53 protein-coding genes and 1 pseudogene (1 of these 54 only partly in view) are annotated in these 57,264 nt (G+C 61.7%); 20 read left to right on the top strand and 34 right to left on the bottom strand.

The window, feature by feature from the left end; translation table 11 throughout:
* A protein-coding gene (pyrF, locus tag DCO57_RS08805) for an orotidine-5'-phosphate decarboxylase (RefSeq protein ID WP_116698518.1) crosses the window boundary here: on the bottom strand, positions 1 to 334 show its beginning. Its footprint begins 407 nt before the window's first position; the window shows 334 of its 741 coding nt (coding positions 1-334); it begins with the start codon at positions 332 to 334; its stop codon lies beyond the left edge, outside the window.
* 273 nt (positions 335 to 607) lie between these two features.
* Here pyrF and hisB point away from each other — a divergent pair, with 273 nt between their 5' ends.
* The 8 genes from hisB to coaA are packed head-to-tail and all read left to right on the top strand — an operon-like array spanning position 608 to position 5,560.
* Positions 608 to 1,201 carry an imidazoleglycerol-phosphate dehydratase HisB gene (gene hisB / locus DCO57_RS08800; RefSeq protein ID WP_116698517.1) on the top strand — a complete coding sequence of 198 codons (594 nt, stop codon included), beginning with the start codon at positions 608 to 610 and terminating at the stop codon, positions 1,199 to 1,201.
* 15 nt (positions 1,202 to 1,216) lie between these two features.
* On the top strand, positions 1,217 to 1,723 hold the full coding sequence (locus DCO57_RS08795) for a DUF2628 domain-containing protein (protein WP_116698516.1): 507 nt from the start codon (positions 1,217 to 1,219) through the stop codon (positions 1,721 to 1,723).
* Positions 1,720 to 2,373: an imidazole glycerol phosphate synthase subunit HisH gene (hisH, locus tag DCO57_RS08790; RefSeq protein ID WP_116698515.1), complete on the top strand. Its 654-nt coding sequence runs from the start codon at positions 1,720 to 1,722 to the stop codon at positions 2,371 to 2,373. The genes DCO57_RS08795 and hisH overlap by 4 nt, the downstream gene beginning before the upstream one ends.
* Positions 2,374 to 2,394: 21 nt before the next feature.
* Positions 2,395 to 2,682, top strand: coding sequence for a DUF1330 domain-containing protein (locus tag DCO57_RS08785; RefSeq protein ID WP_116698514.1), 288 nt, complete (start codon positions 2,395 to 2,397; stop codon positions 2,680 to 2,682).
* Positions 2,683 to 2,688: 6 nt separating this feature from the next.
* Positions 2,689 to 3,429, top strand: a complete 741-nt coding sequence (gene hisA, locus DCO57_RS08780) for a 1-(5-phosphoribosyl)-5-[(5-phosphoribosylamino)methylideneamino]imidazole-4-carboxamide isomerase (RefSeq protein ID WP_116698513.1) — start codon at positions 2,689 to 2,691, stop codon at positions 3,427 to 3,429.
* Complete coding sequence (gene hisF, locus DCO57_RS08775) at positions 3,429 to 4,208, top strand: imidazole glycerol phosphate synthase subunit HisF (protein WP_116698512.1); 780 nt, start codon at positions 3,429 to 3,431, stop codon at positions 4,206 to 4,208. Before hisA ends, hisF begins: the two co-directional genes overlap by 1 nt.
* A 17-nt stretch (positions 4,209 to 4,225) precedes the next feature.
* Positions 4,226 to 4,549: a phosphoribosyl-ATP diphosphatase gene (locus tag DCO57_RS08770; protein WP_116698511.1), complete on the top strand. Its 324-nt coding sequence runs from the start codon at positions 4,226 to 4,228 to the stop codon at positions 4,547 to 4,549.
* Between the two features lie 45 nt (positions 4,550 to 4,594).
* Positions 4,595 to 5,560, top strand: coding sequence for a type I pantothenate kinase (coaA, locus tag DCO57_RS08765; protein WP_116698510.1), 966 nt, complete (start codon positions 4,595 to 4,597; stop codon positions 5,558 to 5,560).
* 70 nt (positions 5,561 to 5,630) lie between these two features.
* Here the strand turns inward: coaA and DCO57_RS08760 are convergent, their stop codons facing one another.
* The 4 genes from DCO57_RS08760 to DCO57_RS08745 form a co-directional block, all read right to left on the bottom strand.
* Positions 5,631 to 7,319, bottom strand: coding sequence for a cache domain-containing protein (locus DCO57_RS08760; protein WP_116698509.1), 1,689 nt, complete (start codon positions 7,317 to 7,319; stop codon positions 5,631 to 5,633).
* A gap of 177 nt (positions 7,320 to 7,496) precedes the next feature.
* Entirely contained in the window at positions 7,497 to 9,332 is a 1,836-nt protein-coding gene (locus DCO57_RS08755) for a hypothetical protein (RefSeq protein WP_116698508.1), read from the bottom strand.
* Positions 9,333 to 9,558: 226 nt separating this feature from the next.
* Positions 9,559 to 10,116 carry an ActR/PrrA/RegA family redox response regulator transcription factor gene (locus tag DCO57_RS08750; protein WP_116698507.1) on the bottom strand — a complete coding sequence of 186 codons (558 nt, stop codon included), beginning with the start codon at positions 10,114 to 10,116 and terminating at the stop codon, positions 9,559 to 9,561.
* A 73-nt stretch (positions 10,117 to 10,189) separates the two neighbouring features.
* Entirely contained in the window at positions 10,190 to 11,536 is a 1,347-nt protein-coding gene (locus DCO57_RS08745; protein ID WP_116698506.1) for an ActS/PrrB/RegB family redox-sensitive histidine kinase, read from the bottom strand.
* Between the two features lie 175 nt (positions 11,537 to 11,711).
* On the opposite strand from DCO57_RS08745, the gene secB reads away from it, so the two are divergent.
* Positions 11,712 to 12,212, top strand: a complete 501-nt coding sequence (gene secB, locus DCO57_RS08740; protein WP_116698505.1) for a protein-export chaperone SecB — start codon at positions 11,712 to 11,714, stop codon at positions 12,210 to 12,212.
* 111 nt (positions 12,213 to 12,323) lie between these two features.
* Here secB and DCO57_RS08735 read toward each other — a convergent pair whose 3' ends face one another.
* Together DCO57_RS08735 and hrcA are read right to left on the bottom strand one after the other, a co-directional pair.
* Positions 12,324 to 13,127, bottom strand: a complete 804-nt coding sequence (locus tag DCO57_RS08735; protein WP_116698504.1) for a molybdopterin-synthase adenylyltransferase MoeB — start codon at positions 13,125 to 13,127, stop codon at positions 12,324 to 12,326.
* Positions 13,128 to 13,195: 68 nt separating this feature from the next.
* Complete coding sequence (gene hrcA / locus DCO57_RS08730; protein WP_116698503.1) at positions 13,196 to 14,284, bottom strand: heat-inducible transcriptional repressor HrcA; 1,089 nt, start codon at positions 14,282 to 14,284, stop codon at positions 13,196 to 13,198.
* A 145-nt stretch (positions 14,285 to 14,429) separates the two neighbouring features.
* On the opposite strand from hrcA, the gene rph reads away from it, so the two are divergent.
* The 8 genes from rph (at position 14,430) to DCO57_RS08690 (ending at position 21,663) form a co-directional block, all read left to right on the top strand.
* Entirely contained in the window at positions 14,430 to 15,143 is a 714-nt protein-coding gene (gene rph, locus DCO57_RS08725; protein ID WP_116698502.1) for a ribonuclease PH, read from the top strand.
* 12 nt (positions 15,144 to 15,155) lie between these two features.
* Positions 15,156 to 15,794, top strand: a complete 639-nt coding sequence (gene rdgB, locus DCO57_RS08720; protein WP_116698501.1) for an RdgB/HAM1 family non-canonical purine NTP pyrophosphatase — start codon at positions 15,156 to 15,158, stop codon at positions 15,792 to 15,794.
* Positions 15,795 to 15,799: 5 nt separating this feature from the next.
* Positions 15,800 to 16,963 carry a radical SAM family heme chaperone HemW gene (gene hemW / locus DCO57_RS08715; RefSeq protein WP_244287911.1) on the top strand — a complete coding sequence of 388 codons (1,164 nt, stop codon included), beginning with the start codon at positions 15,800 to 15,802 and terminating at the stop codon, positions 16,961 to 16,963.
* 222 nt (positions 16,964 to 17,185) lie between these two features.
* Positions 17,186 to 18,856 carry a polyhydroxyalkanoate depolymerase gene (gene phaZ / locus DCO57_RS08710; protein ID WP_116698500.1) on the top strand — a complete coding sequence of 557 codons (1,671 nt, stop codon included), beginning with the start codon at positions 17,186 to 17,188 and terminating at the stop codon, positions 18,854 to 18,856.
* 150 nt (positions 18,857 to 19,006) lie between these two features.
* Positions 19,007 to 19,699: a glycosyltransferase gene (locus DCO57_RS08705; protein WP_116698499.1), complete on the top strand. Its 693-nt coding sequence runs from the start codon at positions 19,007 to 19,009 to the stop codon at positions 19,697 to 19,699.
* A 162-nt stretch (positions 19,700 to 19,861) separates the two neighbouring features.
* A complete protein-coding gene (locus DCO57_RS08700; RefSeq protein WP_116698498.1) occupies positions 19,862 to 20,290 on the top strand; it encodes a DUF2852 domain-containing protein in 429 nt (142 codons plus the stop codon).
* A 174-nt stretch (positions 20,291 to 20,464) separates the two neighbouring features.
* Positions 20,465 to 21,175 (top strand): SprT family zinc-dependent metalloprotease, encoded by a 711-nt coding sequence (locus DCO57_RS08695; RefSeq protein ID WP_208977859.1) that lies wholly within the window; start codon positions 20,465 to 20,467, stop codon positions 21,173 to 21,175.
* 59 nt (positions 21,176 to 21,234) lie between these two features.
* Positions 21,235 to 21,663, top strand: a complete 429-nt coding sequence (locus tag DCO57_RS08690) for a hypothetical protein (protein WP_116698496.1) — start codon at positions 21,235 to 21,237, stop codon at positions 21,661 to 21,663.
* 154 nt (positions 21,664 to 21,817) lie between these two features.
* Here DCO57_RS08690 and DCO57_RS08685 read toward each other — a convergent pair whose 3' ends face one another.
* The 26 genes and pseudogenes from DCO57_RS08685 to DCO57_RS08560 form a co-directional block, all read right to left on the bottom strand.
* Positions 21,818 to 23,095: a TRAP transporter large permease gene (locus DCO57_RS08685; protein WP_116698495.1), complete on the bottom strand. Its 1,278-nt coding sequence runs from the start codon at positions 23,093 to 23,095 to the stop codon at positions 21,818 to 21,820.
* Positions 23,088 to 23,603 carry a TRAP transporter small permease gene (locus DCO57_RS08680; protein WP_165814691.1) on the bottom strand — a complete coding sequence of 172 codons (516 nt, stop codon included), beginning with the start codon at positions 23,601 to 23,603 and terminating at the stop codon, positions 23,088 to 23,090. Before DCO57_RS08680 ends, DCO57_RS08685 begins: the two co-directional genes overlap by 8 nt.
* 116 nt (positions 23,604 to 23,719) lie before the next feature.
* Positions 23,720 to 24,718, bottom strand: a complete 999-nt coding sequence (locus DCO57_RS08675) for a TRAP transporter substrate-binding protein (RefSeq protein ID WP_116698493.1) — start codon at positions 24,716 to 24,718, stop codon at positions 23,720 to 23,722.
* Between the two features lie 185 nt (positions 24,719 to 24,903).
* On the bottom strand, positions 24,904 to 25,803 hold the full coding sequence (locus DCO57_RS08670; protein WP_116698492.1) for a LysR family transcriptional regulator: 900 nt from the start codon (positions 25,801 to 25,803) through the stop codon (positions 24,904 to 24,906).
* Positions 25,804 to 26,063: 260 nt separating this feature from the next.
* Complete coding sequence (locus DCO57_RS08665; RefSeq protein WP_116698491.1) at positions 26,064 to 28,331, bottom strand: PBP1A family penicillin-binding protein; 2,268 nt, start codon at positions 28,329 to 28,331, stop codon at positions 26,064 to 26,066.
* A 277-nt stretch (positions 28,332 to 28,608) separates the two neighbouring features.
* A complete protein-coding gene (locus tag DCO57_RS08660) occupies positions 28,609 to 29,505 on the bottom strand; it encodes a flagellin (RefSeq protein ID WP_116698490.1) in 897 nt (298 codons plus the stop codon).
* A gap of 10 nt (positions 29,506 to 29,515) precedes the next feature.
* Positions 29,516 to 30,859 (bottom strand): flagellar hook-associated protein FlgK, encoded by a 1,344-nt coding sequence (gene flgK / locus DCO57_RS08655; protein WP_116698489.1) that lies wholly within the window; start codon positions 30,857 to 30,859, stop codon positions 29,516 to 29,518.
* Between the two features lie 28 nt (positions 30,860 to 30,887).
* Positions 30,888 to 31,373, bottom strand: coding sequence for a flagellar export chaperone FlgN (flgN, locus tag DCO57_RS08650; RefSeq protein WP_116698488.1), 486 nt, complete (start codon positions 31,371 to 31,373; stop codon positions 30,888 to 30,890).
* 2 nt (positions 31,374 to 31,375) lie between these two features.
* Positions 31,376 to 31,633, bottom strand: a complete 258-nt coding sequence (locus DCO57_RS08645; RefSeq protein ID WP_116698487.1) for a hypothetical protein — start codon at positions 31,631 to 31,633, stop codon at positions 31,376 to 31,378.
* Positions 31,634 to 31,638: 5 nt separating this feature from the next.
* Positions 31,639 to 32,895, bottom strand: a complete 1,257-nt coding sequence (gene flgE / locus DCO57_RS08640) for a flagellar hook protein FlgE (protein WP_116698486.1) — start codon at positions 32,893 to 32,895, stop codon at positions 31,639 to 31,641.
* Between the two features lie 11 nt (positions 32,896 to 32,906).
* Positions 32,907 to 33,581: a FlgD immunoglobulin-like domain containing protein gene (locus tag DCO57_RS08635; RefSeq protein WP_116698485.1), complete on the bottom strand. Its 675-nt coding sequence runs from the start codon at positions 33,579 to 33,581 to the stop codon at positions 32,907 to 32,909.
* 391 nt (positions 33,582 to 33,972) lie between these two features.
* The gene (locus DCO57_RS08630; protein WP_133192645.1) at positions 33,973 to 34,287 is read right to left on the bottom strand and encodes a hypothetical protein; all 315 of its coding nucleotides are present in this window, start codon (positions 34,285 to 34,287) and stop codon (positions 33,973 to 33,975) included.
* A 3-nt stretch (positions 34,288 to 34,290) separates the two neighbouring features.
* A complete protein-coding gene (locus DCO57_RS08625) occupies positions 34,291 to 34,734 on the bottom strand; it encodes a flagellar protein FliS (protein WP_116698483.1) in 444 nt (147 codons plus the stop codon).
* A 3-nt stretch (positions 34,735 to 34,737) separates the two neighbouring features.
* Positions 34,738 to 36,441, bottom strand: a complete 1,704-nt coding sequence (gene fliD, locus DCO57_RS08620) for a flagellar filament capping protein FliD (RefSeq protein ID WP_116698482.1) — start codon at positions 36,439 to 36,441, stop codon at positions 34,738 to 34,740.
* 207 nt (positions 36,442 to 36,648) lie between these two features.
* Positions 36,649 to 36,897, bottom strand: coding sequence for a flagellin (locus DCO57_RS24140; protein WP_347876552.1), 249 nt, complete (start codon positions 36,895 to 36,897; stop codon positions 36,649 to 36,651).
* Between the two features lie 492 nt (positions 36,898 to 37,389).
* A pseudogene (locus DCO57_RS24135) lies at positions 37,390 to 37,821 on the bottom strand (flagellin); the annotation flags it as partial.
* 130 nt (positions 37,822 to 37,951) lie between these two features.
* Positions 37,952 to 38,614 (bottom strand): RNA polymerase sigma factor, encoded by a 663-nt coding sequence (locus DCO57_RS08605; protein WP_244287909.1) that lies wholly within the window; start codon positions 38,612 to 38,614, stop codon positions 37,952 to 37,954.
* Positions 38,615 to 39,121: 507 nt separating this feature from the next.
* Positions 39,122 to 39,988 (bottom strand): GNAT family N-acetyltransferase, encoded by an 867-nt coding sequence (locus DCO57_RS08600; protein ID WP_244287908.1) that lies wholly within the window; start codon positions 39,986 to 39,988, stop codon positions 39,122 to 39,124.
* A gap of 359 nt (positions 39,989 to 40,347) precedes the next feature.
* The gene (locus DCO57_RS08595) at positions 40,348 to 42,792 is read right to left on the bottom strand and encodes a PAS domain-containing hybrid sensor histidine kinase/response regulator (RefSeq protein ID WP_116698646.1); all 2,445 of its coding nucleotides are present in this window, start codon (positions 42,790 to 42,792) and stop codon (positions 40,348 to 40,350) included.
* Between the two features lie 157 nt (positions 42,793 to 42,949).
* A complete protein-coding gene (gene trpS, locus DCO57_RS08590; protein WP_116698480.1) occupies positions 42,950 to 44,029 on the bottom strand; it encodes a tryptophan--tRNA ligase in 1,080 nt (359 codons plus the stop codon).
* 121 nt (positions 44,030 to 44,150) lie between these two features.
* On the bottom strand, positions 44,151 to 45,713 hold the full coding sequence (gene murJ / locus DCO57_RS08585; protein WP_116698479.1) for a murein biosynthesis integral membrane protein MurJ: 1,563 nt from the start codon (positions 45,711 to 45,713) through the stop codon (positions 44,151 to 44,153).
* Positions 45,714 to 45,844: 131 nt separating this feature from the next.
* Positions 45,845 to 48,679 (bottom strand): [protein-PII] uridylyltransferase, encoded by a 2,835-nt coding sequence (locus DCO57_RS08580; protein WP_116698478.1) that lies wholly within the window; start codon positions 48,677 to 48,679, stop codon positions 45,845 to 45,847.
* A 158-nt stretch (positions 48,680 to 48,837) separates the two neighbouring features.
* Positions 48,838 to 49,209, bottom strand: a complete 372-nt coding sequence (locus DCO57_RS08575; protein ID WP_116698477.1) for a helix-turn-helix transcriptional regulator — start codon at positions 49,207 to 49,209, stop codon at positions 48,838 to 48,840.
* 4 nt (positions 49,210 to 49,213) lie between these two features.
* Positions 49,214 to 49,783: a Smr/MutS family protein gene (locus tag DCO57_RS08570; RefSeq protein ID WP_116698476.1), complete on the bottom strand. Its 570-nt coding sequence runs from the start codon at positions 49,781 to 49,783 to the stop codon at positions 49,214 to 49,216.
* Between the two features lie 3 nt (positions 49,784 to 49,786).
* Complete coding sequence (locus DCO57_RS08565) at positions 49,787 to 51,016, bottom strand: MltA domain-containing protein (protein WP_208977857.1); 1,230 nt, start codon at positions 51,014 to 51,016, stop codon at positions 49,787 to 49,789.
* A 2-nt stretch (positions 51,017 to 51,018) separates the two neighbouring features.
* Entirely contained in the window at positions 51,019 to 51,741 is a 723-nt protein-coding gene (locus DCO57_RS08560) for a Tim44/TimA family putative adaptor protein (RefSeq protein WP_116698475.1), read from the bottom strand.
* 234 nt (positions 51,742 to 51,975) lie between these two features.
* Between DCO57_RS08560 and DCO57_RS08555 the strand changes: the two genes are divergently transcribed.
* The 3 genes from DCO57_RS08555 to polA all read left to right on the top strand — a co-directional run bounded on the left by DCO57_RS08555 (position 51,976) and on the right by polA (position 56,721).
* On the top strand, positions 51,976 to 52,497 hold the full coding sequence (locus DCO57_RS08555; protein WP_116698474.1) for an FxsA family protein: 522 nt from the start codon (positions 51,976 to 51,978) through the stop codon (positions 52,495 to 52,497).
* A gap of 133 nt (positions 52,498 to 52,630) precedes the next feature.
* A complete protein-coding gene (locus tag DCO57_RS08550; protein WP_116698473.1) occupies positions 52,631 to 53,668 on the top strand; it encodes an acyltransferase family protein in 1,038 nt (345 codons plus the stop codon).
* Between the two features lie 56 nt (positions 53,669 to 53,724).
* A complete protein-coding gene (gene polA / locus DCO57_RS08545; RefSeq protein ID WP_116698472.1) occupies positions 53,725 to 56,721 on the top strand; it encodes a DNA polymerase I in 2,997 nt (998 codons plus the stop codon).
* Positions 56,722 to 56,871: 150 nt separating this feature from the next.
* On the opposite strand, the gene DCO57_RS23675 is transcribed toward polA, so the two are convergent.
* Positions 56,872 to 57,264 (bottom strand): hypothetical protein (locus DCO57_RS23675; RefSeq protein WP_205756114.1); only part of this gene is annotated, 393 nt, incomplete at its 5' end.

The raw sequence follows: 57,264 nt of genomic DNA, 5'->3' as shown, positions 1-57,264 counted from the left end.
GTGCCAGCCCTTCCACCGCCGCCCGCATGGTCTTGGGATAGGCATGCACCGTGACGAAGGTCATGCCCATTTTCGCGACGTTGCGCACCGCCTTGGTAATGGTGTTGTCGATGTCGTGCAGCTTGACGTCGAGGAAAATCTTCCGGCCTTCCGCTGCCAGATCGCGCGCGAATTCCAGCCCGCCGGCGAATTGCAGCTCCATGCCGATCTTGTAGACGCCGACCTTGCCGTCCGTCTGCTTCACGAGGGCTTCCGCCTCACGGACCGTCGGAACATCCAGGGCGAACACCAGGCGCTCGCGCGCGCTTGTGGGTGCGAAGCGGCTTTTCGGCATGAAGGGATCTCCTGACTGCGCTGGGGAATGATCCGTTCTTATCATTTCGGCGCCTCCGGCGCCAGATCCGCCCCCCGGGTTCCGGCAGTCGCGCCGAACGTCTCCCTGTCGTTCGCATGCTGCAGGTCGGCGTGAATGATCCCTGTTGCATCCGGCGCCGAAGAGGGGTGCTCCGGCACCTGCCGGACCATCGCACCGAAGTCTCTATTTCATTAGACGGTTCAGGCTGCTACAACACCGCCGGTTCGTCACCCTGAACGAGGACAACAGCCCATGCGCACGGCGAGTGTATCGCGCGATACGAAAGAAACCCGCATTTCGGTGGAAATCAACCTGGACGGCACGGGTGCCTATGACGTTCAGACCGGCATCGGGTTCTTCGATCATATGCTGGAGCAGCTTTCGCGGCATTCGCTGATGGACATCACGGTCCGCGCCGACGGTGACATGCACATCGATTTTCACCACACGGTCGAGGACACCGGCATTGCACTGGGCCAGGCGATTCGTGAGGCGCTGGGCGATATGGCCGGCATAAACCGGTATGCGGACACGCATCTTGCCATGGACGAGGCCCTCACCCGCTGCGCCCTCGACGTGTCGGGCCGGCCCTTCCTCGTCTGGGACGTGACCTTTGACCGGGACAAGATCGGTGAATTCGATACGGAACTGTTCGAGGAATTCTTTCGCGCCTTCGCCATGAATGCCGGCATCACCCTTCATGTCGCCAACCTTTACGGGTCCAATTGCCACCACATCGCGGAAACCTGCTTCAAGGCCGTTGCCCGTACGTTGCGCAAGGCGGTTGAAATCGATCCCCGGCAGGCGGATCGTGTCCCGACCACCAAGGGCCGGCTTGGCAGCTAACCAACGGATTGGCGAATGAGCACCTATATCGTTATGGCGCCGCCGGAATATGAGAATCTGGCTGGCGATCCCCGCCAGAGCGACCGGCTTGCCTTCGTGCCGGACGGCTTTTCCTTCCTTGCGTTCCTGTTCCCGCCCGTCTGGCTGCTTGTTCACCGCATGTGGCTGATCCTGCTCGGATATCTTGCGGTGACGCTTCTCATCGAAGTTCTGGCGCAGACCGTCGGCGCCGCCGCCATGGGGCTTGCCGCCCTGATCGTCTCGATTCTGTTTGCGCTGGAAGCGCAGGCGTTGCGCCGCTGGTCGCTGGAACGCAAGGGCTGGCGTGTGGTCGGCCTTGTCGAAGGCGACGGCAAGGCCGAAGCCGAATTGCGATTTCTACACAAGGCCGGCGCAGCCGTGACCGTCCCGGAACAAGGACAGGAACGGGAGCGCGGGCGTCCCGCTCCGATGCCGATTGTTCCGAGGGTCGGCAGCGAGCAGGTCGTCGGCCTGACGCTCGGTCCGGAGACCCGTCAATGACAATAGCGATTATCGATTACGGGTCGGGCAATCTGCGCTCGGCGGAAAAGGCGTTCGAGCGCGCTGCCCGCGCGCATGCCCATATGCCGGATGTGATCGTCACTGCCGATCCGGAACGGGTCTTGAAGGCCGATCACGTGGTCCTGCCCGGCGTCGGCGCCTTCGCCGACTGCAAGCGCGGCCTCTGGGCGGTCGACGGCATGCCGGAAGCGCTGGAAGAATGCGTCCGTGTCCGGGGCAAGCCGTTTTTCGGCATCTGCGTCGGCATGCAGCTCATGGCCGGTCGCGGGCTCGAATTCGAAACCGTTGAAGGACTCGGCTGGGTCGAGGGCGACGTGACGGCGATGAAACCCTCCGATCCGTCCCTGAAGATCCCGCATATGGGCTGGAACACCATCGATCTCCGGCCGGAAGGCCACCCGGTGTTCAAGGGCATCGAAACGGGGCCGGACGGCCTGCACGCCTATTTTGTTCATTCCTATCATCTTCAATGCGCCCGCGAGACCGACCGGCTGGCGACTTTCGACTATGCCGGAACGTTTACCGCCATGGTGGCGAGCGACAACATGATCGGAACCCAGTTCCACCCGGAAAAAAGCCAGCGGCTCGGCCTGGAGCTGATCGCGAATTTTCTGGACTGGACGCCGTAAAACTCAATTCGGGAGACAGACATGACGAAGGCCTACTGGATCGCACGGGTGGACGTGAACGATCAGGACGGATATCCGCAATATGTCGAAACGGCGAAACCGGCCTTCGAGAGGTTCGGAGCGGTCTTTCTGGCGCGCGGTGGCAAGACCAATGCCATCGAGGGGCCGGGACGGGCCCGCAACGTCATTATCGAGTTTCCCAGCTTTCAGCACGCCGTCGATTGCTATAACTCGCCGGAATATCAGCAGGCGGTGAAAATCCGTCAGAAAGTTGCCGATGGCGAAATCGTCATCGTTGAAGGAATTTAAGACAACATGATCCTCTTTCCCGCCATCGATCTGAAGGATGGCCAGTGCGTGCGCCTGAAGCTTGGCGACATGGACCAGGCGACCGTCTTCAACGACAATCCCGGAGCCCAGGCGAAAGCCTTCGAGGACCAGGGCTTCGACTGGTTGCATGTGGTCGATCTGAACGGGGCCTTCGCCGGTGAAAGCGTCAATGGCGCGGCGGTTGACGCCATTCTCTCGGCGACGAAGAACCCGGTTCAGCTCGGCGGCGGGATCAGGACCATCGATCATATCGCCGGCTGGCTGGAAAAGGGCATCACCCGGGTGATTCTCGGAACGGTGGCGGTGCGCGATCCGGATCTGGTGAAGGCGGCGTGCCGCAGGTTCCCCGGCAGGATCGCTGTCGGCATCGACGCCAGGGGCGGCCGTGTCGCCGTGGAAGGCTGGGCGGAAACCTCCGAACTCACGGCGGTGGATCTTGCCAGGCGCTTCGAGGACGCGGGTGTCTCGGCCATCGTCTACACCGATATCGACCGCGACGGCGTGCTCAAGGGACTCAACATTCCCTCCACGCTCGATCTGGCCCGGTCGGTCTCCATTCCGGTGATCGCCTCCGGCGGTCTTGCCTCCATCGACGACATCCACCGTCTTCTGGAGCCGGACTGTGCCATCCTGGAAGGGGCCATTTCCGGCCGCGCGCTCTATGACGGGCGTCTGGATCCGAAAGAGGCGATGGCGCTGATCGCCGCTGAGCGGAGCAAAGCCTGATGACCTTGAAAGCCCGTGTCATTCCCTGTCTCGACGTCAAGGACGGCCGCGTCGTCAAGGGCGTCAACTTTGTCGATCTGATCGATGCCGGCGACCCGGTGGAGGCGGCCAAGGCCTATGATGCCGCCGGGGCCGACGAATTGTGCTTTCTCGACATCACCGCCAGCCACGAGGGCCGCGACACGATCTACGACGTGGTCCGCCGCACCGCAGAAGCCTGTTTCATGCCGGTGACGGTCGGTGGCGGCGTGCGTTCGGTCGAGGATATCCGCAAGCTCCTGATCGCCGGCGCGGACAAGGTCTCCATCAACACCGCCGCGGTGACCAATCCCGACTTCGTGCGCGCGGCAGCCGAGAAGTTCGGCGCGCAATGCATCGTGGTGTCCATCGACGCCAAGCAGGTCAACGCTCCGGGCGAGCCTGAAAAATTCGAGATCTTCACGCACGGCGGCCGCAATGCGACCGGTATCGACGCGGTGGAATTCGCCAGAAAGGTCGTCGCACTCGGTGCTGGCGAGCTTCTGGTCACCTCCATGGACAGGGACGGCACCAAATCCGGCTACAATATCGCGCTGACACGGGCGATTGCCGACGCGGTGCCGGTGCCGGTCATCGCCTCCGGTGGCGTCGGGACGCTGGACCACCTGGTGGAAGGCATCCGCGACGGCCATGCCACCGCGGTTCTGGCGGCGTCCATCTTTCATTTCGGCGAATTCACCATCCAGGAAGCCAAACGGCATATGGACACCGCCGGTGTGCCGATGCGTCTCGATGCCTGACCCGAGGACCTAGCCTAATGACCAAGTTCACTCTCGACGATCTGGACGCCATAGTGGCAGCCCGCGCGCAAAGCAGCGACGAGATGTCCTATACGCGCAAGCTTGTCGGCAAGGGCGTGGCCAAATGCGCCCAGAAACTGGGAGAGGAAGCGGTGGAAGCGGCCATTGCCGCGGTTCGGGAAGACCGGGAAGAATTGACGGCCGAAGCCGCTGATGTGCTTTATCATTTACTGGTGGTCCTGAACGTCTCCAATGTTCCTCTGGGGGATGTCATGACAGAACTCGGCAGACGTACGGCCCAGACCGGTCTTGAGGAAAAGGCCTCCCGGCCGCAGGAATAACGACGGTTTCCGCGGTCAGCCGCAGCAGCAGGGACTGCGATAGAGATGGATCAGACAGTCGCCACGGCCCTGGACATGGATTTGTCCCCCTATCGGGTGTTCACCGAACGCCAGTGGGCCCGCTTGCGGGCCGACACGCCGATGACCCTGTCCGCCCAGGAGGTCGCCCAGCTGCAGGGCCTGAACGCGCCCATGTCCATCGAGCAGGTGGAGACGATCTATCTGCCCCTGTCCCGCTTGCTCGCCTTTTATGCGGAAGCCGCGGTGACCATCTACCAGGCCACCCAGAACTTTCTCCAGACGCGCGACGGCAAGACCCCCTTCATCATCGGCGTCGCCGGGTCGGTGTCCGTGGGAAAGTCCACCACCTCCCGCGTTCTGCGCGAACTTTTGGCCCGCTGGCCGGCAAGTCCCAAGGTGGACCTGATCACCACCGACGGGTTTCTTTACCCGAACGCGATTCTGGAAGCCGAGGGCCTGATGTCCAAGAAGGGCTTTCCGGAGAGTTTCGACCGGCCCCGGCTGCTGAAATTCCTGTCGGACATCAAGGCCGGCAAGCGCCAGGTCAGGGCGCCGGTCTATTCGCATTTCTATTACGACGTCATGCCGGGCCATACGGTGACCGTCGACAGGCCGGATATTCTGATCGTCGAGGGTCTGAACGTGTTGCAGACACGGGAACTGCCCAAGGACGGCCGCGCCGTGCCGTTCGTTTCGGACTTCTTCGACTTCTCGGTCTATATCGACGCGGACGAGAAACTGCTGCGCAAATGGTATGTTGATCGGTTCATGCGGCTGAGAGAGACGGCCTTCCGTGATCCCGGCTCCTACTTCCACAAGTATTCCCGCATTTCGGACGAGGAGGCTCAGGAGACTGCCCACCGGATCTGGAACGAGATCAATCTGGTGAACCTGCGCGAGAACATCCTGCCGACCCGGCCGCGGGCCGACCTGATCCTGTCGAAAAACGCCAGCCACCGGATTTCCAAGGTCGCGCTGCGCAAGATCTGACCTCCCCTGAACGAAAAACGCCCGCGGCTTTTCCGGCCGCGGGCGTTGTCTATCCGGTACGGGTTTTCCGTCAGGCGGCGGAGCGCTTGCGGACTTCCTCCAGGAAGGTGGCAACCTGGTTGCGCAGCATGGAGGCGTTATCCTTCAGCTGCTGGGCGGAGGAATCCACCTTCTCTGCAGTGTCGCGGGTGTTTTCCGCTGCTGTCGAAACGGACTCGATATTTGTCGTCACCTCGACCGTGCTGCGCGAGGCTTCGGTCGCGTTGCTTGCGATTTCCTGCGTTGCGACCCCCTGCTCCTCGACAGAGGAAGCGATGGAAGAGGCGATTTCGTTCATGTTGTTGATGATCTCGGTCACCGAGGAGATCGCGCTTGCGGCATGGCCGGTCTCTTCCTGGATCGCGGTGATCTGGCTGGAGATGTCTTCGGTCGCCTTGGATGTCTGCGTCGCAAGTTCCTTCACTTCGGAAGCCACGACCGCAAAGCCCCTGCCGGCCTCGCCGGCGCGGGCGGCCTCGATGGTCGCGTTGAGCGCAAGCAGGTTGGTCTGTTCGGCGATGGCCTGAATCAGGGTCACGACTTCACCGATCCGGGTGGCAGCCTCGGACAGGCCGTTCATGCGCTGGTTCGTCGACTGGGCTTCGCCGGCGGCGCGGGCTGCGATTTCGCTGGAAGCCTGGACCTGTCTGCGGATCTCGTTGACCGATGCGGACAGTTCTTCCGCGGCGGCGGCAACGGTTTCCACGTTGTGAGAGGCCTGGGACGAGGCGTTGGACACGAGGCCGCTCTGCTCGGTTGTCTGGGCCGCAACGCCGGTCATGTCGCTCGAGGCCGCCTGCAGGTTCTGCACCGAGCTGTCGATGATGCCCATCATTTCGGTGATCTGACGGTCGAACTCGCTGCTGAGATGCTGGATTTCCGCACCTCTGCGGGCGGCGTCCTCCTGGGCATTGTTCTGCTGGTCTTCCAGCTCGCGTCTTGCGGATTCGTTGCGGACGAAGACTTCCATGGCTGCCGCCATCTGACCGATTTCGTCGCCGCGGTCGGTGCCGTCAATCACGATGTTCGTATTGCCTTCCGCCAGCGTGCTCATGTTTGCGGTAAGGGCGCGCAGGGGCCGCACCGTGTTGCGAACGGTAACGACGGCAATGGCGACCGCGATCAGCGCGCCGACGACCGCAAGGGCGATGATCGTTGTGGCGGAGCTCCAGTAGGCCGAATCCAGGTCGTCCACATAGACGCCGGTGCCGACCATCCAGCCCCAGGGCTGAAAGTTAGCACCCCAGCCGATTTTTTCGAGGGCGGCTTCACTGTTGGCGCGCGGCCAGAAATAGGTGAGCGAACCGCCGCCGGCTTTCGCCTCGTTGATCAGTTCGGCAACGATCTTGACGCCGGTCTGGTCCGCGAAACCCATCATGCTCGTGCCGATGAGCGAGGCTTTCGGGTGGATCAGGGTAAGGCCCTGATAGTCATAGGCGAAGAGATAGTTGTCACCCTCGAACCTGATCGCACTGATCGCGACTTTCGCTGCTGCCTGCGCCTCTTCGCGGCTCATCTCGCCGGATTGTTCGAGACCGTGAAAGTGGGTAGCGATGGAGACGGCGCCGTCTGCGATGTCCTTGATTTTCGTAAGGCGCTCTTCGAACATCGCCGCATAGAGGCTGTTCAGACTGACGGCGCAGATCGCGACCGTGAACACCAGGATCGTTGCAATGGGGAGGCTAATTTTCCAGGTAATTGGCCAACGTGCAAAGGACATGATCGGATTCTTTCTCTCGACTTACATACCGAGGATAAATCCGCGAAACACTTGACGAATTTCTTAAGATCCGACGCCTTGCAAGAATAAAGTTGTATAATTGTAACAAATTACAATCACACAACTTTAAGAAGGTAGGTACAAATACCGTGAAACCGAATTGTGGCACCCTGACAGTCAGCGGCGGGCGCAGAAAACATCCCTGAGGCCCGGGCGCGACCATGTTGCATTTTGCAGCTGTCCCTTCAGGATATGTCCCTGTGATTCGAAATAGAAAGTGTTGGCACTGCCCGCCCGCTGCAGGGTGACGGCGCCATAGCCCATTTCCGCGACGGTTGCGCTTTGACCGTCCGGAGAAAAGACCACGTTCAGGTCGATGCCGGCGGTGCACAGATAGTCGGCGACATTCGTCCGGGCGGCCAGCTGACCGACGGGAGCCTGGGCCGCACCGCGGATATCGGCAGGCGGAACCGGGCCTGTCGGGAAGCCGTTGTTCTGCGGAGCGTTCGGAAATCCGCCCGGGCCGCTGACGGGAGCGTTGAAATTGCCGCCGCCCGGATTGAAATTCGCGGGGCCGTTGATGACGACCTCCCGATAGGGAGTCTTCGTCACGTAGATCCCGCGGCATTCGCCATTCGCGCCGCGAACGGACCAGGCATGCGATACATAGGTCTGCTGCTCGAGAATTTGCCCGGGCTCAAGCCGCGCATAGGGCCGCTCGCCACCCCGGTAGTCGATCCAGTGTATTTCGATCGGCTGACGGCTTGCGTTGCGGAAGACGATCTGGCCGGGACGAACAGCCTCCAGGGAGCGGACACGGCCAAGTTCGGCGCAGGAAAGATCGGAGCCGGCCTCCTGTCCCGGGACGCCGAAGGCCTCATCGGACACGATCTGCTGCGGCAGGGAGCAGGTTGCCACGAACAGGCGCACCGGATTGGCGCTGCCACGCAGAGAAACCGCATATGCCGGCATGCCTTCCACGGCTATGGACAGTTCGGTCTGGCGGATCATCTCCTCCCAGAGCGGGTCGCTCATTTCGATACTGACTTCCGGCAGGGACCGGCCGGCTTCGTTCAGGGCCGAGGAGCCGAAGGCGTTGTAGGTGGCTTCGAAGTCGCCCGCGCTGATGCGCACGGCCTGCGGCATGCCTTCGAGAAGACCGGCCGGGGCCTGCTGGAACATCAGCCTGGCGAAACCGGACTGGGCCGTGCATTCGGCCCGGAAATCCCGGTCGTCCGTCTGGGCAACCGTATGCTGAAGGAAGGTCAGGGTCCCCGGCTGCAGGCCCGGTTCCGCGAACCATTCCCGGTCCTGCCTCGGCGTGACCATCACCGGCTGGGCATTACCGCCCCCTCCGCCTGAAAGCCTTTCACGCACAAGGGTTTCCAGCTCGCCGGAGACGCGCGCCGTGTCCGTTCCATCCTGATCCGGCGTCGAAATGGGGGTGTCCACACGCTCGAGCGGCTCAAGGCCATTCGAACCGTCGGGCGGGTCGATTGAGGTGATGGTGGACTCGCCGCCGTCCGCCGGAGTCCGTCCGGACGGGGTGTCGGCCCGCGGCCGGGTGGCGGTCTCGGACGGTGTGGCGGACACGGGCCCGGCGGCGGTTCCCGAATTGGTTCCCACCACCCGCGCCGCAGCACCGGGCTTGCCGTCGCTGGAGACATCCACCACCAGGGTGTTGCCGCTGCAGATATCGGCGTCCCGATGCAGGACCCGGCTGTTTTCGAGCGTGACTTCCAGCTTCACCTCACAGGGTGGCAGCTTGCTGTCGCTGCCCATGGTGTCGATGACGACACCATTGCCGTCCCGGCTGATGATCGGCCGGTACTTCTTGTTGACGGTAATCGAACGGATGCCCGGTTCCGGCGGGTCCACGTTGATGCGCAGGGTTTCCGGAACGGACTGGGCGTGGGCAATACTGCCGGAAAACGGCAGGACGAGGCTGCAAACCGCGAGGAGGCCGGATGTCAGCACGGGTGCGAAACGGGCATGAGCAGCATTGTGCCGCATGTGCGATCTCCATCGGAGCGCTGGATCGACCCGCATCCATTTCCATGAACGGCGGCAGGTCGATCGATCTGAAATTGTTGGACCACCGGGGCCGGATTGACCGGACCGCAGGATGTTCCGGGGAACCACCGAACGGGATTACTTAGGCAAAGTGGCGCGGAAAGGGCAACCCTGCATCCGGCTAACACCGGCCCCGGGTCCCGATAGCTCTTGATATTTCACGATTTCAGCGCGGCGCCCGTTTGGCGAGAATGCGCTGCAGCGTGCGCCGGTGCATGTTGAGCCGCCGCGCGGTTTCCGACACGTTGCGGTCGCAGAGCTCATACACCCGCTGAATATGCTCCCAGCGCACCCGGTCGGCGGACATGGGGTTTTCGGGCGGCTGTGCCTTGTCCTCCGGTTCACGGGCCAGGGCGGCAAGGATGTCGTCGGGATCCGCCGGCTTGGCCAGATAGTCGATCGCGCCGAGCTTCACCGCGGTCACCGCTGTTGCGATATTGCCGTATCCGGTCAGCACGATGGCGCGGGCTTCCGGCCGTTTCTGGTGAATCTTCTCGATAACGTCCAGCCCGTTTCCGTCTTCCAGCCGCATGTCGACAATCGCGTAGGCCGGGGCGTGGCGCGCGATCTTGACCGCCGCATCCTGGACGCCGTCCGCCGTTTCCGTTTCGAAACCGCGTTTTTCCATGGCGCGGGCAAGACGTTGCTGAAACGGCTTGTCGTCATCCACGATGAGCAGGCTCATGTCTTCCGTGGCGGGAAAGGACGTAGTGTGATCCGTCATGTCGCGTTACCGTTTATTCCTGCCGTGTGCCGCAAACCGGTCGGAGGGCGGCGGCACATCATGTCATTTTGTATCAGTTGTTGCTGTTATGGTGCGAAAACGACGCTTCGTCCACTCTGCCGTCATGTTCGAATACCTCACGCGGCCAGCTTACGCGGATATGCGCTCCGGTTTGCGGTGGCGCCTGATTGTCGAGACTGAGCTTGGCACCTGTGCGCTCCAGCAGGGTTTTGGCAATGAAGATCCCGAGGCCCAGCCCCCCGCCGGTCCCTTTTTGCGGGGATTTCCCGCCGCGTATCGAAACATAGGGATCGCCGATCTTGCCGAGCATGTCGACGGAAAAGCCCGGACCGTCATCGCGGATCGAGATGGACAGCGTCTTTTCGTCCCAACTGGCGGAAATATCGACGCTCGAGGCCGCGAAGTCGACGGCATTCTCGACAAGATTGGCCAGACCGTAACGGATCGCGGCGTTTCGGGTGCCGACCGGCTCGTTTCCCGTGCCCTCGAGGGCGCAATGGATGGCGACGCCCGTTCCCCGGTGCGGGTCGATGACATCCTCGAGAAGCTGTGACACGGGCATGCGCTGGTAGGTGCGGTCCTTTTCGCTCGACAGGCTGGTGAGCTGCCGCAGGATTCCGCGGCAGCGTTCGGCCTGCGACCGGATCAGGGCCACGTCCTCGGCGTGCTCGTCATCGCTGTCGATTTCGTCTGAAAGTTCCTTGGCGACGAGATAGATGGTGGCCAGCGGCGTTCCCAGTTCATGGGCGGCCGCGGTCGCCAGGCCGTCCAGGGCGTTGAGATGCTGCTCCCGGGCGAGCACCAGTTCGGTTGCGGCCAATGCGTCCGCAAGTTGCCGCGCCTCCTCGGCGACCCGGAAGGCATAGGTCGCCATGAAGCCCAGGGTCGAGACGAGGGCGATCCAGATCCCGACCGAATAGACGACCGGCAGCCGGAACACTTCGTCCTCCGGCCAGGGCAGTGGCATGTGGAAGAAGGCCAGCACGGTGGCGCAGCCGGTCGCCAGAATTCCCAGGATGAAGGTGTAACGGGCCGAAAGGCCCGTCGCGGAGACCATGACCGGGGCCATCAGCAGGAAGGCAAAGGGGTTGCCCAGGCCTCCGGTCAGCAACAGCAGGCCGCTCATCTGCAGGATATCGTAGGCGAGCTGCACGGTGGCGGCCCGCTCCGAAAGACGCATGGCCGACGGCCAGCGGATCTTGAGGAAGATGTTCAGCCAGGCCGACAGCGCCACCATGGCGAAGGCGGCGCCTGCGGGCAGGGGATAGTCGAGCCCCACATGCACCACGAGCAGGGCCGCTGTCTGGCCGCCCACGGCAAGCCAGCGCAGGCGAACCAGCGTGTCGAGTTTCAGCCGCCGGTGCGGCAAGGTGATATGGGAGGTGGGTTGATCGGACATATGTTTCTTTTGCAGCCGAATCCGGATGCTGGCAAGGCCGTGGTACTTGTGCCAGCCCTGCGTAGATGGTAGCCAGCCGCTGACAGGGTTGTCCGGATGGCGCGGGCCGGCGGCCGGCCGGAGGAATTTCCGGCCCAGTAAATCAGATCAGCACCGCGAAACGGAATGAGACACGATGACCGACACCAATGACGGCGGCGCACAGCCGCAGGCGGAAGGCGACGCAGCGCCGGGAATGCACATCCTTGGCCAGTACATCAAGGACCTGTCTTTCGAGAATCCGAATGCCCCCCGTTCGCTGGCACAGGGCGAGCAGCCGAAGCTCGATATCAACGTGAATGTCGGCGCGCAGCAGATGGGAGACGACCAGTTCGAGGTCGTCCTGACCCTGACTGCCAAGGCCGAACGTCCCGACATGGTCATGTTCAATGTCGAGCTGGTCTATGCCGGCATCTTCAAGATCACCGGTGTTCCGAAGGAGCACATGCATCCGTTCGTCATGATCGAATGTCCGCGCATGATCTTCCCCTTCGCCCGCAACATTCTGTCCGAAGCCACACGCAACGGCGGCTTCCCGCCGCTGATGCTCGACCCGATCGACTTCGCCCAGCTCTACCGCCAGAACATGGCGCAGCAGGCAGCGGCCCAGCAGACCGGTGAGCAGAAGCCGAACTGAGAACGTCCTGCCTCAGCATGTTTGAAACCCGCGTCGGCCATCGCCAGCGCGGGTTTTTTGTACGCGGATCTTCATGTTATCCCGAAGCGCATTGGCCTTGGCCCCGCAAGGTCAGGCGTCCTCCAGAATCTCCGCCCAGCTTTTCGGGGTGTCGCCGTTGAGCGGGTTCTTCGGGGAGTGCCTGTAGCGCACCGTTTCCATGCGGAAACTTCTGGCGTCGAACATTACCAGCCTGCCGACGAGCCCCTCGCCTGTCCCCGTGAGTTCCTTGACCGCCTCCATGGCCTGCATCGCGCCGATGATGCCGGTCAGCGCACCCAGAACCCCCGCCTCCTCGCAGGTCGGCAGCAGGCCGTCGCGCGGCTTTTGCGGGAAGAGACAGCGGTAGGTCGGGTTGGGCGCGCCGTCCGGACCGGTCTCGAAGGGCCTGAGCGTGGTGATCGAGCCGTCGAACTGCCCCACGGCGGCAGTCACCAGGGGCTTTTTAGCGAAAAAACAGGCGTCTGAAACCAGATAGCGCGTGTCGAAGTTGTCGGTGCCGTCGACCACCAGATCGTAGCCGGAGATCAGCGCTATGGCATTGTGCCCGGCCAGGCGTGTCGGATGCGGGATGACTTTCACATTCGGATTGAGCCGGGCAATCGCCTCCGCGGCGCTGGCGACCTTGGGTTCGCCGAGCTGGGTGGTGTCATGGATCACCTGGCGCTGCAGGTTGGACAGCGAAACCGTGTCGTCGTCGACGATCCCGAGCGTTCCGACACCGGCGGCGGCCAGATAGTGCAGGATCGGCGCGCCGAGCCCGCCGGCGCCGATCACCAGAACCCGTGCGTTCTTCAGCTTCTGCTGTCCGGCTCCGCCGATTTCCCGCATCACGATATGGCGGGCGTAGCGTTCAAGTTCGGCTGGGGAAAGCATGTCTGCTCCTGCTCGCGATGTTCATTGGTCTCAAGACGTCAAGGGCGTGAAGATTGCCGGGCAAGCTCCTACCCCAGCAACCGGCTCACCAGCCGGGCGGTGTAATCCACCATCGGGATCACCCGGGCGTAGTTCAGCCGGGTGGGACCGATGACGCCCAGAACGCCGACGATGCGCTGGTTGCTGTCCCGGTAGGGCGACACCACCAGGGACGACCCGGACAGGGAAAAGAGATTGTTCTCCGAGCCGATGAAGATGCGTACACCGTCCCCCTTTTCGGCAAGGCCGAGAAGCTGGATGAGATCCTTCTTGTTTTCCAGGTCGTCGAAGAGAAGCCGGATGCGCTCCAGATCCTCGACCGCATCCAGATCCGTCAGCAGGTTGGAACGCCCGCGCACGATCAGCGTCCCGGGATCGTCGGAGGCCTCGCCGCTCCACACCGCCAGTCCGGCGTTGATGACCTTCTGGCTGAGCAGGTCGAGTTCGGCCTGGTCCGCGTCCCGGATCTGTTCCAGCTGCGCGCGGATCTGGGCGATGGTGCGGCCCTGGATCTGGGCGTTGAGATAGTTGGACGCTTCCACGAGGGCCGATGACGGCAGTCCGGCCGGCAGGTTGATCACCCGGTTCTCCACAGACCCGTCTTCGCTCACCAGGATGACCAGGGCCTTCTGGGGCTCTATGCGCACGAATTCGATGTGTTTCAGCCGCATGTCGCTCTTGTGGGTCAGCACCACACCGGCGCCCATGGAAAGGCCCGAGAGCATCTGGCTGGCTTCCGTCAGCACCTGTTCGGCCGAATTGGCCTTTTGCGAGGCCTTGACCTGTACGTCGATGGCGCGGCGTTCGTCCTGGGTCAGGTCACCGACCTCCAGGAGCGCGTCCACGAAAAAGCGCAGGCCGATTTCCGTCGGCAGGCGCCCGGCGCTGGTATGGGGTGAATGCAGCAGGCCCAGATGCTCGAGGTCGGCCATCACGTTGCGCACGGAGGCCGGCGACAGGGACATGGACAGACTGCGGGACACATTGCGCGAGCCGACCGGCTCGCCGGTTTCCAGATAGGTTTCCACGATCGAGCGGAAAATTTCGCGGGATCTTTTGTCGAGCTCGCTGAGACTCAAGGCATGTTCTCCGGCTGATTGACCACTTTCAGGGATCAAAAGACGTCATTCTCACATGATATAGGCGCAAAATGGGCCAGACGTGAAGCTGGGCCTTTACGGCGGGCGAAGTTGGGGTCTACAAGGCCGGTAAGATCGGGGGGAAACAGCCGTTTCCGCCGAGCCAAGGTTGAAAGGAATATTCATGCGTCCGTCCAAACGCGCTGCCGATGAACTGCGTGCCGTCACCCTGGAGCGGGGTGTTTCCAAACACGCCGAAGGCTCCTGCCTGATCAAGTTCGGGGATACGCACGTTCTGTGCACCGCCAGCCTGGAAGAGCGGGTTCCGCCCTGGTTGCGCGGTCAGAACCGGGGCTGGGTCACGGCTGAATACGGCATGCTGCCGCGCGCGACCGGCGATCGGATGCGCCGCGAGGCAAGCGCCGGCAAGCAGTCCGGCCGGACCCAGGAAATCCAGCGTCTGATCGGCCGCTCGCTGCGCGCCGTTGTCGATCTCGAGGCGCTGGGCGAAGCGCAGATCACGGTCGATTGCGATGTCATCCAGGCCGATGGCGGCACGCGCACGGCCTCCATCACCGGCGCATGGGTCGCGCTCAGGGATTGCGTTGAGTGGATGAAATCCCGCGACATGGTCACCAAGGAGGTTCTCAAGGACCACATCGCGGCCATCTCCTGCGGCATCTATGCGGGCGCACCGGTGCTCGATCTGGATTATGCCGAGGACAGCACGGCGGAGACGGATGCCAATTTCGTCATGACCGGTTCCGGCGGCATCGTCGAGATCCAGGGAACGGCGGAAGGCGCGCCCTTTTCGGAAGAGGAGTTCGGACAGCTGCTGGGCCTGGCGAAGTCCGGCATCGGCAGGCTCGTCGATCTGCAGAAAATGGCCATTCTTTAAGGATCCGAGCGAATGAGTCACCGGAAACTCGTGCCTGGCAAGCTTGTTGTGGCAAGCCACAACAAGGGCAAGATCCGCGAAATAAACGAGCTTCTTCGGCCCTTCGGGTTCGACGTCGTCTCTGCGGGTGAACTGGATCTGCCGGAACCGGAGGAAACCGGGCTGACATTCGAGGCGAATGCCGCGCTCAAGGCGCAGGCCGCTGCGCAGGCGTCGGGTCTTCCGGCCCTGGCCGATGACAGCGGTTTCTGCGTGCAGGCGCTGAACGGCGATCCCGGAATCTATTCCGCCCGCTGGGCCGGTCCGGACAAGGACTTTGCCATGGCGATGCGCACGATCGAGGAAAAGCTCCAATCCCTCGGCGCGACGGCGCCCGAGCAGCGGCGCGGTTCCTTCGTCGCAGTTCTGTGTCTTGCCTGGCCGGACGGACATCAGGAGCTGTTCCGCGGCGAAGTGGAAGGTGACGTGGTCTGGCCGCCGCGCGGCACGCAGGGGTTCGGTTACGACCCGATGTTCCTGCCCGATGGACGCGACAGGACCTTCGGTGAAATGACGTCCGAGGAAAAACACGGCTGGTCGAAGGACACGCCGGCGCTTTCCCATCGCGCTCGCGCGTTTCAGCTGTTCGCGGACGGCTGTCTGGAAGGGTGAGCATTTTGGTGGAGCCAGGATCGAAGGCCGGCGGGTTCGGCATCTACGTGCATTGGCCGTTCTGCGCCGCCAAGTGCCCCTACTGCGATTTCAACTCCCATGTCCGCCATCAGCCGGTCGACCAGGCCCGTTTCGCCGCGGCCTTCGAACGGGAACTGGCTCATTTCGCCGAACTGACGAAAGGCCGCACCGTTCAGTCGATCTTCCTGGGCGGGGGCACCCCGTCCCTGATGGCACCGGCGACGGTGGAGCGCATCTTGACCGCGATATCCGGTCACTGGGCGCTGGATCCGGAGGTCGAAATTTCCATGGAGGCCAATCCCTCCTCGGTCGAGGCCGAGCGGTTCCGGGGATACAGGGCCGCCGGCGTCAACCGCGTTTCCCTGGGCGTGCAGTCGCTGATCGACACGGACCTGAAGCTGCTGGGTCGCCTCCATGACGCGCAGACGGCCCGAAAGGCCATCGAAACCGCCCGGGCTACCTTTCCCCGTCTGTCCTTCGACCTGATCTATGCCCGTCCTGGCCAGTCGCTGGCCGGGTGGGAACGGGAGCTTCAGGAGGCCATCGCGCTTGCTGCCGACCATCTGTCACTCTACCAGCTGACGATCGAGGAAGGCACCCGCTTCCATACGCTTTATCACGCCGGCAAACTCAGGATGCCGGACGCGGATCTCGGTGCGGAATTCTACGAGCTGACGCAGAATGTGACCGGAGAGGCGGGCTTGCCGGCCTATGAGGTGTCGAACCATGCCCGGCCGGGCGCCGAATGCCGGCACAATCTGGTCTACTGGCGATATGGCGATTACGTCGGCGTCGGACCGGGCGCTCACGGACGGCTGACGGTCGGTGCAAACCGGCTTGCCACCGCCACGGAGCTTCATCCGGAGACCTGGCTGGAAAACGTCGAGCAGCACGGCCACGGCATGATCGAAAATGCCGGTCTCGGCGCCGAAGAGCAGGGAGACGAGTTCCTGCTGATGGGATTGAGGCTCACCGAGGGCATCGACCTGATCCGCTATGAGCAGTTTTCCCATAGGGCCATTGATCCGGACCGCCTGCAAGCGCTTCTGGAACACGGAATGGTTGAGGAACTGGGGGAAAACCGGGTCAGAGCCACACGGGAAGGTTTTTTCGTGCTCGATGCGGTGGTCGCCGATCTCGCTTCCTGAGGGGCGCATCGCGCCATTCTGCGATTTGCTCTACCAAACTGATTCAAATATCCTATCTTTGATTTTGCACCGCACAGAACTTGCCCGTGAAAGTGAGTTCCGCCGTGATCCTGACTCCTTAGGTGCGCAAACGCATAACAAATAGCAGTATTGCGGCCAGCGGTTCGGGTAGTTATCCTGCTGCGATGCAATAGAAACTGCGATAACAGGCAGGCCGCGATGATGTATTCGAAATTCGCCAAGGGGGCTGGCGGCGGCTTCGCACTCAAAGGAGACGTGCCGTTGCCGTTTTATCACCTTTACGAGCTGAACCACGCAGTGATGGCCCCGTTCAGGGCCATGGCCGACATGACCAAGCTCTACTTCCAGAACCCGCTCAATCCATTGACACATACCGGCTACGGACGGCAGGTCGCGGCGGGTTGCGAGGTACTGGAGCGGGCGACGCGGCGTTATGGAAAGCCCGAGTTCGGCCTGAAGGACACCTCCGTGGGCGGTGTCCGCGTCCCGGTTCACGAAAACATCGTCTGGAGCCGGCCTTTTTGCGACCTCATCCATTTCGAACGCGGTGTGACCACGCAGCGCAACGATCCCAAGATCCTGGTCGTCGCCCCGATGTCCGGTCACTACGCGACGCTGCTGCGCGGCACGGTCGAGGCGCTGCTGCCGAATGCGGATGTCTATATCACCGACTGGATCGATGCCCGCATGGTGCCCATCCAGGACGGCAAGTTCGATCTTGATGATTATATCGATTATATCATCTCGATGCTGCACGCCCTCGGCCCGGATACCCATGTGATCGGCGTCTGCCAGCCGTCCGTGCCCGTTCTGGCCGCCGTCGCGGTGATGGAAGACCGGGAAGACCCCTATGTTCCCGCCTCCATGACACTCATGGGCGGACCGATCGACACACGCGTCGCGCCGACCGCCGTCAATGATCTCGCGGTTTCCAAGGGCATCGAGTGGTTCAAGAGCAACGTCATCATGAAGGTGCCCTTCCCTCATCCGGGGTTCATGCGCGATGTCTATCCGGGCTTTTTGCAGCTGTCCGGTTTCATGAGCATGAACCTGGATCGCCATGTGACCGCGCATCGCGATTTCTTCCAGCATCTGGTGGAAGGCGATGGCGACAATGCGGAAAAGCACCGCGATTTCTACGACGAATACCTGGCGGTCATGGACCTGACCGCGGAATTCTATCTGCAGACCGTGGAAGCGGTCTTTATCGAGCACGCGCTGCCGAACGGCACCCTGACGCACAATGGCCATCTGGTGGACTGCTCGAAGATCCGCCGGACCGCATTGCTGACGGTGGAAGGTGAGAAGGACGACATCACCGGCCGCGGCCAGACAAAGGCGGCGATCGACCTTTGCACCGGACTGCCGGACGACATGAAAACCCATTACGAGCAGCCGAATGTCGGCCACTACGGCGTCTTCAACGGCTCGCGCTGGCGCGCCGAAATCGCTCCGCGGGTGATGGATTTCATCCGGTCCAACCGCACGGATATCAAGAAAAAGGCACAGTCGGCCCCGGCCGTCGCCAAGAAAGCTGCCGCCCCGGCACCGGCCAAAAAGCCGGCCGTCGCCAAGAAGGCGCCCGTGACCGGAAAACCGAAGGCCACTCCCCGGGCCGCTTCGTCCGGTTCGCTGGACGATATCCTCCTGGCCAGGCCCAAGGGCGTCGCCGACGACCTGAAGGCAATCAGCGGCGTCGGTCCGAAACTGGAATCCGCCCTGAACGAGGCCGGAATCTTCCATTACTGGCAGATCGCCTCTCTGACGGCGGAGCAGATCGACGCGCTCGACAGCAAGCTCGATTTCCGCGGGCGCATTGCCCGCGACAACTGGATCGGACAGGCGCGCGAACTGTCCGAAAAGGTGAGCTGACGGCGGCGGCGCTCTTCCCCGGCTGCAGGCGCCCGTTCAGGAGGCCTGCAGCCTGCGAACCGGTTTTCATCGGGTTGCCATCCACGCTATTGATTCCCTAACGTCCGCCCAATACAAGTTCGCTCATGCAGCGAGGCCGGAGGTTCTATCGTGCTGAATATTTTTATCGGGTTTGATACGCGGGAAGCGGTTGCCTATCATGTTTGCGTCAACAGCCTGACGCGGCAGTCGAGCGACGTTCTGGCAATCACGCCGCTCTCGCTCAGCAATCTGAAGACCTATCAGGAAACCCATGCGGACGGCTCCAATCACTTCATCTACAGCCGGTTCCTGATCCCCCACCTGATGAACTACAATGGCTGGGCACTGTTCATGGACGGGGACATGATCGTGCGGGACGACATCGCCAAGCTGTTCGCCATGCGCGACGAAAGCAAGGCCGTGATGTGCGTCCATCACGACTACAAGACCCGGCAGACCACCAAGTATCTCGGCTCGAAGAACGAAAACTACCCGCGCAAGAACTGGTCGAGTGTGGTGCTGTGGAACTGCGGTCATCCGGCCAACCGGCAGGTGACGCCCGAATTCGTCATGAACGCCACCGGTGCCCAGCTGCATCGATTCACCTGGCTGGAAGACGATCTGATCGGCGAACTGCCGATCGAATGGAACTGGCTGCCGGATGAATTCGGCGCCAATCCCGATGCCAAGCTGCTTCATTTCACGCTGGGCACGCCCTGTTTCCACGAATATGCCAACGCGCCGATGGCGGCGGAGTGGCATCGCGAAAAGCTCCTGGCCAATTATTCCTCCCAGCACGTGATTGACGGCCCGTTCGACTGAAGCCGCATTCTCTCTGGAGATACAAGGATTTGGACCCGGCAGGAAAAGCCATCCGCCGGGTTTTTCCGCATCCCGCGTCATCGGCCCTCCTGCCCGGAATCCTTGAAGCTTCGAGGGACAATCCCCATTTCACTGTGGTGGATGTCACAAATGGATAGGACAATGACAACAGCCAAAAGTTGCATGATCAAACCTGCCTGGACGCCGGCGACCATCGGTCTGATGGTTCTGGGGTTCGTGGTTTTCTGGCCGCTTGGCCTTGCCATGCTCGCCTACATTCTCTGGGGGGACCGCTTCGAGGGAATGTTCCGCGACGCCAGGGATCAGTGGCGGGGAAGCCCGCTGAAGGGAGCCTTCGATCAGATGTCAAATACGACGGGCTATGCCCGCACCGGAAACGTTGCGTTCGACGACTATCGCGAACGCGAACTGAAGCGCCTGGAAGAAGAACGGGCGAAGCTCGACGCGATGCGCGCCGATTTCGACGATTTCCTCCGGGAACTGCGCCGGGCGCGCGATCAGGAAGAGTTCGACCGCTTCATGTCCAACCACGGCCGCAGCGCTGGTGGCACGGACGCGGCGCCTCTTTGATCCCCTTCCCCGGTGTCGGCCTCACCTCCCGTCCGGGACCGGCATGACCGAAAGCGGCGCCCCCAAGGCGCCGCTTTCGTCCGTTTATCGGCCGGCCGTTCTCCTCTAGACTTTTGCTGACTTGATTCGTTCGGACATCCCCTGTTCATGCTGCTACGCCCCGGCAAAAACAAATTGCCAGATCATATCGAAATTCAGACGGACACCGCTGCGGTGCGAATCCGCCTGCGGGCCAATCCGAGGGCGCAGCGGTATCTGCTCCGCCTTCCCGCAGACAGGTCCGGTCCTGTTCTTACCGTTCCGCGCGGCGGCAATCTGGCGCGCGCGGAACGCTTCGCCCGCCAGCATATCGACTGGCTGGTGGAGCGCCTGCAGGACAGATCGGACCATGTGTCCTTCCTGCCGGGAGACATCGTGCCCCTGCGCGGCGAAGGTCATGTCATTCTCCCGACGGGAAAGCTGAGGGGCCTGATATCGGTGGGCCGCACGGAAGACGGAAACCCGGCCCTGTTCGTGCCCGGCGCGGAGGATCACATTCCGCGCAAGGTGACCGCCTGGCTCAAGACACAGGCGCGTGCCGACCTGACACGGCGCGCCGGGTTTCACGCCACTACCATCGGCAGCAGGATTGCCGCGATCAGCGTCCGCGACACGAAGAGCCGCTGGGGGTCCTGCGCCTCAAACGGCCGGCTGTCCTTTTCCTGGCGCCTCATTCTCGCTCCCCCGGACATTCTGGATTATGTGGCCGCCCACGAGGTGGCACACCTGAAGGAAATGAACCATTCCGCCCGCTTCTGGCGTCTCTGCGAACAGCTGGCGCCGCAGACACCGCAAGCGCGCGTCTGGCTGAAGGAAAACGGCCTTCAGCTGCACGGATACGGCTGAAACCCGATGCAAGTGCCGAGGGATGTGCCTTCCTGCCGCAAGGAATATGCGGGCAAGTCATGCGGTTTTTCGGAATATCCGTCGTCAGAAGACTGATCCTGCCGCTTCTGGCCGGCCTGGCGATGGCAGGCACGGCCGCGGCCGACAGCTGCTGGAACCACAACGGATCGATCATGCGCCTGAAGGCTCAGGGCAATCAGCGCTGGCTGTCCTTCGAAGTTCCCCGGACTGTCCTGCGCACCGCCGGTGTCCGGCCCGGAACGCTGTTGTTCAACGGGGTCAAGCAGGGCAATTGGCAATCCGGCATGGCGCGGGTCTTTTCCAGACACTGCCCGGGCAATCCGCTCGAATATTTCGTCGAGGGGCCGGTGCGCGGCGACCAGCTGCAGGTCACGGTCAGCGGCACCCGCGAGGTTTTTCAGCAGTGCCGGCCGACCGGGAGCTTTGTCACCGACACTCTGGTCTTCACTTACAGCTACAACTGCTGACGGCGGAGGTGCGATCTCAGTTCCCCAGGTCTTCGGCAGACCCGTCGGTCGAGAACCCGCTCGCCGGCTCGCGGTCTTCTGCGAAAGCCGCCATCGGACAGATCAACCGGGCCGAAGACGAATTCCAACGCTGGCGAGACTCAGAAAACACCGGTCAGCCTCGCATCACCTGCGGGATCAGCAGCGTGATCTCGGGCACATAGGCGATCAGTAACACGATGGCGACGAGCAACAGGAAAAACGGCAGCAAAGGTTTGAAGGCCTGTTCCACGGTGATGCCGCCGATGCTGGCGCTCAACAGAAGGGTCAGTCCCACGGGCGGGGTCACATGGCCCAGAGCAAGGCCGGAAACCAGCATCAAACCGAAATGAACCGGATCGACGCCGAAGCTCTGGGCCGCGGGAAAAAGGATCGGCGTCAGGATGATCGTCGCGATCGCGGGCGTCAGGAAGAGGCCGACGACCAGGCAGATCAGAATGACGTTCAAGGCGAACAATTCGCCGGATGGCAGCACCTCGAACAGCATTTGCGACAGCTTCAGCGGCACCTGCTCAACCGTCATGACATAGGCAAACACCTTGGCGGTACCGAGCAGGAACATGACCTGGCCGATGGTCTTGGCCGCGTCCGTGAACAGGTGCGGCAGATCGGCGAGTCTCAGCTCCCGATAGTAGCCCCAGGTGATCAGCAGTCCGTAGACGATGGCCGCCGCCGCAGCTTCCGTAACTGTGAAGATGCCTCCCAGAATACCGCCAATGATGATCAGGGGCATCACCAGGGCCGGAAAGGTGTCGCCGGTTTTGCGTACCAGCTCGGGCAACGAAAAGGGCTGGCGGACGCCGTAACCGTTGCGCCTGGAAATGATATAGGCAACGGCCATCAGCGCGAAGCCGATCAGGACTCCCGGCAAGAGGCCTCCGGCGAAGAGTTCGTCCATGGGCGTGTCGGTCAGCCAGCCATAGAGAATGAGATCGACGCTCGGTGGAATGATGATGCCGATGATCGAGGAGGTGGCCGTGACCGCGACGGAGAACGGCGCCGGATAACCGCCTCTTTTCATCGCCGGGATCAGCACGGATCCGATTGCGGCGCTGTCTGCGGTCGCGGAACCGGAAATGCCGCCGAAGAACATGCTGGCAGTGACATTGGCATGGGCCAGCCCGCCCCGGAAGGAGCCGACAAGAGCCTGGGAGAAATCGACGATACGCCGCCCGATACCACCCTTGTTGACGACCTCGCCGAAGACGATGAACAACGGTATAGCAAGCAGGGGGTAGGAATCGATGCCGGAGACGAGTTTGTGCGGCACGATCGTAAGCGGCAGTGAACCACCCCAGACTATCGCCACGATACTCGCGACCAGAAGCGAGAAGACCACCGGCATGGACAGCAGGAGGCAGACCGCGAAGGTCAGGAAGAGAACCTCAGCCATCCCGGCCCACTCCTGCAGCGTCCTTGAGGTAGACCCGCCAGTCCAGAAGCATCGCCGCGAGCATGAGGGCTGCCGAGACCGGCAGGGAGGCGTAGATCAAGGACATGTTCACCTTCAGGATCGAAGATTTCTGGAAGTGAACGACCCCGAGCAGTTTCACGCCATACACGATCAGCAGGATTAGCGCCGTCAGGATTGTCGCGTAGACAAGCGCCAGCACCGCTCGGCGGAGGCGTGCGGGTAGCAGCCTGACGAATGCGTCGATCCGGTGGGCGCCACCGGTGTTGATCACCAGCGCTGCCCCCATGAGGGCGGCCCAAATAAAGGAAAACATGGCGACCTCATCGGTCCAGGAAAGGCCTGTCCTGAAAGCAAAACGGGCAACGACCTGAAGAACCGTGCAGCCGACCATGACGGTCAGCATGAAGGCAGCTATGGAGGCTTCCACATAGCCGAGTCCAAGACGAATCGGCGAAGGATCGCTTGTCTGGTCAGAGGGATTTGTCATTGGAAACATCCGATGGAGGGCGCCACAGGCAGCGCATGCCTGTGGCTGGTGCGTCGGGAGACCGAATCGACAGCTCGTGCAACCGGCGTCTTTCGCCAGTCAGCAGTTTCGGGTCATCAGTAGTTCTGGATCGCCTTGATCCGCTCGATCCCGCCGAGGTCGTCGGCGTTCCGTGCGTAGACGTCCTCGATCCTGGCGATCCAGTCGTCGCGGTCGTCCGGCGTAATGATCTCGGCGCCCTTGGAGGCGAGGTCGGCGAACAGCGCTGCTTCCTGATCGAGGAACGCAGTTCGCTCGTAGGTTTCTGCGATCTTGGCCGCATCGAGAACGGCTGACTGCTGTTCACCTGTCAGGCCGTCGAACGTGATCTTCGACATCATCAGGTTGTGCCAGCTGAAGATATAGGCCAGGCGACTGAAGTATTTGGTATCCTCATAAAAGGTCATGGATCGGTAACTCACGCCGGTTCCCTCGCCGCCGTCGATCAGGCCCTGCTTGAGGCTGATCGGCACGTCGGACCAGGCGACCGGGGTGGCGACCGCGCCAAGAGCGTTCCACGTGTCGATAATTGCGGTGTTCTTCATCGTGCGGATCTTCAGGCCCTGCAGATCGTCGAGGCTATGGACAGCCGTGCTGGTGTAGAGATCGCGCGTGCCGCCGTAGCCGTAACCGAGCTTGATCAGACCGGCATCCCGCATTTTGGCGGCCATTTCGTCGCCGATTTCACCGTCCATGACCCGGAACAGGTGACCGGCGTCCCGGAAGATGAATGGCAGGCTGAAGACCTGGAAGTCCGGTACGAAATTGGCGGTGACCGCGGACGTGATGGTGGCGATGTCGACACTGCCCAGTTGCAGGCCGCTGATCAGTTCGCTTTCGTTGCCCAGCTGGGCGGCCGGGAAGATCTCGACGGCAAGACCGACATTGCGCGCTTCGAGCTCTTCTTTGAACTTGAGCGCCATGTCGTGATAGGGGTGATTGGCCTGCAAAACATGCGCGAATTTCAGGATCTTGTCTTCGGCGAAACCCGGAGACGTGGACGCAATACCCGTCGCGGCGACCATGACGGCGGCAATCAGACCGCGGACGGCTCCGCCTGCAATTCTCATTCTCATGACGATATCCAATCTCGTTCGATGACCTGGGAGGGTGCAATTGAAAAACAAAAGGCTTCGGCCAACAGCCTCTTGAATAAAGGCAAGCCTCCGCGCGCTCAAACGATTAATACTTATAGTATTTGATAAGAAAATATTGTTGTACGGTATTTTGCAGCTTTGTAAAATATTGGAATATGAAGTATTTATGACGGAAGGACTTTCGAGCTGGTCGTCGCGACTTCCCTGGCGAGGTCGACGATTGCCTCGGTCAGCGCATGCGGCAAATCCGAAGGATAATAGGCGAAATATTGCAGATCCGCGGATAGGGCGTCGGTTTCGATCATGTGCAAACGACCTTGGGCAAGTTCTTCCCTGATCGAGACAACGGACAGGAAGCCTATGCCGCCCGCATTGGCGACCAGATTGATGGATGCCGTCACCGATCCCGAGGCGTTGATGCGGGGAGTCTGAAGATTGGCGGCCTTCATCTGCTCCTTGACGATGGCATAGGGCCTTGAGGATTTTGGGAAGGTGATAATGGGCTTCGAGGAGATTTCCTTGATACCGACAAACCGGTTCTGCAGATTCAGGCGCTCGCTGGCGACCCAGGCGAATTCATAGCTGCACAGATAGCGTGCGGTCATATCCGCATCGACCAAGGGTCCGACCAGAAAGGCCATGTCCAGGGAACCGCTCTGAACCGCCTCCCTGAGGACAGAGGACGTATCCACCCTGAGTTCCACCGTGACGTGCGGATGGTGTTTTTGAAGTTGCTCAAGAAGGGTGGTCAGCCAGACATGAACGATCGTGTCGACAACGCCGAGGCGGATCACACCGCGGAAAGCATCGACATTGGCGACCCGGTTCAGCATTTCCGACGTCAATTCGAGAATGCGTTCCGCATAGGGGATGATTTCCCGGCCTTCGGCGGTCAGTTTGCAATTGCGCTTCTTGCGCTCGAACAGCGTCACGCCGAGCTGGTTTTCTACCGAGGCGACCCGTTGTGAAATGGCGGCCTGCGTCGTGTTCAGCTTCTCCGCCACGGCACGGAAGCTCTTCAGTCTGGCGAGCCAGACAAGAGTTTCTAGTTTCTGCTGCCGCATGGGAGGTCTGAAGAATTCAAGGGGGCACGGGCGGAACCGGACCGGTTGTCGGTTTCAGGGTGAGGAATTATGCGCATCCCCGTTCAATAGACGCGAACCAATGCAGTTTTTTGACACTCCGGTTGCCGAAGGTCCCGAAAATCACTCACGATGCTTTCAGAGTACGATTTCGCCTGGATGCGTCGCTGATTTTTCCTGTGAACCCGGCCACACTGGTCAAGCGAGGGCCGCACGCGGGGACCGGCGAAAAACGCCCTTGCCTACCCGCCGCCGAAGAGATTGCGCAGGAGGTTGAGAGGACCCTTGCGTTCGCGGTCTTCACCGCCGCCGACCGGGGCCGGCGGGATCGGCTCGCTGCCGGATCCCACGGACTGCGCAGGCACGGGCTTTTTCGGCGCGGCAATGGTTTCCGGCAGGTTCGGAACGCCGGGAAGATCGGCGACGGGAAGCCCCTTGTGGGCCGCGTCCATCACCTCTTTCCAGACACCGGCCGGAAGGCCGCCGCCCGTGGCCTTTTTCGTGGGAGAATTGTTGTCGTTGCCGAACCAGACCGCCGTGGTCAGATTGCCCGTATAGCCGATGAACCAGGCATCGCGGAAATCCTGCGTGGTGCCGGTCTTGCCGCCGGCGGGCCGTCCGCTGTCCAGGCGGGCCTTGCGGCCGGTGCCCGTCAGCAGCGTTTCCGACATCATCAGGTTCATGTTGCCCACCATCCGGCGGTCCACCACCCGGCCTCGGCCGTCTCCGGAGCGTGAGTAGAGCGTCTCGCCGTCGATGGTCCGTATACGCCGGATGATATGCGGCAGCACACCGTATCCGCCGTTCGAAAACGGCACATAGGCGGCGGCGATTTCCAGCGGCGTGACCTCGGACGTGCCCAGCGCCAGGGACAGGTTCCTGTTCATCTCCGACTCGATGCCCAGCCGTCTGGCGGTCTTCGCAACGGTTCCCGCCCCCACTTCGTGGGCAAGCTGCACGGCCACCGTGTTCAGCGAGAGGCTCAGGGCCCGGGTCAGCGACACCGGGCCGTAGTGCTGCTTGGTGTAGTTCTTCGGCGACCAGCCGCCGATGGTGATCGGCTGATCCTGCCGGATCGTCTGCGGGGCCATGCCGTTCTCCAGCGCCGCGAGATAGACGAACGGCTTGAAGGCCGATCCGGGCTGGCGCTTGGCATAGACGGCGCGGTTGAACTGGCTCTTGGAATAGTCGGCACCGCCAACCAGGGCCTTCACGGCCCCGGCCGTGTCCAGCGTGACGATCGCACCCTGGGAGACCGCATAGGCCTTGCTGTTTTCCTGCAGCGCCGCCCGCAGTGCCGTCTCGGCGGCCTGTTGCATGGCCGGGTCGATGGTGGTGTCGACGACGATGTCGGTCTCTATCGAGCCGATGAAATGCGGCAGGACGTCCATGACCCAGTCGGCGGCATAGTTCTCGCTGGCGGTGGTGTAGCGGCGCACGACCTTGGCCGGCGCCGCGAGCGCGTTCTTGGCTTCGTCCGCATCGATATAGCCTTCCTCGTGCATGGCGGCCAGGACGAGCTGGGCACGGTCTTCGGCAAGATCCGGATTGCGCGCCGGGGAATAGCGTGACGGCGCCTTCAGCAGGCCGGCGATCGTGGCAGCCTCCGGAATGGTCAGCAGCCGTGCCGACTTTCCGAAATAGCGCCGCGCCGCGGCGTCGACGCCATAGGCGCCGGAGCCGAGATAGACCCGGTTCAGGTACATTTCCAGGATCTCGTCCTTGGAATATTCCGCTTCCAGCCAGAAGGCGAGCACCAGTTCCTGGATCTTCCGCCGGATGGTGCGGTCGGGCTCGAGGAACAGGTTCTTGGCGAGCTGCTGGGTCAGCGTCGATCCGCCCTGGGACAGCCGGCCGGCGGTGAAATTCGTGTAGACCGCGCGCATCAGCCCGATCGGATCGACACCGAAATGCGACCGGAAGCGGCGGTCCTCGATGGCGATGACCGCATTGGGAAGGTAGGGCGGCAACTGTTCCAGCCGGACTGCTTCGCCGCCCGTATCGCCCCGGTTGGCAATGAGCTGACCGTCGGCCGCGACGATTTTCACATTCGGCGGCCGGGCGGGCACCTGCCATTCGGAGGTGGGTGGCAGATAGGCGGCGTAATAGCCGACGATGCACACGAGGACGACAGTGCCCCAGATCCCCAGGACCGCGCTCCAGTAGAGCCCGCGTTTGACCAGACGGCCGAGCGCGGCCGGAACGAACAGGCGGGTCTTCCGTTTCGAACCGCGTCGTTTCGTGCCGGAGCGGCTTGTCTGCCGGGCACGCGGCGCGCTTTTCGCTTTCGCGGCCTTCGGCCTGGTCGGCTTCTTGGCGGACGGCTTCCTGGTCACGGGTTTTTTCGCGCCGCCCGATCCGGTGGCTTTGCGGGGTTTTTTCTTGGACGCTGGCTTTGTTGCGGGCGCAGCCGGGCGATCCTGCGGGCTGAGGCGCAGGTCGAGCAGGCTACTGCCTGAATCTCCGAATGTCGGCTCAATCCGCGGCTGGCGTTTCGCCCGTTGCGCCATAGATCATCCGTCCCGTAATTGCCCGGCAATTTGCCGGCATCCCCGAAAGTGATTCTAGAATGCGCCAATTTAAGGGGGCGTTAAGGCTGGTGCCCCGCCTCTGTTATTTTCAGGGAAACAAAGCTGGCGAGTCAGGAACGGGTCCGGAACCCAAATCACCGCTGGCCCGATGCTGCTGTGTCAAAGGGGGACTACGCAGCATCGGGTCAGCTTCTCACGGACAAGGGGCAGGTTTGAAAGCCGATAAGGGTTCACCCTTCATTTATGAGGTCACACCCTAGAACAGGTAATCGAGCACGGAGACGTCGTTCAATGAGCCGAGGGCGGCATAGCTGGCCTCGAGCTGAACCTCGTAATTCGAGGCTTCCACAATCAGCTGGGCGACATCGGCGGCGGAGATGTCGGTGATCATCTCCCCGGCGGTGGCGATATAGTCCTGTTCCGTGGAAATGAAACTTTCCAGGCTGGCTGCGGCAGTCGACGCGATGCTCCGCAGGGCGACGACCCCGTCCTGCGCACCGACAAGCAGGTCGGAAAGCGTTTCCAGGTCCTCCATCGTCAGCGGATCGGCGGTCGCGGCATAGGAGAGCGCCCGCATCGCCTCCTCTATGGCGTCTGCGTTGGCGGTCACGCCGTATTCCAGGGTCCGGTCCGAGTTGACACGGACGGACTGCTCATAATCGTCACCGGTGTAATAGTCGGTGTTCACATCGGTCAGATTGCCGGCCTGATAGGCGTCAAGGTCGACCGGCATCTCCTGGGTATTGCTGCCGGCGAAAATGTACCGCCCTGCAAGCTGCGTGTTGAGCAGTGCCGTGACGTCTTCCAGGTAGCTTGCGGCGACCGTTTGCAAGCCGGTCAGGTCGTCCTCGGTTATGATTGCGGTCGTGTTGGTGCGCATGGAAGTCAGCACGTCGCTGATACCGCCAAGAACCGAATAGGTCATCTCGACCCGGGTGAGCGCATCTTCGGCGACGTCGACCGAGGCCTGCGACCTGACGACCGAGACCTCCAGGTCCACGAGGGTGGCCGCGGACGAGCCGAGGCCCGCATAGTCGCTGGAAAGATAGCCGCTCGCCTGCTGTTCCTGATTCTTGGCAAGCTTCGCCTGTGTCTGCAGGGCATTCTGCAGAATGGTGGAGGACTGACTGAACGTCGCAACCCGCATGACCATGATTCAACTCCTACTGCACCGCCGCCATCAGGTCTTCGAACATTTCCTGCACGACGCTCAGGAGTGTCGAGGCGACCGAATAGAGCTGTTCGAGTTCCGACAGCCGGACCAGTTCCTCGTCCACGTTGACGCCGTACATCGAGGAAATGGTGTCCGCTACGGTGGTCAGCTCGTTTTCGGCGAGTTCCAGCCGCGTCTCGGCGGTATTCGTCTTCGAGACGATATCGCCCAGCATGTCGTTCGCATAATCGGCGAAGGTCATCTCGCCACCGGAAAGCCCCCCGGCCGCATCGAAGGTCGCGTCCAGCTGAAGGGCATCGAGCATCGCATAGGCAACTTCAGAGGGCAGCGTGTCTCCCAACATCGAAGCGGGATCGGCCTGAACGGCAACGCTGACCGCGATATCGGCAGCACCCGTGCCGGTCAACAGGTCCGGGCTGACGGTGTTCAGACTGTCGATGAAGGTCGTTGCGAATTCGTCGAGCATCTCCTGAGACGCCGGCAGGGTCTCGTCACGCAGTTCGATCAAGGCGCCGAGCCGGCCGGTGTCGAGATCCTCCGTGATATCCGTTCCGTTGACGGAGATCGTTGTCTGTCCGTCCGTTCCTGTCCCGGTGGACAGCAGGTGCGCAGTGTCGCCCACCAGGATCTGGCCGTCGCCCGTATAGACCTTGACCGTGCCGTCCTCCGCCTTGAACGTCGCGATCTCCATCTGCTCCGACAGGGAAACCAGCGCCGCATTCAGCTCGTCTTCCAGATCGGCCGTGCTGTCTCCGCGCGCGACAGCCGTCTCGATCCGTTCGTTGAGCGCGTCGATCGCCGAGATCGCCTCATTCGCGGCCGTGACCGCGTCGCCGATCTCGTCATCCGCCTGATCGATCTGCTTGCTGATGTCCGAAGACAGGCTGTTGAGCTGATAGGCAATATCCTCAAGCGCGGAGACCGCCGCACTCGCGAGACTTTCGCTTTCCGGAGTTTCCGCCAGCGTGGTCAGGGCACTCTCGAAGGTCGCGATTGTGTTGGCGAGCGAGCTGCCGTCGCCGTCGTCACCTGTGGTCGTGCCGAAGGACAGTTGCAGGCTGTTGAGATAGTCCGCCGTCACGGTCGCGCCCGCCGTTTCCGTGGTTGCGCCTAAAAGGTCTTCCAGCAGGTATTTGCTGACGCTGCTGGAGATATTGGAAACGGAGACACCGGCGCCGTAACCCAGGGTAGTCTGCGACGACACGGTCGCCGATTTGGCGGTGTAGCCTTCGGTGTCCGCATTGGCGATATTGGCGGAGGTGACCGACACCTGCACCTGGGCGGCGGTCAGGGCGCTGGCCGCGATATAGCTTGCCGTGTTGAGGCTGGTCATGGCCCTTGTCCCTCCAGGTTATGCCGGTTCAGACCTCGTAGCGACGGCCGATCGAAAGCGGTCCCGACGGCGGGCTGCCGTAGCGCCCGGTTTTGTCGTAGCGAGCATTGGCGGCCTGCTTTTCCCGGATCGCCCGCATGATGGTCTCCACCCTGCGGCGGTTGGCCGTCAGTGCGCGGATCAGGTTCTGGCTGTTTTCCGACAGGGCCCGCGTCAGCTTCTCGTTGCTGTGCTGCAGCCGGGTGAATTTTTCCGGAGATGCCAGCAGGAAGATATTGCTCTGCGCCTTGAAGGATTTCAGGAAAGCCTCCAGTTCCGTGGCAAGCTTCTGCTTGCGTTCCAGAAGATCGTCGACGGTGGCGGGCCGGCCGCTCTTCAGCCGCCGGTTCTCCTCCTCCGTCACCGCGTAAAGGTCCTCGGCCACCTGAATGGCGCGTTCGACGGTGGCCTCGACCTTTGCGATGTCGGCTGGCGACAGGATCACGGTCAGGCGTTTTTCGGGTTTTCTCGACATGCTCACCGTCCTCGGTTCTTCCAGACTTCTGCCGTTCTGGCATAGGCGTTGACTGCCTGGGTGACTGCGGTCGACCGGGACATCTGCTGCCCGACCTCCGCCTGCTCCCGCCGCATCCTGCGGACGAGATCCTGAAGATCGCGCTTGAGAACCTGCAGCTTCAGCCTGGTTGCCTGGCTGCGCGTTTCCGCTTCCAGTTTCATAATGTCGGCTTTCAGCCGCCTGTGCTGTTCCTGGCAGGCTTTGAGATGATCGCTCATGGCTGTTACCTGACCGCGTCGAGCAGCGTGTCGAACATGGAGTTCGCGGCCGACATGATCTGCGATGCGGCGGAATAGGCTTGCTGGGCGGACAGCATCTTGGAGAATTCTTCCCCGGTATCAACCGTGCTGGCTTCCAGCCAGCCGCCCTGGACTGTTCCGGCTCCGCCCTCGCCCGGCTCATGCAGGGTGGCGTTGCCCGACGTCGATGAGCGGGCATAGATGCCGCTGCTCATTTCCTCCAGGCCGTCGGGATTGCCGAATGTGGCCACGGGGATCTGGTAGATCGAGCGCTCTTCGCCATTGTCGAAAAAGGCCACGACCGTGCCATCGTCCGAGATCTCGATGGAGCTGAGGTTGCCGTAGGCCAGGCCGTCCTGGTCGATCGACTGGACATCGATCGACGGATCGCCATCGCCGGAGGCATACTGGGTCAGACCGCTGGTGCTGCCGGCGTCGCCGAGATCGATGCTGATGGTGCTGTCCTCGGCACCGGTCGTCCAGCTTTCAATGGTCAGTTCCGCGGGATCGGGATTGGTGGAGGCAAGCGTCCCGTCCGTGTTGAAGGTCACCTCGATGCTGCCGGAGGTTACCGTTCCGATGGTCTCGCCGGTGGACGGCAGGGCCGGGTCGGAATAGGTCATCTCCCAGGTGTTTTCGGCGGTCTTCGTGTAGTTTGCCGTGACCGTGCTGGTCGTTCCGAGGGAATCGTAGACCTCGAAGGTCGTCTCGAAACTGTCGCCGATTTCCGCATCCGCCGGCAGGTTGGCCTGGATGGCGACATTCGACGTCGCGTCTACCGAACTCTGGACAGAATCCAGGTCGATAGGCTCCAGCGCGTTCTCGCTCGTCCCGCCGATGGGATTGCCATCGGAATCCGTCTCCCAGCCGAGCAGGTAATATTCGCCGTTGGTCAGATAGCCTTCGCTGTCGACGGTGAATTCGCCGTTGCGGGTGTAGTAGGTCGACGTCGAGTCCGAGCCGTCGGCAACGATGAAGAAACCGTCGCCCTCGATGGCGAGGCTGGTCGCTTCGGTCGACTGCACCAGCAGTCCCTGCTGGTCGACGTTGGAGACCATCGTCGCCGAGACACCACCGCTGGAATTCGATCCGCTGCCCGCAACAAGGCTGGAAAAGCTGGTGGAGGAAGATTTGTAGGCGGTGGTCTGGGAATTCGCCAGGTTATCGGAAATGACGGACAGCGCGGCGCTCTGCGCGGACAGTGCGGAGATGGACGCGTTCAGGGCTCCCTGCAAGCTCATGCCGGATCTCCTTACTGCGTCGCCAGGACGGCGAGGACGTTGTCGAGGAGCACCGAGGCATCGCCGATGCCGAGTACGGCCTCGTCGCTCGTGGTGTCGACTGCGGTCACCTCCGCCACGACGGTGGTGTAGCCCGACACCTCGTTGCCGTCGGCATCCGCTGCCGCGACCTCAATGGTGTATTGCCCGCCGTCCTCGAGCTGTGTGCCGTCCGACGTGCTCCCGTCCCAGGCGAAAGAATGGGCGCCTTCCGAGGTTTCCCCGGTTTCGGAATAGACCGTGTTGCCATCCTCATCGAGGATGCTGATGGTCACGTTTTCGGCTTCGCTCTCCAGCGTGTAGGACCACTGCGCCTCTCCATCCTGGAGCGATGTCGTGTTGCCGACCGCCTCGACCGTCTGGCCGAGATATCCGAGCCCCTGGGAGCTCATGTAGTTGGAAAGCGTGTCGGTAAGGGTCGTGAGCTGATCGGACATTTCGGCCTGCGTCTCGTAGCTCGCATAGTCGATCATCTGACTGATATATTCGCTGGTATCGGCCGGATCGGTGGGATCCTGGTTCTGAAGCTGTTGCACCATCAGCAACAGGAATTCATCGCTGTCGATAGACGTTCTGGCATCGTCGGTAGATGTCGTCGACGTCGCGCTTGTAGAAGCCGTATAAGAATTAACGGTGGATATAGTCATATCTCCGCCCTCTTCTGGACAATACTGAGAGAGGGTGAAGTTGAATTTACGACTTCAAATATTCACCCGACATAATAGTGAAACGGGTGACGGCGGAGATCCGGGCGCAGGTTTTTTCAATTATTTTACTTGGGAATAATTTGCCGCATCAGCGTATAACTTGGGCAAAATCTGCCGAGCGCCTTTTTGCAGGCGCAGATACTTGAAAATCGGCAAGAACACGCGGGATCGGAGAAATCCTGTTGGCGACAAGCGGGCGGCAAAGGCCGGCACGCGCGTCAAACCGGGCAGAAATTACCCAGCAGGAAACTTTCGCGATCAGATGGGGGAATGAGGGAATTGCGGGAGACGGCGTCCTTCAGCGGAGCGTACCAGCGTCCGAGGCAGGCCGTCAGTTGGACTCGCGCGCTTTCTTGACGATTCTCGCGGCGAGACCTACAGGTGCCTTCGGGGCCGGGCATGCGGAAAGCAGGGCTGACAGAGCCTGTTCTTCCTTGAGCCGGGTTCGCGCCGCACTGGACATCTTCAGGAGCTCTCTTGCCTGCCCCTGCTCCGTCAGCGGCCATTTTTCCAGGTTGGGCCCGTGTTGATCCAGAAGCGCATCAAACTTTTCGATTGCCATGAGAGGCATTGCTGCAACCATTTCCAAACCAAAGAATCTCCGAGCCTGTGCGCGACGGTACATGCCCGGAGATTGGTTGTCCATGGCTTAGAAACATTCGGCAACAATTCGTTCGTTGCGTATATCCTTCACAAGCGTCTGCAGGTTTCGGGGAGCAAGCGTCGTCATGTCGGCCCACGCATTGCGCAGGTCCAGCAGGCCTTCGGCAAGCGTCGCGAAGCGTTCTTCGGCATCCGGTTTCGTTACCGCGCTGTTCAGAGCGAAGATGTTGCGCGTGTACATGTCGATGAGCTGCTGCCCCATGGACTTGTCGATATCCAGATCGACATTCTGGCGCAGGCCGCGCAGGATTCCCGTCGCCCTGGCGACACGCACAAGGGCGCGTTCATAGTCCTTCTTGCGCAGATGATCCGCCGCCAGAACGATGGCGTTCAGCACCTCGTCAAACAGCAGGGTCACGGCCGCTGGGGGAGCAACCGTGGTTGCGGCGGTTCTGTAGGCCGCTATGGCCCGGCTCATGGCATAGCTCATCGTTTAATCTCCTGAATCGAGAAGAGCTTCAATGTAGGAAAGGTTGGACTCCGCCAGCTCGATCGCGGCCTGGTAGGACGCGTAGAGCGTGGTCAGATAGTCCCGGTAGTCGTCGGCATCCGAAATGATGCTGTCATAGTCTTCCTGATAGTCGGCGTTCTGTTCGGTAAGGGCGGTGATCACTTCCGTCAGCAGACCCTCGCTCGCATCCGCGTAGTGCTCGGCCGAATTATAGAGCTTCTCCACCATGCCGGAGGTGAAGGTCATGTCCACGGTCTGGCTTTGGCTGCCCGTGAAGACGAAGCTGATGCCCTCGTAGACGGTTCCCTCGACACCGATGATACGCGATCCGCTGACCTCGAACAGGCCCTCCTCGCCGTCGACCAGGACGCTCGTCACGGTGCCGTCTGCATCCACCTCGATATCCAGCGACAATGCATCGGGCATCGCGTCATTGCGCGCCAGAAGGGCCAGATCGCTGGAGCTGGTGTCCATCTGGAACATCAGCAGATCCTCGATGGCGTCCAGATTGGTCAGGAGCGCATCGGCAAGCTCCTCGTCATCGACGACGAGGTAGTTGCTGCTGTCGTAGGACAGGCCGAGCAAGGCCATGCTCGCCTCGTCGATGACGGTCGACAGGCCTTCGGCAATATCCGCATTCGCGCTGCGCAGGATGCTGTCGCCGAAAAGCGTGGCATCATCGGCGGCGCCGCCGCCGGAGGCCACCTCCTGCTGGGTCAGGGCCCATTCGCGATAAGCATTATAGGCATCGACCAGGGTATAGACCGCGTCCTGGACGCTCGTCAGGGACGACGAGATCTCGACGGAGATGTAGCCGTCTTCGCCGGTCTCCTGGTAGATGGAGAATGTCACCCCGTCTATGACGTCGTCGATGACATTGCTGTCTCGGGTTACCTCGACACCGTCGATGCTGATGATCGCGTCCTGGGAGGCCTGAAGTTCCCCGGTAAAGGCGCCGTTTACATCGGTCAGCCCGAGGGCCTGGCCGACATCGTCGCCGGAAACACTCGTGAGAACGATGTCCTGGCCGGTCTCGGCGGCACTCAGGACAAGCTTGTATTCGGTATCGGAAATCTGGATCACCGAAGCCTTCACGCCGCTGTCGTCCGAGTAGACATTGATTTCCTCGGCAGCCTCGTCCAGCGACATGCCCTCCGAGATCTCGATCTCGACGGCGCTCTCGCCGTCTTCATATTCCGCCCCATCCAGCTCGAGGGTGAACGTGCCCGAGATGCCGAGTTCGGAGGAATCGTCCCCGAAAACGTCGCCGGCCACCTTCTGGCTTGTGGCGAGCTGCAGGACCTGAAGCTCGTATGTCGCGACATCGATGCCGTCATCGGCCGTCACCACCACCGCCGATTCCGCATCCACATCGCCATAGCCGGTCAGGTAGGCTTCCCGCATGGAAAAGACATCGTCGGCATCGGTCAGCGAATTGTCGGTTCCCCGGATGGCATCCAGCGCGGACATCAAATCCTGCAGAAGGGTCTGCATTTCCTCGTAGGCGGCAATTTCCGCCTCATTCTCGGCCATCTTGATCTCGATCGAGTCGGCCGGGACCTCTTTCTGGAGCACAGCGACTTCGATCAGCGCGTCCCAGTCGACATCCGCAGTCGCGTTCGCCGTGGCCGTGTAAACGGTTGTCGTCGTGGTCGTCGTGGCGGAAGTCGTATCGGTGACGCTCATGGCGATGATCCGTTTCGAAAGGTCTGAAAGATGCTCCGGACCGCCTCAGCACATTGCTTTCGCATGTGCTATGGGGGGCTAATAAGACGGTCCGGAAGCCAGGGCGCCGGTTGGGTCCGCAGTCAGGTACTGGCAGAGGCATACGGACCCGGCATCGATTTCAGGGGCTGGCGCCCTTCCTTCGCGTTCTTGCGAACGCGAAAGCTGTTATCGGATCAGCGAGAGCAGGTTTTCCGGCATCTCGTTTGCCTGGGAGGCAGCGGCCACGGCGGCCTGAACCTTCACGCTGGCGGCCGACAGGGTGGCCTGTTCCTTGGCGATATCGACATCGGCGATCGCCGACTGGGCGGCATCCAGGTTCTCGATGCTGGTGTCGATCTGCGCGGAGCGGAACTCGAAACGGGACATGGTGGCACCCATCTCGGCCCGGGCGTTGGAGACTTCGTCGATTGCCATGTCGAGGACCGAAAGGGCCTCCTTGGCGCCATCGGCGGTCGAAACGTCCAGATCGGCAATGCCGAGCGCCTCGCTGGTCAGTTCCGGCAGGGACAGGTTGATGGTGTCGGCCGAGGAGGAACCGACGACGATGTCGGCGCCGGTCGTGTCGACTTCCGTTGTCGTGCCGGTGGTCGTGCCGGCGGTCAGGCCGAGCGTTGCCAGGTTTAGTGTGCCGGTTCCGTCCTCCAGGGTGATGGAGGCCTTCTCGCCGGAGTTCAGGGTGTTCAGCGTCAGCGTGCCGCTCTCGTTGGTGGCGACGACCGTGTACTCGCCTTCCGCCTGGAGGCCGGCATTGATCTGCTCGACCATTTCATCGACGGTCATGGTCGTGTCGTCGGTGGACAGCTCGATCTCGATGTCGTTGATGGTTATGGTGCCCGTGGTGTCGGCGGTCACCGTAGCATCCGCGCTGGCGCCGGTCACGGTGGCCTCGGTCTCGACGGAATCGTCGGAGAAATCGCTGGAACCGTCCAGAAGGCTCTGGCCGTTGTAGCGGGTGCTTTCGGCGATGCCGTCGATTTCTTCCTGGAGCTGCTCGAATTCCGCTTGGATGTAGGCGCGTTCGGTATCCGTCACGGTGCCGGAAGCTGATTGCGAGGCCAGGGTCTTCATGCGTTCCAGGATGTCGCTGACGTTGGCCGCGCCGCCGTCGGCGGTCTGCAGGACCGAAATGCCGTGGGAGGCGTTGGTGGAAGCCTGCTCGAGGGCGGCCACGTCGGAGGAAATCTTGGTGGCGATGGCCAGGCCGGCCGCGTCGTCGGACGCCTTGGTGATGCTCGATCCGCTTGCGAGCTTGGCAAGGGATTCGGACTGTTCGCTTGAGTTGACGTTCAGATAGCGGACCGCCGTGTTGGCGGCGGTGTTGGTCGATATAACAGGCATCGTCTTCTCCTCGTGTCAAAAGTCCGCGCCCGTCTTTCGGCGCAGCGGCGCGATAGCCCGCGCTCTGACAGTTCAACGAGATGACACGCCAGTATCAGGCGATTTTTTATTTGGAAGAGGAAAAGTAGAGTTAACTATTTGTAAATGCGGTGAGGATGTCGGCACCTTGCGATTTCAGTAAATCGCGCAGTTTCTGCCGTCCGCGCTTGAGAAGGGATTCGACCGCGGACACCGTCGTGTCCATGATTTCGGCGATCTCACCGTTGCTCATGTTTTCATTGTAGGAGAACACCAGGGCGATTCTCTGCTGGTCCGGCAGTTCCGTCATTGCACGTTCCAGCAGTTCGGTTGCCTCCTGCCGCTCCAGGTCCTTCGACTGGTTGGAACTGCTGTCGGCCAGTTCCGGCAACTCGGCGACCGTTTCGGCTTTCGGCTTGCGCAGCAGGTCGATGCAGCGGTTGCTCACCACGCGAAACAGCCAGGTGGAGAATTTCGCCCGGCCGCTTTGCCAGACCTCCCGGCGCGTCCAGACCTGGAGAAATGCATCCTGGACGACATCCTCCGCATCCGAACCATTCCGAAGAATGCGGTAGGCGACCGCGTATCCCCTGTCCACATGCCGCTCGACCAGGATCTGGAAGGCATCCTCGTTGTCCGCGGCGATCAGTTCGAGAAGCCCGTCATCGGACAGCGATTTCAATTCGCTCACGGTCGGAGGCGGCGTCCTGTCGACTTCAATGTTCAGATCGCCTTCAAAGCCGTCGCTCGTCGTTTCTGACTTTGATATCGCCACACCCATATCCCTGGTCCCAAATCGCGGGGTAAAACTCCGTAGCCATGGCTACAAGTCTATAACGCAGTAATATCGAAGTTCAGGCGGAAAAAAGTTAACTTTAACTGGAAAAATACTAGGTAAATATTGCTTTTTACTAGGCATTTTATTCCGAAAGGTAGGAAATTCCTGCCTACCTAAGTCTTGGTGGTGTCGTTTTCATGTATTTTTCGAGATTATTATAGTTTAAAATTCGTTAATTTCGGTTTATCTGGAAACCTCCCCAGGGCCACATTCGAACTGTGTTGAGAATGTGTTGCGAAGCTTTCCGTTTCACTTTCCGGCCGCCAATGCTCATGTAAAATTCGACATGAAGCCGACAAGCAAGATCTCAGGCGGCGCGCCTTGCCGGCATAGCCAACGTGTTGATCCGTTTTGGCTTTGGTAGGTCGTTTGGACGTTTCAGAGTTTCGGTTTGCCGCACCTGAAGGGCTTCCGCTTTCTCAGGTCGACACGTTGGCACTGTCCCTAGCTGGAATAGCGACCCGCATCTGCGCCGTAATAGTTGACATAGCGCGTGTTGAGCTCCGAGACGGGCATGATGATCAGCACGTCGGTCGTACCGAACTGGTGGTCCACCACAGCGCCATCGCCGATGAAGGCGCCCAGGCGCAGATATCCCTTCACCAGGGGCGGCAGCGCGCGGAGCGCTTCCTTCGCGTTGATGGCATCTGCGGGAAGGCGGTTCATCTCCACATATCTGCTTTCCACAGCGCGCACGCGCCACTCTTCGGGTGCGCGGGCATTGTGGTGCAGGAAGGAGAGCTGGCCGGCAAGCGCGTCCGGATTGGTTCCCTCGATGGACGCGCAGCCGAGCATCACATCGATCTTGTGGCGCAGCACATAGGCCCAGATCCCGTGCCACAGAAGCTCGACGGTTTTCTTGTTGCGGTAGGGCTTGAGGACGCAGGAGCGGCCCAGTTCCATGAATCGCTTGCCCGGGTTGGCATCGATCAGGGCCTGGATGTCGAATTCGCCGGCGGTGTAGAACCCGCCGTGCCGGTCCGCGATCTCCTGGCGCAGGATGCGGTAGGTACCGACAATCTCCGGTTTCAGGCGGCCGAGCTTGTTGCGTTTCATCGAGGCATGGTCGACCACGAGCAGGTGATCGCAATAGGCATCGAAGGGGTCGGCGTCCCGGCGTGTCGCAAGAGTATGCGCGTCGGCGACTGCCGACATTTCCTCGTAGAAAACGTCGTAGCGGAGGCGCTGGGCCTTTTTGACTTCCTTGAAGTTGCGCGCCATACGGACTTCCAGCGCGCCGATACGGCCGAGTGTCTCACCGGTCTTGACCGGTGTGTGGATGGCATGAATCGGCCGCGCCCCATTCGTCATGGCCGCACCGGGGCGCATGACCGGTGTGAACCTGCGGACCAGGTTCCTAGGAGAAAACAGTCCTTGCCGCATAATGGACATTCCACCCTCTTGATCTTTCAGTCACACTCGGGATCCGACCCCTGGAAGGTTTCACGGACCGATATCCGATGACAGTGCCGTCTTACCTTCGCCGGATTATAGACTCCGATCCAGGTTAGTGTACGTCGATTCTGCCGTAGAACACACCAATCCGACAACTGGATGACAATTGCCGCGTCAGTCAGCAAGTTCCACAGGGTGGTATTTAACGCAGTCTTGCGGGTTTGTGAAACATGACCTTGGGGATCTGCGGTCATCATGCCGGTCCGGATGTCCGGTCACCTTGCAGCTGCGGTCGTCTGGGTCCGGCTGATCTCCGCGAGGGCGTCCGAGATCGCTTCGACGGAAAGCGGCTTGGTCAGATAGCCGGCAGCCCCGACTTCGGCGGCCTCGTCACGGGCGTCCTTCATGACATCGGCGGTGACGATCACGATCGGCACGGGAGCCCGCCCGCTGGCCTGTTCCTCCTCGCGGATCTTCCGGATCGCCTGGAAGCCGTCCAGTCCCGGCATGTGAAGATCCATCAGGACCGCGTCGAAGGCGCCGCTCACGGCTTCCTCGACCGCCCTTTCGCCATCGGCGACCATCACGGGCACATGACCGAGCTTGCGCAGCATGGCCTCGCTCAGGAGCCGGTTGATGTCGTTGTCCTCGGCGACCAGCAGGCGCAGGGGGCGGCTGGAGGCCCGGTTGCGGCTGGTGAGAAAGCCGTTGCTGACCGGCTCCGCGCTGACGTCCCAGGCATGGTCGATGCCGTCGCCGTTCAGGAGTCCGGAAAAGATCTGGATGAGTGTTTCGATCCTGACGGGCCGGATGAGATAGGCCGCGTAGCCGGCCTGGCGCAGGTTGTCCAGCCGTTCCCGTTCCGGCGGTGAAATCATGATGACGGCGGGTGCGGTACATCCTGTCAGGCGGGCGGTAGCCAGCCAGCCGCCGCTGTCGGAAAGGGCGGCGTTGTCGACCACCAGAAGGTCGGCGGCGGTCAGGGTTTCGTCGAGATCATCCATGCCTGGCGCCAGGATACTGACAGTGGCCGCATGGCGTTCCAGACGGGTTGCGAGCAGGGGGCATTCGATCCGGCTGTTGGTCACGAAGACGATCCTGCCGCCTTCAAGCCCGGCAAGACGCGGGTCGGCGTTGGCCGCAAGGCTCTCGGGAATGGGGAGCGACACGCGGAACAAGGCTCCACCGGACTCCTCCGCCGGTTCGGCAGTGATGGAACCGCCCATGAGCCCCGCAAGACGCTGGGCGATGGCGAGTCCGAGGCCGGTCCCGCCGAATTTCCGAGCCGGGCCGTGATCGACCTGTTCGAACTCGCGGAACAGGCGCTCCGCCTCCCCCTTGTCGAATCCGATGCCGGTATCACGTACCGCGATATCCAGAAAACTGCCGCCCTCCGCACGGGGCCGTCCGGTCAGTTCCACCGCCACGCCGCCTTCGTCGGTGAACTTGACGCCGTTGCCGATCAGGTTGAACAGGATCTGCCGCACCCGTGTGGCATCGAGCGTGACCTCCGCCGGCAGGTCGGGATCGATCATGGCGCCGATTTCAAGATTTCTGGCGTGTGCCTTGGGCGCGAGCAGTTCAACGACGTTTTCGGCGAGTGCGCCGATCTGGACGGGAACGGCCTGGATATCCAGTTTCCCGGCTTCGACCTTGGAGAAGTCCAGGACTTCGTCGATCAGCAGGAGCAGGGTTTCTCCCGAGGTTTCCAGGGCTTCGATATAGGCGCTCTGCTCCTTGGTCAGGCGCGTGTCGCGCAGCAGCGCGGCCATGCCCAGGACTCCGTTGAGCGGCGTGCGGATTTCATGACTGACCGTCGCCAGGAACCGGGATTTCGCTTCGTTGGAACTTTCCGCCGAATGCCGGGCGGCAAGCAGCTCTTCCTCGATAAGCCGGCGCTCGGTGACATCCCTGAGGACGGTCTGCACGAGTTGCCGGTCCGTTGCCGTATCGCGCACGGGAATATCGATGCGCGAGAACCATCGGTGCCCCTGCGCCGTCTCCATGAGGAGATCTCCGAAGCCCATGCCTTCCGTCTCGCCGTCGGACAGGCCGATCCGGGTGCCGCTCTCCCCGTCGCGCTCAACCAGGGGCAATGCCATGGGACTGCCCGGCACCAGGGGATGTCCCGCGCCGAAGACGTCTTCCGCAGCCGAATTCACATAGGTGATCGTGCCGTCCTGGTCGCGCCGGATGACCACATCGCCGAGAGTCGCCAGGATGCTGGCGTGGCGCTCGTCGGATTCGCCGAGTTCCCACGCCCGGTCTTCCAGCTCCTCGCACCGGGCCATCAGGCGCCGGATCTTGTCGTCCTTGACCTGCAGACCCGAGACAGAGCGATGCATGTCGTCCGCGAACAGCCGCCAAACGGCCAGTCCGCCTGCGAAAAAGGCCAGTCCGGCGCCGAGGAACCGGTTGGTGCCCGTGCCGGAGACAAGGAAGAAGGCAGCCGCCAGTCCCAGCACCAGACCCGCAACGGCAAGATGCTGCAGGGATCTGGCCGGTGCGGACACCGGTGTGTCGGTCGCCCGGCGACCCGGGCCGACATCGGGTCCGATGTCGCCGGCGTCGGCGCCGTCGGAAGCTCTGGAGGATCCCGGGACTCCTGCGTCCCGGGTTGGGGCCTGTGCCCGCGTCCGGGATAGGGTGTCCTCCCGGACGCGATCTGCTTCCGGTTCCGCGTCCGCATCGGCGGTACGGTCGCTGTTCTGATTGGCCAAGATCACTACTCTCTACAAGATCCAGTTGGAGAGAGTGTGCCGGTTAAACTTTTAGAATCCGTTTCCTTGGCCAAACTGCCGATGCTGTACGCCGCTGCGGCCCCTCAATCCCTTCACAGGGAATGAGAGGACCGTCGAGGTTCAATCGTGTCCGGTATCAGCGGACGTCCAGGAAACCGATGATCTTGCGCACGTCCTTGAGCACGGGCTCGGCGATGGCGGAGGCCTTTTCCGCGCCTTCCTTCAGGACGGCGTCGATCTGCGTCCTGTCATCCATCAGCCGGCGCATTTCGTCGGTCATCGGTGACAGCTTCGCGACGGCCAGATCGGCGAGCGCCGGCTTGAAGGCCGAGAATTGCTGGCCGCCGAATTCCGCGAGAACCTCTGCCTTGGTCATTTCGCTCAGGGCGGCATAGATTCCCACGAGATTGTCCGCTTCGGGCCGGCCTTCCAGTCCATCCGTCTCGTCCGGCAGGGCATCCGGATCGGTCTTGGCCTTCTTCACTTTCCGGGCGATGGAGTCCGCATCGTCCGTCAGGTTGATTCGCGACAGGTCCGAGGGGTCGGACTTGGACATTTTCTTCGTGCCGTCGCGCAGCGACATGATCCGCGTTGCCGGTCCGGCGATCATCGGCTCGGTCATCGGAAAATAGAGTTCTTCCGGCAATTCGGGCGAGGGTGTCGGATTCGGCACGCCGATGCCGAGCTCCTTGATCCGGTCGCCGAAATCATTGTTGAATTTCGCGGCGATGTCGCGGGTCAGTTCCAGATGCTGTTTCTGGTCGTCGCCGACCGGAACATGGGTGGCCCGATAGGCCAGAATGTCGGCGGCCATCAGGTTGGGATAGGCAAACAGCCCGACGGAGGCGTTTTCCCTGTTTTTCCCGGCCTTTTCCTTGAACTGGGTCATGCGGCCGAGCCAGCCCATGCGCGCCACGCAGTTGAAGATCCACGCCAGCTCCATGTGCTCGCGAACCTGCGACTGATTGAAGATGATGGATTTCTTCGGATCGATCCCGGCCGCCATATAGGCGGCGGTCACTTCGCGTGTCGCGTTGGTCAATTCGGCCGGATCGGGAAATCCTGCGGTAATGGCATGAGCGTCGACGACACAGAAGATCGTCGGCATCTGATCCTGCAGGGGAACCCAGCGCGAAACGGCGCCCAGGTAGTTTCCGAGATGAAGATTGCCGGTCGGCTGGACGCCGGAAAAGACACGGGGCTGGAACTCCGCCATTGCAAATCCCTTTATTGGTGCGGCCGGTTGGAAGGGCGCTGTGAACATTTGGGCGCGCCGGGTGTAAGCCGCGGCGCATCGCCATGCAAGCGGCAATGGGCACCGGCCGGACGTTTGCCTGTCAGGTGTTGCGCCGTGTCAACGCTTTCAGCATCCCGGCAAGATCCGCGCCGCCGCTGAGCTGGGTGGACAGGGCGAAGGTGACCATGCCGAGCAGCACCAGCAGCGCGAGGCTCGCCGCCCGCACGATCAGCCAGCTGTCGGTGAGATAGGGGGCGAGGTAAAGCGCGGCAAAATAGAGCACGACACCCATGAAAAGGCTCGCCAGAAGCACCAGCACGAGCCTGCGGAGCAGCTTCAGGTCGGGCGCGAAATGGCCGCGCCGCCACAGAAAGAAGATCAGCAGACCGGTGTTGACCCAACCGGCCACGGAGGTGGCCAGGGCAATGCCGACATGGTGCAGGAAGGGGAACAGGGCGATTGACAGGCCGACGTTCACCACCATGCCGATTGCGGCGAAGATCATCGGTGTCTTGGTATCCTCCCGGGAGAAATAGCCGGGGGAAAACACCTTGTTGAGCACAAAGGCCGGGAGCCCGAAGGAAAAGGCGGTGAGCGCCGCGGCGGTTCCCTCGACGGCGGTGGCATCGAAGCGCATCCGCTGAAACAGGACGGCGACGATTTCTCCGGGAAGGACCGCAAGCGCCACGGAGGCCGGCAGGGTCAGGACGAGGGAGAACTCCAGAGCCCGGTTGAGGCTGTGCTGGTAGGCGACCATGTGGCCGGAGCGCAATTGCCGGGTCAGGCTGGGCAGAAGCACCACGCCGATGGCGATGCCGATCACGCCCAGTGGAAGCTGGTAGAGCCGGTCGGCATAATAGAGCAGGGCATTGGCGCCGTCCTGCAGCGAGGCGATGATCTGGCCGACGGCGATATTGATCTGCGTGACGCCACCTGCCACGACCCCCGGAAGACCCAGGACAAGCAGCCGTTTCGCGGATTTGGTGTAGCGGGGGCGATACACCGGGATTCGAAAGCCCAATCGCCTGAGGTCGATGATCACCACGGCCAGCTGCACGACGCCGCCCACGGTCACGCCGACGGCCAGGATGATGCCGAGTGTCGTGCTGTCCTCGATGCCGGCCACCAGGACCGTGCCGAGCACGGCGCTCATCACGATGTTGAGCATGGCCGGCGCGAAAGCGGCCGCCGCGAAGCGCTGGTAGGTGTTCAGGATGCCGCCGATGAACGCCAGCAGCGAAATGAAGATCAGATAGGGAAACGCGATCCGCGACATCAGGATGGTCAGGTCGAACTTCTCCTGGTCCCCGACGAACCCCGGCGCCAGGGCCCAGACGACCAGGGGCATGAAGATCTGTGCCAGGGCGGTCAGGGCAAGTAGGCAGAAGAGCAGAGCCGCGCCGATCTCGCCGGCAAATCTTCGGGCGCTTTCGTCGCCTTCCTCCTCCACGGTCCTGCCGAACAGTGGAATGAAGGCCGAGTTGAATGCCCCTTCCGCCAGCAGCCGGCGAAAAAGATTGGGCAGGCGGAAGGCCACCACGAAGGCGTCGGCCACCGGTCCGGCCCCCACGGCCGCCGCCAGCAGCACATCCCGCACGAACCCGAGCAGACGGCTCAGAAGCGTTGCGCCACCGACCGTTGCGAAGTTGCGAACAAGGCTCATGCCAGAATGGCTCCGGTTGGTCGTTGCATCACCAGGCCTCCGGCAGGAAATGATCGGAGGCCCGAAGGAATATACATGTCAAAGCGTTGAAGCATCCGGAACCAAATGAACCCGGGATGCTCCGGAACGGGTCAGGAAGCCTGGCGCTGCCCCTTGCGGGCGACGGGCGCCGCCGGGTCCAGTTCCACCTTGCCTTCAACCGCATTGGCCAGGCGTTCCCGGATGATGTCCTGCCGGCCGATATTGGCGATCTTTTGTCCGGTCAGATCGGTGACGTAGATAACGTCGACCACTTTTTCACCGAATGTGGAGATATGGGCGGAGCCGATATTGAGGTTGAGTGTGGCGATGCACCGGGTGAGGTCATACAGCAGGCCGGGCCGATCCAGGCCGGAAATCTCCAGAACCGTGTAACTGTCCGAAAGGGAGTTGTTGATCAGCACCTCCGAGGCGACCTTGAAGGCCTTCATCCGGCCCTTGACGGCCCCTTTTTTCGCCACCGGTTCGGGCAGCCGCTCCTCGCCGCGCAAGGCGTTTTCGATCAGCCGGGTGATCCGTTCGCCACGGCGGCGCTCGTCGGCGTCGTCGGGAAGCTCGCGGCTGATGAAGATCGTGTCGAGGGCGAACCCGTCGGTGGTCGTGTCGATCTGCGCGTCGACGATGTTGGCGCCGGTGGAATAGCACGAGCCGGCGATGACGGAGAGCAGGCGGGGATGGTCCGGTGCGACGATCGTCAGTTCGGTGACCCCTTCGAAAGCCCGCGGAATGACCTGGAACGCCAGATGTCTGTGTTCCAGATCCGCCATGTGGAACAGTTCCGCGTGCGCCGCCAGGCGCTCGGGTTCCGTCCGCAGCCAATAGGCCGGATAGTGGCGATCGAGATAGGCCTTTTTGTCCGCGTCCTTCCAGTGTCCGATCTTGCCGGAGAGCTCTTCCTTGGCGTCCCGGATCGTCTGGCTGTGGGAGAGTTTCGTGTGGCCACCGGACAGATGGGGCTCGGTGGCGTAATAGAGTGTCCTGAGCAGCTGGCCCTTCCAGCCGTTGAAGACCCCGGGCCCCACGGCCCGGATATCCGCGACGGTCAGGATCAGAAGCAGTTTCAGCCGCTCCAGGGATTGCACGGTGTGCGCGAAATCCGTGATCGTCTTGCGGTCGGAAAGATCGCGCGACTGGGCGATCGTGCTCATTTCCAGATGATGTTCGATCAGCCAGGCGACCGTTCCCGTCTCGGCCTTGTTCAGCCCGAAGCGGGGACAGAGCTTGCGGGCAACCCTGGCGCCGGCAATGGAATGGTCTTCCGGGCGGCCCTTGGCGATATCGTGCAGGAACATGGCGACGTAGAGCAGCTTGCGGTTCTGCAGGGTGCGGATCAGGTCGGTGGCCAGCGGGTGATTGTCGCCGGAGTTGCCCCGCTCGATGTCCGCCAGAACGCCTATCGATTTGATCAGATGTTCGTCGACCGTGTAGTGGTGATACATGCTGAACTGCATCATCGCGACGACCTTGCCGAATTCCGGCACGAACCGGCCCAGGACGCCGGTCTCGTTCATTTTGCGCAGTGTTCTTTCCGGATAGTTGCGTGAGGTCAGCACCGACAGGAACAGGCGGTTGGCTTCCGGATCGTTTCTGAGCTTGGTGTCGATCAGTTTCAGCGAATGCTGGATCAGCCGGGTCAGCCGGGGGTGCATGTTGTGGTCATGCTTGTCGGAGATCTGGAACACCCGCAGCAGATTTGTCGGATCGTTCTGGAAAATCGCGTCGCTCGTGGCGTTGAGCCGGTTGTGTTCGACCACGAAACCGGGGGCGCCCTCCACCGGCTTGACCGCATGGGATCCCCGGCCGCTGCGCAATCGCCGCACCATGCCGGTGAGTCCCTTGCCTTCCGGCTCCTTGACATGCTCTTCCTCGAGGGCGGCACAGATGATCCGCGTCAGGTCGCCGACCTCCTTGGCCACCAGGAAGTAATGTTTCATGAAGCGTTCCACATCCTTCATGCCGGGATGCTGGGTGTAGCCGAGGCGAATGGCGATCTCGCGCTGCACGTCGAAGGACAGGCGCTCCTCGGGCCGGCCGGTGAGGAAATGAAGGTGGCAGCGCACGGCCCAAAGGAAATCTTCGGTCTTCTTGAAGCGCTGATATTCGGAGCGGGTCAGGACGCCCTTCTTGATGAGTTCCGCCTGCCGGTTGACCCGGTAATGGTATTTGGCGATCCAGAACAGGGTGTTGAGGTCGCGCAGGCCCCCCTTGCCCTCCTTGATGTTCGGTTCGACGAGATAACGGGTCATGCCCTGGCGTTCGTGGCGCTCGTCCCTTTCCTTCAGCTTGGCGGCGATGAATTCGGAGCTTGTCCCTTCCACCACTTCCGCATCGAAGCGTTTCACCATGTCGTCGTAGAGCGGCTGGTCGCCCCAGATATAGCGCGCCTCGAGCACGGCAGTCCGGATGGTCATGTCCGATCGCGACAGCCGGATGCATTCGTCGATGTTGCGTGTTGCGTGACCGACCTTGAAGCCGAGATCCCAGAGCATGTAGAGAATATATTCCACCACCTGCTCGCCCCACGGGGTCTGCTTGTAGGGCAGCACGAAAAGGAGATCGATGTCCGATCCCGGCGCCAGCGTTCCGCGCCCGTAGCCGCCGACGGCCGCGACCGCCATGCGTTCGGCGGCAGACGGGTTCTTGACCCGGTAGACATGATAAAGGGCGAAATCGTAGATCACGCGGATCAGCTCGTCCTGCACGAAGGAAAGACGCCTTGCGCAGGCCAGGCCACCGCCGTCCTCGTTGAGCAGGACTTCGACCCTGCCCCGGGCGGTCTTGACGGCTGTTTTCAGTTCCTCCAGAACCGCCGCCCGGATCCTGTTGTCCGAACCGTCGCCGTCACTGTCCGCCGTCAGCGCCGACAAACGGGCCCGCAGGGCCGCCGAGTCGAAAATTCCGGCGATGTCTTCCTGGGAGAGTTTCATACTGATCAAGAATTCCGTTCCGCTGTCGCAAACAAGGTGATGTATATATAGATGCGGCGGAATAAGGACACGTAAATCTGTTTCGTGCCGTGAAGATGGCGCCGGTTTCCTGCCCGTCGTTTCGTCCGGAGACGCGCAGGACCCTGGCTGCAGTCCGCTCAGATATCGTCCTTCGCGGCGGCCACCCGGAGCTGGTGCAGGAGCATGGTGAGGGACTCTTCCGACAGGCCGCCGATCTTTTGTGCAAGCTGATTGGCCAGTTCGGTGGCCTTGGGGTTCATTCCCGCCGTGTCGATCGTGACACGGGGGTCGGACAGTTCCGCCAGCCGCTGGATTTCTTCCGCTTCGTCCCAGATGACGTTGAAATAGGTGATGATCCGCTGCACCAGAAACCAGGTGGGCTTGCCGCGCTTCCCGTGTTCGAGCGCGGACAGATAGGCGCTGGAGACGGAGAGCGCCGCGGCCATTTCCTTCAGCGATACGTCCCGTTTCGCCCTGAGCTCCCGGATTTTCGCGCCAAGCGGTGTCACGATCCTACCTTTTCCTTCGTATGCGGACGTAAAGCGCGCCTGCCCCGCCATGGCTGGCATGCGCCTCCTCGTATCCGATCACGACGGGGCGCAGGTCAGGCAGGGACAGCCACTGCGGAACCATTCTGCGCAAAATTCCCCGTTCGTCCATATAGGCCCTGTCCGGGCCTCCGCCTTTTCCGGTGATCACCAGAACGACCTTATGCCGGCGGGCCTGGGCCTGGTAGAGGAAGCCGCGAAGCCTGTCATGCGCCTGGTGCTGTGTCAGACCGTGCAGGTCGATCCGCGAATCGATGGCCTGAACGCCCCGGACGATCTTTTTGCGGAAGCGGTGTTCCAGCTGGTGCAGGGGCTGGGGTGGCGTCGGCTGCCTTTCCGGCGCCGGTGCCTTGATCGCCGTGGCGGTTTTCGACGTCTTGTCGCTTCCTGCCGGCGCCACTTTCAGGGAGTCCGCCAGTTCCTTCTCGAATTCGACGGCCCGCTCCGGGTGCAGCGGCGTCAGCGTGCGGGTGACCTTTCCCCACAGGTCCCGGTCCTCCGGTGACAGCGTGCCTCTTTTTCCCCGCTTCGCCATCCGTCAGTCCGTCGCCGCCATGCTGCCTGACAGTTTCGAGTTGGGCACCAGGACCGTGAAAGACGCCCTGTGCCGGATGGCGCCTGCGACCTTCCCGGCCGCATCGCCCGAACCGGTGAAGATGTCGCCCCGCGCCCGTCCCCGGATCGCGGACCCGGTGTCATCCGCCACCACGAGACGCGCGAATTTTGTACCGGTCCTGTCCGGATCCTCGAATCCGGAGGCGACGAACACCAGGGCGCCGTAGGGCAGATGTGCGGGATCGATCGCAAGACTGCGGCCGGGAGTCAGGGGCAGGCCGGCGGCCCCGACAGGCCCCTCCTGCGGACCGGTTTCGGTCACTTCCCGGAAGAAAATGTAGGACCGGTTCTCCCGGAACAGATCGTCACGCCGGTCCGGATGCTCCGCCAGCCAGGCGCGCAGGCCGGCCATGGTGAAGTCCTCGGGCGTGCCTTCGCCGCGTTTGACCAGCAGGCGTCCGATGCCCGTATAGGGATGGCCGGTCTTTCCGGCATAACCGACCCGCATCACCGACCCGTCGGTCAGGCGCAGCCGGGCAGACCCCTGAACGTGGATGAAAAAGGCGTCGACCGGATCCGCCAGCCAGGCAAGTTCCAGCTGCTCGTCATCGAGCGCCCCGTCCATGATAGCACCCCGGTCCGGCAGTTCGCTCAATGTGTCTCCCGTGCGGCGGCCATGGCTCAGATGTGCCGGCCAGTTTTCCGGACGGCTTTCCCCGGTGACAGCTTCAAGGCCTGAGGGTTTTCTGTGAAGGGGAACGGAAAATGTCCCGGTCCTGGTGCGGGACGCGGCGACTTCCGGCTCGTAATAGCCGGTGACGAAGCCGGGCTCGGTGAGGCGGAACGGAGTGAACCGGCTTTCGAAAAACAGCCGCGCCGCAGTGGCGGACCCGTCGTTGGCGGCACGTGCTGCCACGCAGATCCGGGTCATCTCCTCCGCGGACGGGCGCAGGATGTCCGGGCCTTCCGGAACGGTGACAGCGGGATCGCAGAAACGCAGGAAACTGGTGAGGGCCGCCGGGTGATCGTCCTGTTGCCAACCGGCGAGATCGGTGTAGGAGACCTTCTCAAAGTGGTCCGGCAACTGCGGGCCTGGCTGCATGGCTGTGGCCGCTCCTGCAAAGAAAAACGGCGCGGACCGGACCGCGCCTTTCAGAAAGACGGCGAGCAGGGAGCCCAGCGGTGGCCGCATGGTCCGTTCCCTGCGCGTCATGATTACTCTGCGGATTCGGTCGCGACTAGCTTCCAGTTCGGGTCGCGGGTCGCGGTGTCCCGCGCGAAGGTCCAGATGTCGATCACCTCGGTCACCTTGGCCGGATCGCCGTCGATCACTTCGCCGTCCTTGTCCCGCGTGGCGGAGATAAGCTGGCTGTGGATCTTGACCGTGACCTGGGCGGTGCTGCCCTTGAGCGCGGCTTCGACGATTTCGGCCTTGTCGATGCCGACAAAGGTGGACTCGATGGTTTCACCGCGTTTTTCGCGTTCGTCTATCGCTGCGACGAAACCTTCATAGACATCCCGCGAGAGCAGGTTCTTGAGCGCTTTCTTGTCGCCGTCGGCAAAAGCCATGACGATCATCTCATAGGCGGCACGTGCGCCCTGCAGAAAGGGTTCGGGCTCGAAACTGCGATCGACGGAAAGAATCTGCTTGAGGGCGCTGTTGAGGGCGGATCCGGCGGGAGCCACCTTGTCGATGACCACATCGCCTCCGGGCCCGGCTTCTTCCAGGGCTTCCGGCTGATCGGACGTTTGATTCGGCAGCGGAATCACGTTGTCCTGGCCGTTGGGCTTGGTGTTCGGCTGTTCCGGCTTGGAATAGGGATCGAAGGGAGGGCGCTCACTGCCTGTGCGCTTGCCCAGGACAGAGCGCAGCTTGAACAGAATGAAAACCGCTAGTCCCATGAGGAGGAGCGTTACTGGGTCGAAAATCTCATTCATTTTTTGTTCCGGCTATCCTTCTAAGGCCTAGAAGCCGCCCCTTGTTCGGTCAGGTGAGAGCCGCCCGACATACAAAGCCTTCTATATTCCTATTTAGGGGTCGTTGAACCAGCATCCAGACCCGAGAGCAAGACTGAATCTCGCAAAGAACGTCTTTCCTGGAACGCCTGCTCGCATTTTTGTGACCGAATGTCTACCTTAAGCGCCAACAGACTATCAGACGATGGAGGTCCCGTGGGACTTTATATCATTGCCGGCATACTTCTTCTGCCGCTTATCGAAATTGCCGTGTTCATCTGGGTAGGCGGCCTGATCGGCGTTTTCCCGACGATCCTGCTGACGGTGATCACCGCCCTGGCCGGGACCGTGATGCTGCGCCAGCAGGGTCTTTCGCTGCTCATGCGGATGCAGAAGGAGCTGGACGCCGGACGGGCGCCCGGCAACGAAGTCATGCATGGCGCCATGATCGTTCTGGCGAGCATATTCCTGCTGATCCCGGGCTTTGTGACCGATGCGGTCGGACTGCTGCTGTTCATTCCGCCGGTCCGTGAAGCCCTGGTCCGCTTCATTATTTCACGCTCGAATGTCGTCATCGTTCAGGGCAACATGGATGTCCGGACACCGGGCGAGGGGGTCGTCGATCTGGACCAGGAGGACTGGTCCGAAACGGATGGCGGCAAGTCCGGCGGCGCGGGAGGATCCGGTCCGCCGAGAATCAGCCCCTGGCAGGACGGCTCCGGCAAACCCGATCCCTGAGGATTTCCGCCCCGCGGTCACCAAATCGTGACCGGTGCGCTATGCGTAATTTTAACCGGCTGAGGTTAATTCAGACGCAAGCGCCATGCATCCGGTCCGGAATCGCACGGCGTGTCCGGACGGAAACAGGGCAATGGACATGGGCGCAAGTCGCGTTGACTGGGTCGATACGGCCAAGGGAATCTGCATCATCTTCGTCGTGATGATGCATTCGGTGCTCGGCGTCGAGGCCGCGGCCGGTGAAACCGGCTGGATGCATGCCGTGGTCGCCTTTGCCGCGCCGTTCCGCATGCCGGACTTCTTCCTGATCTCCGGGCTCTTTCTTGCCAATGTCATCGCAAGAGACTGGAAGCTCTATCTCGATCGCAAGGTCGTTCATTTCGCTTATTTTTACGTGCTGTGGATGACGATCCAGTTCGTCGTCAAGGCGCCGGTCTTCATCGGCGAAATGGGCGCTGCCGGCACGCTGGAATTCTATCTGGCCAGTTTCATCCAGCCCTTCGGCACCCTGTGGTTCATCTACATGCTGCCGGTCTTTTTCGTCGTCACGAAACTGGCCCATGACTGGCGCATCCCCTGGCAGGTCATGCTCGGTGCTGCCGCGCTGCTGCAGATGGCTCCCATTCCCACCGGCTGGCTTCTCATCGACGAATTCGCCGCGCGTTTCGTGTTTTTCTACGCGGGCTACATCTTCGCGCCACAGATCTTCGCTCTCGCCGCCTGGGCACGGGAGCGAATCGGGGTCAGCCTCGGTTGTCTGCTGATCTGGGGACTAGTGAACGGCAGCCTGGTCGCTCTCGGCTGGTCGGCCGAACCCGGGGTTGCCCTGGTCCTCGGCGCAGCCGGGGCCGGGGCCATCATTCTCACCAGTGCGCTGCTGGTGAAGGCGGCGAAACTCGGTATCCTGCGCCATTGCGGCGAAAACTCCATCGTCATCTATCTGGCCTTCTTCTTCCCGATGGGGCTCACCCGGGTGGTTCTTCTCAAACTCGGCCTCTTCGACATCGGCACCACCTCCCTGATCGTCACGGTGGTCGCCAGCGTCAGTCCGATGGTGCTGTTCTGGCTGATCCGCAGAACGGACAGGGGCTGGTTCCTGTTCCGGCGGCCCGAATGGGCCTATCTGAACGGGACTTTCCGCGGGAAACGTCAGGCCCAGGCAGCGGAGTGAGCGGGTCGGTGCGGAAATTTTGTCTTTAGGACTTTTCTCATGCTCCGGGTGCGGGCATGATCCGCGCCATGTCGACACAAGATTCCGCCCCCGCCCTGACCGCCGACGACCATCTCATTCTGGTCGATGGTTCCACCTTCATCTTTCGCGCCTATCACGCGCTGCCGCCGCTGACGCGCAAGCCGGACGGCCTGCCGGTCGGCGCCGTCTCCGGCTTCTGCAACATGCTGTGGAAGCTGCTGCAGGAGGGGCCTTCCCCGGAAAAGGGTGACGAGCCGACCCATTTCGCGGTGATCTTCGATCATTCGGCAAAGACCTTCCGCAATGAGATCTATCCGCAATACAAGGCGCAGCGTCCGGATCCGCCGGAGGATCTGGTGCCGCAATTCGGCCTGATCCGCGAGGCGACCCGTGCCTTTTCCGTGCATTGCGTCGAGCAGGAGGGCTACGAGGCCGACGATCTGATCGCGACCTATGCCCGCCAGGCGGCGGATATGGGCGCGCGCGTGACCATCGTCTCCGGCGACAAGGACCTCATGCAGCTGATCGGCCCGCATGTGGGCATGATCGACACGATGAAGAACAAGACCTTCGGAGAAGCGGAGGTCTTTGAAAAATTCGGTGTCGGCCCGGACAAGGTCATCGAGGTCCAGTCCCTGGCCGGCGACAGCGTCGACAATGTTCCCGGCGTGCCCGGCATCGGTCTGAAGACCGCGGCGCTTCTGATCAACGAGTACGGCGATCTGGAGACCCTGCTGGCGGAAGCCGGAACCATCAAGCAGACCAAGCGCCGCGAGAACCTGATCGAATTCGCCGACCAGGCCCGGGTCTCGCGGCAACTCGTCACGCTGAAGCAGGATGTGCCGGTGGAAGTGCCGGTGACGGATCTTTCGGTGAGCGAGCTGGACGGACCGAAGGCCGTCGGCTTTCTGAAGGCGATGGGCTTCACCACGCTCACCAGACGCGTCGCCGACATCACCGGCGCGCAGGCTGATGCCATCGAACCGGTGGACATCGAGGTGCCCGGCTGGGACGTTCCGGACCACAAGGGCCGCCTTCTGGAACGCAGCGCTTCGAATGGCGCCGCGGCGGCGGGTGATCCGGGCGGATCCGGCGGTGACAATCCGGCCGCGGGACCCGACGGCATGATGGTGCCGCAGAGCCTTGCCGAGACCCGGGCGCGGGACATCAGGGCGATCCCGGTGGACTCCGGCACCTATGAGACCGTCACCAACCTCGACCGGCTGAAGGAATGGTGCGCGGCGGCCTTCGAAAAGGGCTATGTCTCCTTCGACACCGAAACCACCTCCCTCGACGCCATGCAGGCGGACCTGGTCGGCCTGTCGCTGGCGACCGAGCCGGGCAAGGCCTGCTATGTGCCGCTCGGCCACGTGGACGGCGATGGCGATCTTCTCGGCGGCGGCGGGCTGGTTCCGGGCCAGATCCCCATGAAGGAAGCGCTGGAGGTTCTCAAGCCGATGCTGGAGGACCGGTCGGTCCTCAAGATCGCGCAGAATCTCAAGTACGACTGGCTCGTGATGATCCGTCACGGCATCGACATCGCGCCCTATGACGACACGATGCTGCTGTCCTACACGGTCGACGCGGGCAAGGGTGGCAACGGCATGGACGAGCTGTCCGAGCGCTGGCTCGGCCACAAGCCGATCCCGTTCAAGGAAGTCTGCGGGTCCGGCAAGTCGATGATCACCTTCGACAAGGTGCCTGTCGACAAGGCGTCCGCCTATGCGGCGGAGGATGCCGATGTGACCCTGCGCCTGTGGCTGATCCTCAAGCCGCGGCTGGCCGCCGATCGCATGGCGACCGTCTATGAGACGCTGGAACGGCCGATGGTTCCGGTGCTGGCGCGCATGGAAAGACGCGGCATTTCCGTCGACCGGCAGATGCTCTCGCGGCTGTCCGGCGATTTCGCGCAAGGGATGGCCGCACTGGAGGCCGAGATTTACGAGCTGGCCGGGGAGAGCTTCAATATCGGCTCGCCCAAGCAGCTCGGCGACATTCTTTTCGGAAAGATGAACCTGCCGGGCGGCAAGAAGACCAAGACCGGTGCCTGGTCCACATCCGCCCAGGTGCTGGACGACCTTGCCGCGGAAGGTCACGAGCTGCCGTCCAGGATCGTCGCCTGGCGCCAGCTTTCCAAGCTGAAATCGACCTATTCCGACGCGCTGCCCGGCCGCATCAATCCGCAAACGGGCCGGGTGCACACGTCCTACGCGCTTGCCGCGACCACGACGGGCCGTCTGTCCTCCTCGGAGCCGAACCTGCAGAACATCCCGGTGCGGACGGAAGAGGGCCGCAAGATCCGCAAGGCCTTTGTCGCCGAAAAGGGCCATAAGCTGATTTCGGCCGACTACAGCCAGATCGAGCTGCGCGTGCTGGCGCATATGGCCGACATTCCGCAACTGAAGAAGGCCTTCGACGACGGTCTCGACATTCACGCCATGACCGCAAGCGAGATGTTCGGCACGCCGATCGAGGGCATGGACCCGATGGTCCGCCGCCGGGCCAAGGCGATCAATTTCGGCATCATCTACGGCATTTCCGCCTTCGGCCTTGCCAACCAGCTCGGCATCGGCCGTGGGGAGGCGGGCAATTACATCAAGACCTATTTCGAACGCTTCCCGGGCATCAAGGAATATATGGAGGCGATCAAGAAACAGGTCCATGCGGACGGTTTCGTCACCACGATCTTCGGCCGCCGGGCCCATTATCCGGAGGTCAACACCAAGAACCCGAACATGCGCGCCTTTTACGAGCGCGCCGCCATCAATGCCCCGATCCAGGGCTCGGCCGCGGACATCCTGCGCCGCGCCATGGTGCGCATGGAGGACAGGCTTGACGGTTCGAAACTGGAGGCGCAGATGCTCCTGCAGGTGCATGACGAACTGATCTTCGAAGTGCCCGACGACCAGGTGGACGCCACCATTCCGGTGATCCGGGAAGTCATGGAAAACGCCTGCGAGCCGGTGCTGAAACTCTCGGTCCCGCTCCAGGTAGACGCCCGCGCCGCCGACAACTGGGACGAGGCGCATTAGGTCACCGTTTCCACAGTCCAAAACTTTGCGACACGGCTTCCGTGACACCGTTGCCGTTAGAAACAGCCTCTGCATGCCGAGCTAAGTACTTGACTACCTCACTCCAACCGGATTTTATATAACCGTCGTACATCATGAAACCTTCCAGTTTTATTGAGTCATCATAAGATGATTGACCAATCCGGCATTGTTATTAAAACTAACTATACGAAACTTACAAGTCTCAAATGAAGCACACCTATCGCCTCTAACTAAGTTGATCTTATATACCCCGTAACCAGTACTAAGAGGATAAAAGAATACTCCGTGATTCACGTCAGCAATAAAAGCAAGTCCATATACTTCTGCGCCGATGTAACTAACTCTCCGATTATATTTGTAGTTCGTTAGATCCTTACCGTAAAGAGCGGAAAGTCTAGGGATAATTTCTTCATATGGACCTAGGAAACAAACCCGATCCCAGTAATGGTCAGTATTCATTAACTTTATAGGCGCGTTATTTTCTGAGTACATTAGTAATTTTTTGGAAAACTCGCTGTCATC

It is taken from the genome of Labrenzia sp. 011, from assembly GCF_003075075.1.
Classification (GTDB): Bacteria; Pseudomonadota; Alphaproteobacteria; order Rhizobiales; family Stappiaceae; genus Roseibium.
This window is presented reverse-complemented; position numbering and strand designations above follow the sequence as displayed.

Excerpts from the sequence above, each read along its gene's own strand:
- hisB (WP_116698517.1), top strand. The coding sequence starts at position 608 with ATGCGCACGGCGAGTGTATCGCGCGATACGAAAGAAACCCGCATTTCG.
- DCO57_RS08795 (WP_116698516.1), top strand. The coding sequence starts at position 1,217 with ATGAGCACCTATATCGTTATGGCGCCGCCGGAATATGAGAATCTGGCT.
- hisH (WP_116698515.1), top strand. The coding sequence starts at position 1,720 with ATGACAATAGCGATTATCGATTACGGGTCGGGCAATCTGCGCTCGGCG.
- DCO57_RS08785 (WP_116698514.1), top strand. The coding sequence starts at position 2,395 with ATGACGAAGGCCTACTGGATCGCACGGGTGGACGTGAACGATCAGGAC.
- hisA (WP_116698513.1), top strand. The coding sequence starts at position 2,689 with ATGATCCTCTTTCCCGCCATCGATCTGAAGGATGGCCAGTGCGTGCGC.
- hisF (WP_116698512.1), top strand. The coding sequence starts at position 3,429 with ATGACCTTGAAAGCCCGTGTCATTCCCTGTCTCGACGTCAAGGACGGC.
- DCO57_RS08770 (WP_116698511.1), top strand. The coding sequence starts at position 4,226 with ATGACCAAGTTCACTCTCGACGATCTGGACGCCATAGTGGCAGCCCGC.
- coaA (WP_116698510.1), top strand. The coding sequence starts at position 4,595 with ATGGATCAGACAGTCGCCACGGCCCTGGACATGGATTTGTCCCCCTAT.
- DCO57_RS08760 (WP_116698509.1), bottom strand. The coding sequence starts at position 7,319 with ATGTCCTTTGCACGTTGGCCAATTACCTGGAAAATTAGCCTCCCCATT.
- DCO57_RS08755 (WP_116698508.1), bottom strand. The coding sequence starts at position 9,332 with ATGCGGCACAATGCTGCTCATGCCCGTTTCGCACCCGTGCTGACATCC.
- DCO57_RS08750 (WP_116698507.1), bottom strand. The coding sequence starts at position 10,116 with ATGACGGATCACACTACGTCCTTTCCCGCCACGGAAGACATGAGCCTG.
- DCO57_RS08745 (WP_116698506.1), bottom strand. The coding sequence starts at position 11,536 with ATGTCCGATCAACCCACCTCCCATATCACCTTGCCGCACCGGCGGCTG.
- secB (WP_116698505.1), top strand. The coding sequence starts at position 11,712 with ATGACCGACACCAATGACGGCGGCGCACAGCCGCAGGCGGAAGGCGAC.
- DCO57_RS08735 (WP_116698504.1), bottom strand. The coding sequence starts at position 13,127 with ATGCTTTCCCCAGCCGAACTTGAACGCTACGCCCGCCATATCGTGATG.
- rph (WP_116698502.1), top strand. The coding sequence starts at position 14,430 with ATGCGTCCGTCCAAACGCGCTGCCGATGAACTGCGTGCCGTCACCCTG.
- rdgB (WP_116698501.1), top strand. The coding sequence starts at position 15,156 with ATGAGTCACCGGAAACTCGTGCCTGGCAAGCTTGTTGTGGCAAGCCAC.
- phaZ (WP_116698500.1), top strand. The coding sequence starts at position 17,186 with ATGTATTCGAAATTCGCCAAGGGGGCTGGCGGCGGCTTCGCACTCAAA.
- DCO57_RS08700 (WP_116698498.1), top strand. The coding sequence starts at position 19,862 with ATGACAACAGCCAAAAGTTGCATGATCAAACCTGCCTGGACGCCGGCG.
- DCO57_RS08690 (WP_116698496.1), top strand. The coding sequence starts at position 21,235 with ATGCGGTTTTTCGGAATATCCGTCGTCAGAAGACTGATCCTGCCGCTT.
- DCO57_RS08685 (WP_116698495.1), bottom strand. The coding sequence starts at position 23,095 with ATGGCTGAGGTTCTCTTCCTGACCTTCGCGGTCTGCCTCCTGCTGTCC.
- DCO57_RS08680 (WP_165814691.1), bottom strand. The coding sequence starts at position 23,603 with ATGACAAATCCCTCTGACCAGACAAGCGATCCTTCGCCGATTCGTCTT.
- DCO57_RS08675 (WP_116698493.1), bottom strand. The coding sequence starts at position 24,718 with ATGAGAATGAGAATTGCAGGCGGAGCCGTCCGCGGTCTGATTGCCGCC.
- DCO57_RS08670 (WP_116698492.1), bottom strand. The coding sequence starts at position 25,803 with ATGCGGCAGCAGAAACTAGAAACTCTTGTCTGGCTCGCCAGACTGAAG.
- DCO57_RS08665 (WP_116698491.1), bottom strand. The coding sequence starts at position 28,331 with ATGGCGCAACGGGCGAAACGCCAGCCGCGGATTGAGCCGACATTCGGA.
- DCO57_RS08660 (WP_116698490.1), bottom strand. The coding sequence starts at position 29,505 with ATGGTCATGCGGGTTGCGACGTTCAGTCAGTCCTCCACCATTCTGCAG.
- flgK (WP_116698489.1), bottom strand. The coding sequence starts at position 30,859 with ATGACCAGCCTCAACACGGCAAGCTATATCGCGGCCAGCGCCCTGACC.
- flgN (WP_116698488.1), bottom strand. The coding sequence starts at position 31,373 with ATGTCGAGAAAACCCGAAAAACGCCTGACCGTGATCCTGTCGCCAGCC.
- DCO57_RS08645 (WP_116698487.1), bottom strand. The coding sequence starts at position 31,633 with ATGAGCGATCATCTCAAAGCCTGCCAGGAACAGCACAGGCGGCTGAAA.
- flgE (WP_116698486.1), bottom strand. The coding sequence starts at position 32,895 with ATGAGCTTGCAGGGAGCCCTGAACGCGTCCATCTCCGCACTGTCCGCG.
- DCO57_RS08635 (WP_116698485.1), bottom strand. The coding sequence starts at position 33,581 with ATGACTATATCCACCGTTAATTCTTATACGGCTTCTACAAGCGCGACG.
- DCO57_RS08630 (WP_133192645.1), bottom strand. The coding sequence starts at position 34,287 with ATGGACAACCAATCTCCGGGCATGTACCGTCGCGCACAGGCTCGGAGA.
- DCO57_RS08625 (WP_116698483.1), bottom strand. The coding sequence starts at position 34,734 with ATGAGCTATGCCATGAGCCGGGCCATAGCGGCCTACAGAACCGCCGCA.
- fliD (WP_116698482.1), bottom strand. The coding sequence starts at position 36,441 with ATGAGCGTCACCGATACGACTTCCGCCACGACGACCACGACGACAACC.
- DCO57_RS24140 (WP_347876552.1), bottom strand. The coding sequence starts at position 36,897 with ATGGCAATCGACGAAGTCTCCAACGCCCGGGCCGAGATGGGTGCCACC.
- DCO57_RS08600 (WP_244287908.1), bottom strand. The coding sequence starts at position 39,988 with ATGACGAATGGGGCGCGGCCGATTCATGCCATCCACACACCGGTCAAG.
- trpS (WP_116698480.1), bottom strand. The coding sequence starts at position 44,029 with ATGGCGGAGTTCCAGCCCCGTGTCTTTTCCGGCGTCCAGCCGACCGGC.
- murJ (WP_116698479.1), bottom strand. The coding sequence starts at position 45,713 with ATGAGCCTTGTTCGCAACTTCGCAACGGTCGGTGGCGCAACGCTTCTG.
- DCO57_RS08580 (WP_116698478.1), bottom strand. The coding sequence starts at position 48,679 with ATGAAACTCTCCCAGGAAGACATCGCCGGAATTTTCGACTCGGCGGCC.
- DCO57_RS08570 (WP_116698476.1), bottom strand. The coding sequence starts at position 49,783 with ATGGCGAAGCGGGGAAAAAGAGGCACGCTGTCACCGGAGGACCGGGAC.
- DCO57_RS08565 (WP_208977857.1), bottom strand. The coding sequence starts at position 51,016 with ATGACGCGCAGGGAACGGACCATGCGGCCACCGCTGGGCTCCCTGCTC.
- DCO57_RS08560 (WP_116698475.1), bottom strand. The coding sequence starts at position 51,741 with ATGAATGAGATTTTCGACCCAGTAACGCTCCTCCTCATGGGACTAGCG.
- DCO57_RS08550 (WP_116698473.1), top strand. The coding sequence starts at position 52,631 with ATGGACATGGGCGCAAGTCGCGTTGACTGGGTCGATACGGCCAAGGGA.
- polA (WP_116698472.1), top strand. The coding sequence starts at position 53,725 with ATGATCCGCGCCATGTCGACACAAGATTCCGCCCCCGCCCTGACCGCC.